Below are 44,318 nucleotides of genomic sequence, written 5' to 3'. Positions count from 1 at the left end.
GTTGGTGCAGGATTGCCATTAATTGATACAATAAAATTATTACATCTTTCGGGCGAAAATATCACGAAGATAAAAGGAGTTTTCTCTGGTACTTTGAGTTATTTATTCAATAATTTTTCTGCAAAAGATGTTCCGTTTAGCGAAATTTTAAAAGAAGCAATTGATAACGGATACACAGAACCAGACCCACGTGAAGATTTATGCGGAAATGATGTGGGAAGAAAATTATTGATTTTGGCCAGAGAATTAGATTTACAAAATGAGTTTGAAGAAATCTCGATTCAGAATTTAATACCGGAACATTTACGTGATGGAAATGTTTCTGATTTCTTGACAAAACTAAAAGAATTCGACCCAATTTACGATAAAATAAAAGCCGATCAAAAACCAAATCACGTATTAAGATACATTGGCGAATTGTCTGGAGATTTGCAAAATGACAAAGGAAACCTGGAAGTAAAATTAGTTTCTGTTCCTTCAGATACTGCCTTAGGCGGATTAAAAGGTTCTGATTCTTTCTTCGAAATTTATACAGAATCTTACGGAGATCGTCCAATTGTAATTCAGGGAGCCGGTGCAGGTTCTGCGGTTACAGCGAGAGGAGTATTTGGAGATATTTTGAGATTGTCGGATAAAGGATAATATCGATTTTAGATTACAGAGTTTAGATTACTGATTTGAGCTCAAACAAAAACAAAAAACAAAAAAAATGAAAGTAACCCTAAACAGAGTAAACGACGCGTTTCATTTCAAACTAAAAAATGAAAGAGGTCATGTAGTTGATGTTGATAGCAGAGCCGAATTTGGCGGAAGCGATTTAGGTGCAAGTCCAATGGAATTAGTATTAATGGGAGTTGCAGGATGTAGTGCTATTGATATGATTTCGATTTTAAAGAAACAACGTCAGGAAATAACATCCTTTAATGCTGAGGTCGAAGGCGAGCGCGTGCAAGTTGACGAAGCAAAACCTTTTAAAGAAATCAATGTCGTTTTTTATTTAGAAGGCGATATTAATCCTGAAAAAGCCCAACGTGCTGCACAGCTTTCTTTCGAAAAATATTGTTCAGTTGCCAAAACAGTTGAGCCAACAGCAACAATTAAATACAAAGTTGTGTTGAACAACGAAGCTTTATAATTAGAAAATGAGTCAATTAGAGAATTAGATAATTTTTAGATGAAGATTAACTAATGCTCTATAAAGTTTAAGTTTTAAGTTCTTGTTTTAGGCAATGCAGAAAACTTGAAACTTGAAACATGAAACAAAAAACAAACATAATGAACGAACAAGAATTTGGTTTTGAAACACAAGCCATCCGTACACATTTAGAAAAAACACAATTTCAGGAACATTCAACTCCTTTGTATTTATCATCGAGTTTTGTATTTGAGGATGCCGAAGATATGCGAGCCTCTTTTACAGAAGAAAAAGTCCGCAATATTTACTCTCGTTTCAGTAATCCAAATACCACAGAATTTGTAGACAAAGTATGTGCAATGGAAGGTGCCGAAGCTGGTTATGCTTTTGCAACCGGAATGGCAGCGATATATTCTACATTTGCCGCTTTATTGGATTCTGGCGATCACATAGTATCTACAGGAAGTGTTTTTGGGTCTACGCATGCGTTGTTTATGACTTATTTCCCAAAATGGAAAATTGAAACTTCTTATTTTGATATCAATAAACCAGAAACAATAGAAAGTTTCATCAAACCAAATACCAAAATTTTATATGCAGAAACACCAACAAATCCAGGTGTCGATGTAGTAGATTTGGAATTATTGGGTCAAATTGCAAAAAAACATAATTTGATTTTAATAATCGACAATTGTTTTGCCACACCATACATTCAGCAGCCTATTAAATATGGCGCTCACATCGTGATCCATTCAGCAACAAAATTAATCGATGGGCAAGGACGCGTTTTAGGCGGAGTTGCAGTTGGAGAAGCTGAATTGATTCGTAAAATATATTTGTTTTCAAGAAATACAGGACCGGCAATGTCACCATTTAATGCCTGGGTTTTATCAAAAAGTTTAGAAACTTTGGCTGTTCGTGTTGATAAACATTGTGAAAATGCTTTAAAAGTAGCGGAGTTTTTAGAAAATCACCCAAATGTAGAAAGCATTAAATATCCGTTTTTAAAATCGCATCCAAAATATGAGATTGCCAAAAAACAAATGCTTTTAGGAGGTAATATTATTGCCATTGAAATTAAAGGCGGAATCGAAGCCGGACGAAAATTTTTAGACAAGATAAAATTATGTTCGCTTTCGGCAAATATTGGAGACGTGAAAACGATTGTAACGCATCCAGCTTCAACAACGCACAGTAAATTGTCTGTTGAAGAAAAGCTCGCAGTAGGAATTACAGAAGGTTTAGTGCGTGTTTCTGTAGGTTTAGAAACTGTAAAAGATATTATCGCCGATTTAGATCAGGCACTTTCTTAGATAATTGTAGATTTCTGATTTTAGATTTAAAACTAAATCAGAATTAAATATAAATAACGATTTTTAGCTGTAATTCTATTACTGTTAAAAATCGTTATTCTATTTTGTAATAGTTTGAGTAAAAAGTATATTTTTGTTTGGATTAAAATTTAAATCTATTTAATAATCATAAACTTAAAACCAAACCAAACATGAGTAACTCTACTTACATTATTGACGAAGAATTGTTCGCTTCTAAAGGAAGCCGTATTCTAAATTATATTTTAGATATTATTTTTATTATGTGCTTAATATTTGCTTTAGCTTTCATATTGGCCATCTTAGCTGGTCTTTTTCAATGGAACGGAATATTACTTTGGTTAAGTGATATGGGTGATCTTAGTGGTCAGGTAGTTTTTATTGTAGTTACAATTTTTTATTATACGATTACAGAAGGGTTTTTAGGAAGATCATTGGCAAAACTTATTACAGGTACAATTGTGGTAAATGAAAACGGTGAAAAACCATCTTTTGGTACTTTTTTGAAAAGAAGTTTATGTCGTTTAATTCCATTTGAAGCTTTTTCTTTTTTAGGTGATTCAGGTAGAGGTTGGCATGATACAATATCTGATACATATGTAGTTAATAAAAAAGATCTCGCAGAAAATTTAAAAACATTTCATGAGTTTAATTTAATTGGAGTTCAGGAAGTAGAAGCGTAAGAAGAATGTCAGATTCTACTTTTTTGGCTTTATTAAAATGAAGTTGTTTCATGAATTTAAGTTGAAGAAATAATTTGATAGGTTAAGTAGAATTTAAAACTCCATTCTCTTAGTATTCTCGTATAAAAAAGCTATTTTTGTTGCAGAAAAATATAAGGTTTGTAGATTTGGATCAGAAATCTAAAATCTAAACTCAACAATCTAAAATTTATATACGTGCTTTCAAAGAAAACAAAATACGGAATTAAAGCTTTAACTTATTTGGCCAGACGCGAAAACAACGAGCCTGTACAAATTGCCGAAATTGCCAAAAGTGAACATATTTCGATAAAATTTTTAGAGAGTATTTTGCTGTTACTTAGAAATTCAGGTTTTCTTGGTGCTAAAAAAGGAAAAGGCGGTGGTTATTATCTGATAAAAGACCCGAAAGACATTAGCATGGCCAAAGTCTATCGCATTCTTGAAGGACCTATTGCATTGTTGCCTTGTGCGAGTCATAACTTTTACGAAAGATGCGATGATTGCGATGATGAATCTACATGCGCTGCAAGACGTTTAATGACCGAAGTTCGTGATAATACACTTAAAATTCTTGAAAGTAATTCATTGGCAGATATTGCATTTTAGTCAATTTCTGTTCTCAATAAAAAAAAGACCTTTTCAGTAAATGGAAAGGTCTTTTATTTTTGTCCTGCAAGGTTTTCAAAACCTTGTAGGTATATCTATGTAAGTATCGTATAACGTTAAATATTTTTTACCGCAGAGATCTATCTAAGAACTTTAAAAAACACAAAGTTCACAACGCTTTGCGTACTTAGCTTGTGAAAACACAACTTAAATCTTAGTGAACTCTGCGAAAAACCTTTGTGATCTCTGCGTTAAAAAATAATTAGGATGTATAAATCTTTAATGTTTCTCCACAACATTTAGCGTTGATACTTAGATATCTCTAAATAGATATCTATTAGAATTATATTTACAAAGTTTTGGAAATTTTGCAGGATTGGAATTTTATTCTAAAAAATCAATTTATATCCGGCAATAAAAAGCATTATCGCAATGGCATTTCTCAGCAATAAATCGGGTACTTTTCCGCTTAACATGCTTCCTATAAAAATTCCAGGAAGAGACCCCATTAATAATTGACCAAGTAAAACCAAATCTAAATTTCCCATTGAGGCATGTCCAATTCCGGCAACAAGAGTTAAGGGAACAGCGTGCGCAATTTCGGTTCCAACCAAACGAGGTGTTGGTAAAAGCGGATAAAGAAAAATAAAGTAACCGTACCCAGAGCTCCGGCACCAATAGAAGTTAGTGTTACCGTAGCGCCTAATAAAACCCCAATTCCAATAGTAAGCATATTTTGAGTATGACTTTCACTATGAAATTTATCTCCGGCATGTTTTTGAGAAAAGACTAAAAGTTTCTTTTTAAACAAAATAGCTACTGATGTAAAAAGAAGTGCCCATCCCAAACTGTACTTTATTACAGCATTTATAGTTGAAATATCAGTTTTAATACTATTTAAAATCCAAAGTGTAAGCAAAGCCGCCGGAACACTGCCCAAAGTAAGCCAGCCTGTAATAGACCAATTGATATTTCCTTTTTTATGATGGACAAATACGCCTCCCATTTTGGTAAAAGCAGCATATAATAAATCGGTACCAACTGCTGTGGTTGGGGGAATACCAAACCATAATAAAATCGGAGTCATTAAAGAACCTCCGCCAACACCTGTTAATCCAACAACAAAACCAACCACCAAACCTGCAATTACAAGACCAATCTGAAAATCCATAATAAATATTTGGCGTAAAAGTAAAAACAATTTTATAATTATCCTATGGAAATGGTAGACATTAAGAATGTAATTAAAAACCAAATATTTAGTAAATATTTGTTGTTTAAATAAGATGAAATATGCCGTTATTTGTTAAATTATTCCGTTGAAGCTTTAAATATTTCGTTATAGTGTAATTAATGGATTATTAAGGGGTTAAAAAAATAAAAATATTGTTTTGATATTTAGAAATAAGTAGTATTTTTGCAAAGTAATCTAGTAAGCCGATAGGGTAATAGATTTTTTAAAAAAGAAACATAGAAATATGGAGAAAGAACTGAAAATAAATAGTATTGATGTAAAGTCTGATACGTCGATAAAAGAAAAATTATGGGTTATCATACCGGTAGTTTTGCTTGTAGGGTTGTTAAGTACTTTGATCTACAATCATTATGCTGATTTTTCATGGAATGGTTTTGTTTCAGGATTTAATCAGGAGTTTTTGGTTTTTTCTTTATTGGTATTTTTGCTCAGTTGGTAGACGGAACTTTAGGAATGGGATACGGAGCAACTTCAACCTCTTTTTTATTAGCTTATGGGGTTCCGCCTGTTGTGAGTAGTACAGCGGTCCATGTATCTGAAATGTTTACAACAGGAGCATCGGCACTTTCTCATCATCGTTTTGGAAACATCAATAAAAAACTGGTGAAACATTTATTGATTCCGGGAGTTTTAGGTTCGATTACGGGAGCTTATTTACTATCAGATGTTATTAATGGAGATTTTATCAAGCCATTTATTGCAGTTTACATGATTATTTTGGCTGTTATTATTATAAAAAAAGCATTGAAAAAAACAATTGTAAAAAAGAAAACTAAAAAATTAAGTGTTTTGGCTGCTTTTGGAGGTTTTATGGATTCTGTTGGCGGTGGAGGCTGGGGACCAATTGTAACTTCTACATTGTTAGGAAGAGGAAGAAATCCTCGCTACACTATTGGTTCTGTAAATGCAGCTGAGTTTGCCATTTCGTTTGCAAGCGGAATTACATTCATGCTTTTTGGAGGAATTCACGGTTGGCAGGTAATCATCGGTTTGATTTTAGGAGGTGTAATTGCAGCACCACTTGGAGCTTACCTTGTAAATAAAATCAAAAGAAAACCAATGATGATTGCAGTTGGAATTTTAATTATATTATTGAGTTTAAAAACATTATCTAAATTATTGTAATCGATTTTTTAGGAAGGAAAGAGAATATGAGCGCGACAATTATACAATCATTATTAGATACAACAAAAGATCTTTCGCTTGACGAAACATTAGCTTTTTTGGCAAATGAATTTCCGGGAAAAGTGATTTTTTCGACATCTTTTGGTCAGGAAGATCAGGTAATTACAGATTTTATTGCAAAAAGTAATACTGATATTACCATTTTTACATTAGATACTGGAAGACTATTTCAGGAAACTTACGATGTTTTTCATAAAACATTAAAAAAGTACAAAAGACCAATTGAGGTTTATTTTCCGGAAGCAACAGCAGTAGAAAATTTACTGAAACAAAAAGGCCCAAACAGCTTTTATGAATCGGTAGAGAATAGAAAAGAATGCTGTTTTATTCGAAAAGTAGTTCCGCTACGAAAAGCTTTAGCGGGAAATTCAGTTTGGATAACAGGTTTAAGAGCAGAACAATCGGAGAACAGACAAGATTTGAATTTGTTTGAATACGATGGAGGTTTCGAAATCATCAAATTTAATCCATTACTAAAATGGACTTTAGAAGAAGTTGAAGCGTATTTGCAAGAAAACAATGTTCCTCAAAATGCTTTACACAAACAAGGTTTCGTAAGTATAGGATGCGCGCCATGTACAAGAGCAATTTTTCCCGGAGAAGATATCAGAGCCGGAAGATGGTGGTGGGAATCAAGCCATAAAGAGTGTGGTTTGCATAGCGCTAAGAAAGAGTAAAGAAGCAAGAGAATAGAGTAAAGAGAATAGAGTAAAGAGAATAGAACAAAGAGAATAGAACAAAGAGGAAAGAATTAAGATTTAAAGTTCCGGAGGAACGATTTATATTGTAGCGTCGGGTTTTAACCCGATGGAGAATAGAATAAAGAATATAGAGAATAGAATAAAATGTTGAGAGTATCAGAATCAAGCAAAAAACTTGAAACTTGAAACAAACAAAATATCAAACAAAAAAACAATGAGTTCAGTATTAAAAACAAACGCTTTAGAGAGTGAAGCAATATACATTTTCAGAGAAGTAATTTCACAGTTTGACAAACCGGTTTTACTTTTCTCTGGAGGAAAAGATTCTATAACATTAGTGCGTTTGGCACAAAAAGCATTTTTCCCTGCAAAGATTCCGTTTCCTCTTTTGCACGTTGATACGGGACATAATTTCCCTGAAACAATTGCTTTCAGAGATAAATTAGTAGAAGAATTAGGTTTAGAGTTGATCGTTCGTAATGTTCAGGATGCTATTGATGAAGGAAAAGTGGTAGAAGAAACCGGGAAATATTCTAGTAGAAACAGCTTACAGACAACAACACTTTTAGATGCAATCGAAGAATTTAAGTTTGATGCATGTATTGGTGGAGCGCGTCGTGATGAAGAAAAAGCAAGGGCAAAAGAACGTATATTTTCAGTTCGAGACGATTTTGGTCAATGGGATGAAAAAAATCAACGTCCGGAGTTATTTGATATTTTGAACGGAAAAATAGAAAATGGTCAAAATGTTCGTGTTTTCCCAATTTCAAACTGGACAGAATTAGATGTTTGGAGTTATATTGAAAAAGAACATATTGAGATTCCGTCAATCTATTTTTCGCATAAAAGAAAAGTTTTTTTGAGAGACGGTTTAATCTGGTCGCATTCTCCTTATGTGTATCAGGAAGAAGACGAACAAATCGAAGAACGAATTGTTCGTTTCAGAACCGTTGGAGATATGAGTTGTACAGCTGCAGTTGAATCTTATGCTGCAACAATCGAAGAAGTGGTAGGCGAAATCAGATCGTCAACCATTTCTGAAAGAGGAGCCAGAATCGATGACAAACGTTCTGAAGCCGCAATGGAAAAGAGAAAACAACAAGGATATTTTTAATTATTAATTGTGAATTATAAATTATTAATTAAAAAGTAAAAACAAAAAAACATACAGATTTAAACTTTAGTTCAAAGGGAATCAACTTTAAACTTGAAACCTGAAACAAAATTTTTAAACCTGAAACAAAAATATCAGAATGGAAGTTTTAAAAATAGCAACAGCAGGAAGTGTAGATGACGGAAAAAGTACTTTGATAGGAAGATTATTGTACGATACAAAATCATTGACCACAGATAAAATCGAGGCAATCGAAAAAAGTAGTAAACAAAAAGGGTACGATTATCTTGATTTTTCTTTGGCAACTGATGGATTAGTAGCAGAGAGAGAACAAGGAATTACAATTGACGTAGCACACATTTATTTTTCGACTGCAAAGAAAAGTTACATTATTGCCGATACTCCAGGTCACGTAGAATATACTAGAAACATGGTTACTGGAGCTTCGACTTCTCAGGTTTCTATCATTTTAATTGATGCCAGAAAAGGCGTAATTGAGCAAACATACCGTCACTTTTTTATCAATAATTTATTGCGAGTAAAAGAGGTAATTGTTGCGATTAATAAAATGGATTTAGTTGATTATTCTGAAGAAGTTTACAATAAAATCAAAGCTGATTTTCAAGCATTAAATGCAAAAGCACTTTCAAAGAGCAAAACGTAAGTTATATTCCGTTAAGTGCAATCAATGGCGGAAACGTAGTTGATCAATCTAAAGATATGCCTTGGTATACGGGACAAACTGTATTGGAGCATTTAGAAGGATTGCATTCTTCAGATGTTTTTGAAGCAGGAAAAGCACGTTTTCCGGTTCAAACGGTTATTCGCCCGAAAACAGAAGAATACCACGATTTTAGAGGTTACGCAGGAAAATTATACGGAAATTCAATTAAAGTTGGAGATGCTGTAACGGTTCTTCCTTCTTTAACAGAATCAAAAGTTTCAAAAATTCACTTTTTCGATAAAACATATGATGAAGCCGTTGCAGGTTCATCGATCACAATTGAATTAGAAAATGATATCAATGTGACAAGAGGAGATATGATTGTAAAATCATCTGAACTTCCAAAAATTGAAAAAGAAATCACAACAACAGTTTGTTGGATGGACAGTAAAAAACTGGTTGCGGGTACAAAATATATTGTACAGCACAACACAAACTCGGTTTTAGCAAAAGTAGAAAGTATCAAAAATACAATCTCAACCGATTATTCAGGAACAAAAGAAGCATCGCAATTAGCGATCAACGAAATTGGAGAAGTAACCATCAAATTAAGCAAGCCTTTATATTTTGATGCCTATAACGATAACAAATCAAACGGAGCATTTATCTTAATTGATACAGCAACGAACACAACAGCAGGAGTAGGATTCATTAGATAGTTTTCACTGCTGTAAGCAATAAGCTTTAGGCTGTAAGCTTTTAGCAAAAAATGTATAACACGGTACGCAAGAAAGCCTACAGCTTATTGCCTAAAGCCTAAAGCATTAAAGAAAAATGGAAAGTTTTAGAACAGAAATAGAAAATCCGATAGTTCAAAAAGAGATTATCGATCTTGAAAAAAAGATTCATTTATTCCGTGGAGGAAAAATTGATGATGAGCGTTTTCGTAGTCTTCGTTTAGCACGTGGAATTTACGGACAACGTCAGGAAGGCGTGCAAATGATTCGTATTAAATTGCCTTACGGTAAAGTAACGAGCGAACAATTGGTGCGTATTACTAAAGTTTCTGACGAATATTCTACAGGTCGTTTGCACATTACAACACGTCAGGATATCCAGATTCACTACGTAAGTTTAGACAGAACTCCGGAACTTTGGGCAAATTTGGCTAAAGACGATATCACGTTGCGTGAAGCTTGTGGAAACACAGTTCGTAATATTACAGGAAGCGAATTGGCTGGTGTAGATGTAAACGAACCGTTTGATGTTTCGCCTTATGCACACGGACTTTTCCAATATTTATTAAGAAACCCGATTTGTCAGGAAATGGGACGTAAATTCAAAATTTCGTTCTCGTCATCTGATGAAGATACGGCTTTGAGTTATTTACACGATTTAGGATTTATTCCGAAAGTTGTGGATGGCGTTCGCGGATTCAAAATCATGTTTGGTGGCGGTTTAGGTTCTCAGCCAGCACATGCTGAATTACTTTCAGAGTTTGTTCCGGCAAATGAAATCATTCCAACTGCAGAAGGAATCATCCGTATTTTTGACCGATATGGTGAGCGTGCAAAAAGAATGAAAGCGCGTATGAAATTCTTAATCAAAGAAATGGGAAGAGATGTTTTCCTTGATTTAGTTGAAAAAGAGAAAAAAGCAATCGCTTTTGAAACCTACGAAATTGACACAACCGCTTTTGAAGGTGCAATTCCGGAACCATTATTAGAAGTTCCGCAAGTTACAATTGAAGATACCAAAGCTTATGAAACCTGGAAAAAATCAAATGTAATTGTTCAAAAACAAGCGGGTTATTATGCTATCGGAATCAAAGTTTTATTAGGAGATTTTTATACGGATAAAGCGAGATTATTAGCCGATTTAATTAAGAATTACGCAGCAAATGAATTACGTTTTTCATTGCGTCAAAATATTGTAATACGTCACGTAAAAGAAGAGAATCTTCCTTTCTTTTATCAGGAATTAGCCAAACTGGACTTTGTTCATTTAGGGTATAATTCTACAGCAGATATTACAGCTTGTCCGGGTACAGATACTTGTAATTTGGGGATTGCAAGTAGTACCGGGATTGCAGAAGAATTAGAAAAAGTATTGAATGCCGAATATCCTCAGTATTTGAACAATCAGGAAATTGAAATCAAAATCTCGGGTTGTATGAATGCATGTGGTCAGCACAATATGTCGGCAATTGGTTTTCAGGGAATGTCGATCAATTCAGGAAAACTAGTAGCTCCGGCATTGCAGGTTTTATTAGGCGGAGGAAGATTAGGAAATGGCGCAGGACGTTTTGCAGATAAAGTAATCAAAATTCCAAGCCGTAGAGGACCAGATGCTTTGCGTACAATCTTAAATGATTTTGATGCGAATGCAAATGGAGAAAAATTCCTAAACTATTACGATGCAAAAGGAGAGAAATATTTCTATGAAATTTTAAAACCTTTTGCAGATGTAACCAATTTAACAGAAGCTGATTTCGTTGATTGGGGTAACGCAGACAATTACGTAAAAGCAGTTGGAGTTGGAGAATGTGCAGGTGTTGTGATCGATTTAGTGGCAACTTTATTGTTAGAAGCAAAAGATAAATTGACATTTGCTCAGGAATCATTCAACGAAGGAAAATGGTCTGATGCTATTTACCATGCTTATGCTGGATTTGTAAACGGAGCGAAAGCATTGTTGCTTTCAGAAAACGAAAAAACAAATAATCACGCAGGAATTGTTGATTTGTTTGATACTGTTTTTATTGCAACTAATAAAATTGTATTGCCAACAACATTCAGAGAATTGGTTTATCAAATCAATCAAAATGAACCAAGTGAAGCGTTTGCAAAACAATATATCGAAGAAGGAATTGCATTTTTTGCAATTATAGAAAAATACAGAGCTCAAGAATTAGCAAATGCTTAATATTAAACCAAAAGTAACTTTAGTCGGTGCAGGTCCCGGCGATCCGGATTTGCTTACGCTGAAAGGTGTAAAAGCATTGGCTGAAGCGAATGTGGTTTTGTACGATGCATTGGCCAATGATGAAATATTAGCGCATGCTCCCAAAAATGCCATCAAAATTTTTGTTGGAAAAAAGATAGGTAATCACGCTTATACGCAGGATCAAATCAATCAATTGATTGTTGATAATGCATTGACTTACGGAAATGTAGTGCGATTAAAAGGTGGTGATCCGTTTATTTTTGGGCGGGGAAGCGAAGAAATTGAATTTGCAGAAAGTTTTGGAATCGAAACAGTTGTCATTCCCGGAATTTCTTCAGTAGTGGCAGTTCCGGCAAGTCAGGGAATCTCAATTACAAAAAGAGGTGTTTCAGAAAGTTTCTGGGCAATCACAGGCACAACTTCTGACAGAAAATTATCTTCAGATGTGGCTCTGGCAGCTCAATCATCTGCAACAGTTGTTATTTTGATGGGAATGCACAAATTGCCTCAAATTATCGATTTGTTTCAAAAAGAAAACAAAGGAGATTTGCCTGTAGCAATTATCCAAAACGGAACAACCAAAGATGAAAAAGTGGGAGTGGGAACAGTAAATTCAATTTTAGAAATTGTAAAAGAGAAAAAACTAAGTTCGCCAGCAATTATCGTTCTTGGAGAAGTTGTGAGAGAAAGCAATAAATTAAAAGGATTTTACGAAGAATTTCTATCAAAAGAAATCGTCAGATAAAATCCCAGAGGGATTAACAATATTGTAGCGTCGGGTTTCAACCCGATGTACGTATAGCATATAAAAACAATACTGTTAAAAATAAATCCTCTAATTTTGATTGGATGAAATTAAATTAAAATGGAACAGAACGAATTATATCCGATATTCTTAAAACTTCACAATCTGAATGTTTTGATTGTGGGCGGAGGAAATGTTGGACTAGAAAAGCTCTCTTTTTTACTAAAATCGAGCCCAAATGCAAATGTTGAGGTAGTGGCGCCGGATTTTCATTTAGAAATTAAAGTTTTAGCAGAAAGTCATCCTTCAATTAAATTGACGGAATCGAAGTTTAAAAAGAAAATGCTCAAAAAACGCCATATGGTAATCGCTTGTACCGATGATTTAGAAGTCAACAAAAGAGTATATGATTTATCCAGAAAGCGTTATTTGATTTGCAATATTGCCGATACGCCAGATTTATGTGACTATTATTTAGGCGGAATCGTAACGAAAGGAAATGTAAAAATTGCAATTTCGACCAACGGAAAATCGCCAACAACTGCTAAAAGATTGCGGGAGTTTTTCGAAGAAGTAATTCCGGAAGATATCAATCAAATGGTCGAAAACCTCAATGAATATCGCAAAACCTTAAAAGGCGACTTTGAAGAAAAGGTAAAGAGAATGAATGAAATTACATCTTCACTAAAAAATAAGGAGTAAAAAGTTTCACAAAGAAATCAATGACAAAAATCATTGGCAGTAGAATAAATTATTCGTTTCTTTGTATTATTAAGAATGATTATAAACAACACCATAATGATTAAAACAGATATACTTATAATTGGAGCAGGACCAACAGGTTTATTTGCCGTTTTCGAGGCAGGATTATTAAAATTAAAATGTCATATTTTAGATGCTTTGCCACAAGCAGGAGGACAACTTTCAGAATTGTATCCAAAAAAGCCTATTTATGATATTCCTGGTTTCCCTGAAGTTTTAGCAGGAGATTTAATTGATAACTTACAAGAACAAATTAAGCAGTTTGAACCAGGTTATACATTAGGAGAACGCGCAGAAACAATCGAAAAACAAGAAGACGGAAGTTTTATTGTAACCTCAAACAAAGGAACTAAATTTCACGCGCCGGTTATCGCCATCGCTGGAGGTTTAGGAAGTTTTGAGCCTCGTAAACCACTTATAGAAGATATCGAGTTTTATGAAGATAAAGGAGTAAAATACTTCATCAAAAATCCGGAGAAATTCAGAGATAAAAGAGTTGTAATTGCCGGAGGAGGAGATTCAGCTTTAGACTGGAGTATCTTTTTGGCCAATGTAGCTTCAGAAGTAACTTTAATTCACAGAAGAAATGAATTTAGAGGAGCTCTTGATTCTGTAGAAAAAGTACAGGAATTAAAAACATCTGGAAAAATTAAATTAATTACACCAGCAGAAGTTATCGGAATCAATGGTGCTGAGCACGTTGAATCGTTAGATATCGAAGAAAACGGAGCACACCGTAAAATCGAAACAGATTTCTTCATTCCACTTTTCGGATTAACGCCAAAATTAGGACCAATCGCAGACTGGGGATTAGAAATCGAAAAAAATGCCATTAAAGTAAACAATGCATTAGATTATCAAACTAATATTCCGGGAATCTTCGCTATTGGAGACGTAAACACATACCCAGGAAAATTAAAATTGATTCTTTGTGGTTTCCATGAAGCAACTTTAATGTGTCAGGCTGCATACGCAATCATCAATCCGGGTAAAAAATACGTATTAAAATATACAACAGTTTCTGGAGTAGACGGTTTCGACGGAACTCGTAAAGAAGCGCCAAAAGCAGTTGTGAAAGCGATTGTCTAATTTAAGGTTCTAAGGTACTGAGGTACTAAGATTTTTTATATTAGGAAAGCTCAAACTATTTAGTTTGAGCTTTTTTTAATCCTGGAGGGATGTAATATTTATAGAATTATGCATATCTATTGGGAAAACCCAGCGGGGCGACATATAATTATTTATAAAAATTATGTCGCTCCGCTGGAGCTTTGATTAAACGTATAATTGTTTGCTATAAACATGATGCTCCGCTGGAGCTTTATTAAAAAACATTAATTAGAATTTTAAACTTAGCACCTCAGTACCTTAGCATCTCAGCACCTTTAAAAAAAACTTAGAACCTCAGAATCTTAGCTCCTTAGAACTTAAAAAAAACTTGCAAGTCGCAAGGCTATTTCATACCTTTGCACTGTTCTTAAAATTATTGAAAGTTATCACGAAAGGCGGAGGGATAGACCCGATGAAACCTTAGCAACCCTTTATCATAAAGAAGGTGCTAAATTCTACTTTATACTAGTTCATAGTATCAAAGATAGATAACAAAAATACATTACACGTATTTCTCAACTTTTCCTGACAACCATACAATATTATTTTACTGAATTCAGTATCATGAGCGAATCATTGACGCATTTTTTGCTGTCATCGTTCCCGCTTTCGCCTTTATCTCTCCGTTTCACTACGAGGATACCGGCTCAATCGGGGCTAGTTAGCCATGAATAGTGAGTTTTTGGAATTAATGTGAATCAAAACGCGTATCGTAAAAGGTTTTCAAAGCCTATTAGGTATGTTTTAAATAATAGAATAAAAAAGCTTAGTGTCTTAGCGTCTTCGTGGCAAAAGGCAAGTAGTCATGGCAATAACAATTCAGGAAGCAATTAAAAAAAATATCCTAATCCTTGATGGAGCAATGGGAACGATGTTGCAGCGTTATAATTTCTCCGAAGAAGATTTTCGTGGAGAGCGTTTCAAAGATTTTCCACATCCGTTAAAAGGAAACAACGATTTACTATCCATAACACAACCACAAGCGATTCGCGATGTTCACGCCGCGTATTTTGATGCCGGCGCTGACATCGTAGAGACCAATACTTTTTCAGGAACTACGATCGGTATGGCCGACTATTTCCTGGAAGATTTGGTTTACGAGTTAAACTACGAATCGGCTAAAATTGCCAGACAAGTAGCCGATGAATTTACCGCTAAAAATCCGGACAAACCACGTTTCGTTGCCGGTTCAATAGGGCCAACAAACCGTACGGCAAGTATGTCGCCAGATGTAAACGATCCGGGTTACAGAGCCGTAACGTTTGATGATTTGCGTATTGCCTACAAGCAACAAGTAGAAGCTTTAATGGATGGCGGATGCGATTTACTTTTGGTAGAAACCATTTTCGATACGTTAAATGCAAAAGCAGCACTTTTTGCGATCGAAGAAGTAAAAGACGAACGTAATCTTGATATTCCAATCATGGTTTCAGGAACGATTACCGATGCTTCAGGAAGAACACTTTCGGGACAAACGGTTGAAGCATTTTTGATTTCAGTATCACATATTCCGTTATTAAGTGTAGGTTTCAATTGCGCTCTTGGAGCTGATTTGTTGAAACCGTATTTAAAAACATTATCTCAGCATACACAGTTTAACGTTTCGGCACATCCCAATGCAGGTTTGCCAAACGCTTTCGGACAATACGATGAAACGCCGGAACAAACTCAGGCTTTAATTAAAGAATATTTAGACGATAATTTAATAAACATCATCGGCGGTTGTTGCGGAACGACTCCTGATCATATAAGATTAATTGCTGAAGTAGCGAAGGGTTATAAGCCGAGAGTGGCGCCGGTATTCGCGTAAAAAAAATGAAAGAAACTAACATTAATACAAATTTGATAGGTCCAATTCTTCTTATTGCCATAATATTTTTGTTGTTTTTTCTTGCAAGTAAAGATGCCAATGAATATAATGAGTATAAGAAAACATTCAAAGGCGAAACTATTGGGTTTGTAACCAGAATTGAACGCGAAGGAAAAAGAGATCATTTAAAGTATTATTTCTACTCTGGTAGAAAAATTTTATCAGAGGTTTCTAGTAGAGAGTATAAGCTTGTAAATAAGTTTTTTAAAGTAAAATACGATTTGAATAACCCAGAAAATAACTATATAGTTTTAGAAGAAGAGTTAGAACCTGATTCCATTTCATTAGTTAAAGCAGGATTTACTAAAATAAAATATTACATATATGATGCAGGTGTAACTTGTAAATATATAGAGAACTCAAAGTGGAAATAAAAGTTCTGGAGAAACGAAATGTTTTTTTAGAATGTGGGATATTAGGATGAGATTGCTTCGTTCCTCGCAAAGACAAGTAAGCCGAAGAAATAAAAGTTCCGGAGGAACGAAATATTGGTAGCAACGGAATTTATTCCGTTGAAAATGATAAAGATTCACAACAAAAGTTCCGTAGGAACGACATATATAGGTTCAAAGATTTGAAAACGATTATTGAAAACGTGAAAAAAACATAAATATCTTATGAAACCAAAATTGCGTGAGGGATAGGAGTGGATAGCCCACAGCCTGACGAAGGAAGAGCGAGGACTAGGAACGGATAGCCCGATTCGCCGCGGCGAACACGCCCAAAATAAGATTATTGAAAACGAAATATACCTACAAGGTTTCGAAAACCTTGCAGGAAAGAAAAGAATAAAAAAAACTCAGAACCTTAGTCCCGAGGCTTCGGGATCAGGATCTTAGTAACTTAGAAAAAATGGCAGAAAAAAGAAGAGACCTTGTATTAGCAGGATTAGAACCGTTGATTATTACGCCCGAAAGTGTTTTTGTAAACATTGGGGAGCGTACGAATGTAACGGGTTCGAGAAAATTCCTTCGCTTAATCAAGGAAGAGAAATATGACGAGGCGCTTGATATTGCAAGACAACAAGTAGAAGGTGGAGCACAGATCATCGATATTAATATGGATGAAGGAATGCTTGATGGTGTTCAGGCAATGACAAAATTCCTGAATTTAATTGCATCAGAACCGGATATTTCGAGAGTTCCGATTATGATCGACAGCTCGAAATGGGAAATCATCGAAGCGGGTCTTAAAGTAGTACAAGGAAAAAGTGTTGTCAACTCGATTTCGTTGAAAGAAGGAGAAGAAGCTTTTATTCACCATGCCAAATTAATCAAACGATACGGAGCTGCGGCTATTATCATGGCTTTTGACGAAGTTGGTCAGGCCGATAATTTTGAACGTAGAGTCGAAATTTGCCAGCGTTCGTATGATATTTTGGTTGATAAAGTTGGTTTTCCTCCACAAGATATTATTTTCGATTTAAATATTTTTCCCGTTGCAACCGGAATGGATGAACATCGTTTGAATGCGATCGATTTTTTTAGAGGTACAAAATGGGTTAGAGATAATTTGCCACACGCACATATAAGTGGTGGAGTAAGTAACGTTTCGTTTTCTTTTAGAGGAAACGATACGGTTCGTGAAGCGATGCACTCGGTATTTTTATACCACGCGATTCAGAACGGAATGACGATGGGAATTGTGAATCCGGAAATGCTTTCGATTTACGATGATATTCCGAAAGATTTATTAGAACACGTTGAAGACGTAATTCTAAACAGACGTGACGATGCGACAGAACGACTTTTGGATTTTGCCGAGAACGTAAAAGGCGAAGTAAAAAGTGATGAAAAAGCGATTCAGGAATGGCGTTTAGGAACGGTTCAGGAACGTATTACACATTCATTAGTAAAAGGAGTTGACGCTTTTATTGAAATTGATGTTGAAGAAGCACGTCTGGCAGCAACAAAACCAATTGAAGTTATCGAAATCAATTTGATGACAGGAATGAATGTCGTTGGAGATTTATTCGGAAGCGGAAAAATGTTCTTGCCTCAGGTTGTAAAATCGGCACGTGTAATGAAAAAAGCCGTAGCTTATTTATTGCCTTATATTGAAGCCAGCAAACAAGCCGGCGACAAACAAGGAAACGGAAAAATTTTGATGGCAACCGTAAAAGGTGACGTTCACGATATTGGTAAAAACATCGTTTCGGTGGTTTTGGCCTGTAACAATTATGAGATTGTAGATCTTGGTGTTATGGTGCCTCCGGAAAAAATTATTGCTGCAGCGATTGAACATAACGTAGACATTATTGGTTTAAGCGGACTGATTACGCCTTCGCTTGACGAAATGGTTTATCTGGCTAAAGAATTAGATAAACAAGGAATTAAGATTCCAATTATGATTGGCGGAGCAACAACTTCACGTGCGCATACTGCCGTTAAAATCGCTCCGCAATATAGAGAAACTGTAATTCACGTAAACGATGCTTCGCGTGCTGTTACGGTTGCAGGAAACCTGTTAGATCATAATCGTAAAATATATGCAAGCGATATTCGTGCAGAATACGATTCGTTTAGAGAAACGTTTTTAAATCGTTCAAGAGATAAAAACTTCTTGAGTATTGAAGATGCACGTAAAAATAAAATGCAATTAGATTGGAGTGAATACACGCCGACAAAACCAAAATTTATTGGAAAACAAACCGTCGAGGTTGAACTAGATGTTTTGGTTCCGTATATCGACTGGACGCCATTTTTTCAAACTTGGGAATTGCATGGAAAATATCCTGCGATTTTAACAGATGAGGTTGTGGGTAAAGAAGCAACTTCTCTTTTTGCAGATGCTCAGGAAATGCTGAAAGTAATTTTGGCTGAGAAAAAACTACAAGCAAAAGGTATTTATGGAATTTTTCCTGCGAATCAGGTTGATGATGACGATATCGAATTGCGTGATAAAAATGGAAAAGTTTTAGAGAAATTCTTAACGCTTCGTCAGCAATCACAAAAAACAAAAGGCGCGCCGAATATTGCATTGTCTGATTTTATTCTGCCAAAAGAAAGCGGGATAGAGGATTATATGGGAGCTTTTTGTGTGACAACCGGTTTTGGTGTAGACGAATGGGCCGCAGAATTTGAGAAGGATTTGGATGATTATAATTCGATTATGGTTAAGGCATTGGCCGATCGTTTTGCTGAGGCTTTTGCCGAATATCTTCACGAAAAAGTTCGTAAAGATTTCTGGGGTTATGATATAGAAGAATCTTTAACAAACGAAGAATTAATTAAAGAAAATTATAAAGGAATTCGTCCGGCGCCAGGATATCCGGCTTGCCCGGATCACCTGGAAAAACCAACGATTTGGAAACTCTTAAATGTAGCCGAAGAAATTGGAGTTACGTTAACGGAAAGCATGGCAATGTGGCCGGCTTCATCTGTTTCAGGATATTATTTCGGAAATCCGAAAAGCAGGTATTTCGGACTCGGAAAAATAAAAGAAGATCAGGTGGTTGATTATGCCAAACGACGTAACGTGCCAACAGATTACGCAATGAAATGGTTAAACCCTAATATAGCAGACTAAGAAAAGTTTTTTTGTTTCAGGTTTCAAGTTCTCTAAAGCAACTTGAAACCTGAAACCTGAAACAAAAAAAGATATTTGATTTATGTTTTTGATTCAGATTTTTTACACAAACAACTCAAAACTCATAATTCATAACTCATAATTTAAAGAATGAAAGTAACAGAACATATAGAAAACGCTAAAGGAAATACATTATTCTCATTTGAACTTATCCCGCCTCAAAAAGGGAAAAGCATTCAGGAATTATACGATAATATCGATCCGTTGATGGAGTTTAAACCGCCATTTATTGATGTAACAACTTCACGCGAAGAATACATTTATATTGATAAAGGCAACGGACTTTTGGATAAAAAGTTAACTCGTATGCGTCCGGGAACACTTGGAATTTGCGCTTCTATAAAACATAAATATAATGTAGATACTGTACCACACTTGCTTTGTGGTGGATTTACGCAGGAAGAAACAGAATACATGTTGGTTGATTGTCAGTATTTGGGAATCAACAACGTAATGGCTCTTCGTGGTGATGCCATGAAAGATGAACAATCTTTTGTACCAAAAGTTGGTGGTAATAGTTTTGCTATTGATTTGGTAAGACAAATCAACGATTTAAATTGCGGAAAATATCTGCATGAAGTTATGGATGCCGACAATAAAGCTGATTTTTGTATTGGAGTTGCGGGATATCCTGAGAAACATTTAGAATCTCCTTCATTACAATCAGATTTAAAAAGACTGAAAGAAAAAGTAGATGCAGGAGCAGATTATGTGGTGACACAAATGTTTTTTGACAATGCTAAATATTTTACTTTTGTAGAAAAAGCGAGAGAAATGGGTATCACAATTCCTATTATTCCGGGAATTAAACCAATCGCCGTTCAAAGACATTTACAAATTTTACCACAGATTTTCAGAATTGATTTACCGGAAGATTTAATCGATGCTGTTGATAAATGCAAAAACAATGCAGAAATAAAACAAGTAGGAATCGAGTGGGCAATTCAGCAATCGTTAGAATTAAAAGCCGCCGGAGTTCCTGTTTTACATTATTATTCAATGGGAAAATCTGAAAATATTCGCCAAATCGCGAGTCAGATTTTTTAATATTTAAATACAATGCTGTAATCTTTGTCAAAGTTCAAAACTTTGACAAAGATATTGCTAGCTTGGAATTTGGGAGTTAAAGTTTGGAATTTTTTAAATTTAAACATTATGGAAAAAGAAGAATTACAAGCGATAGCTTCTCAGCTAAAACATCCAACGGGAGAAAAAGGAATTGAAATGGCAAATATGATGAATGAAACCAACATCAATATGACACGCCATTCTGTTCAAAATCTAAATATAAAAGCCGGAAATTCTATTTTGGAATTAGGTCGCGGAAATGCGGGACATGTAGAATTTTTATTAGAACAAGCAGAAAACTTAAAATATTACGGACTGGAAATGTCTGAACTAATGTTTCAGGAAGCACGTCAGATCAACAGGAATTTTGTCTCTCAAAAACAAGCTTTATTTTCGCTTTATGATGGAAATACAATTCCGTTTGAAGAGGATTCTTTCGATAAAATATTTACCGTAAATACTATTTATTTTTGGCAGGAACCAGAAAAATTACTTCTGGAAATTTACAGGGTTCTGAGACCAAACGGAAATTTCTGCCTCACATTTGCAGAAGAAGACTTCATGAAGAAACTTCCTTTCACTCAATTTGAATTTGAACTCTACAACACCGAAAAAGCACAGCAATTAATAAAGAAAACACCTTTTAAAATTGTTTATACAGAAACTCAAACAGAGAAAGTAAAAAGTAAAACAGGAGAATTGGTTGACAGAGCATTTACTACATTGGTTTTAGAAAAATAACAAAAAGTTAGAATAATAATTTTCGAACTCTTTTTTTGAGTACTTTAATTGATTTTTTTATTGCAAGTTTCTATTTCTGAATCCTAAATACTTTTTATAATTATGGAAGTTAAAAAAATCAATTTTCTCAAAAGTTACAGTAGTATTCTGTTGCTTCTTGGAGGTATTATGCTGGGAAGTATTTTAGGCCTTTTTTTGGTAAAAATGTCATGGTTATAAAACCGCTTGGCGACATCTTTTTAAACTTACTTTTTACTGCAATTATTCCGTTAATATTTTTCACGATTGCTTCTTCTATTGCCAATTTAGAAAGAACAGAAAAGTTAGGGAAACTTTTCATTATTATGATTGCTGTATTTTTAGCCACAGTTCTAATTTCGGCAATAGTTATGATTGCAGCAGTTTATGTTTTTCCTATCCATCAAAATATTATAATTTCTAAAGTTCCGATTGAAAATATTGAGTCAGCAAGTATTGGCGAACAAATTGCACAATTGCTTACGGTAAATGATTTCTTCGAATTGTTGTCCAGAAAAAGTATGCTGGCGCTTATTATTTTTTCGTTTTTAATTGGATTTGCCAGTTTACAATCCGGAGAAAAAGGAAGCAGTTTCAGAAGTTTTCTGGATTCAGGAAATGAAGTTATGAAACAATTACTGAATATGATTATGAAATTGGCACCAATAGGTTTGGGCGCTTATTTTGCTTATCAGGTTGGCGTTTTCGGACCGCAATTATTTGGTGTTTATGCCAAACCGTTAGGGATTTATTATGGTGCTTGTATATTCTATTTCTTTGTGTTTTTTAGTTTGTATGCTTTTGTTGCAGGAGGTAAAAGAGCATTTAAAGTATTTTGGAGTAACAATATTACGCCTGCTTTAACAGCTGTAGGAACTTGCAGCAGTATTGCTACAATTCCCGCAAATCTCGAAGCGGCAGAAAGAATGAATATTCCAAATCATGTAAAAAACTTAGTTATTCCGCTCGGCGCACCTTTGCATAAAGATGGTTCCAGTATGTCATCTATCTTAAAAATAACAATTCTTTTTGCCATGTTTGGAAAAGATTTTACCGAACCTTCAACCATACTTTTAGCCTTAGGAATTACTGTAATTGTTTCTATTGTAGAAGGCGGAATCCCGAATGGCGGATATATTGGAGAAGTCTTAGCAATTACTGTTTACGGATTGCCAATGGAGCAAGCGTTGCCTGTAGCTATGATTTTAGGAACTTTAGTCGATCCAATTGCTACTTTATTAAATGTAAATGGCGATTTAATTTGTTCGATGATGATTTCGCGATTTTCCGAAAAAACAAAATGGTAGGTTATTTATAAATTCCAAAGTTTTAAATTCCAAATTCCAATTTCTAAACTCAAATTCTGCGTTATCTGCAAATTCTGCGTGAAAAATAAATAGCAGTTTCATTAAAATAAATAATATGAATTCAGTATTACAACACGATCTAAATGATCTCGAAAATATTTTAGAAAAAGCAAAACAACAAGGAATAGATTTCTTAAATGATCTGGAAAATATTCCAACTTCTAATAAAAACTCAATTGATTATACCAGAGAATTAAACGAATTAGGCTTAGGCTCTTTGAGTGCGCTGAAAGAATTTAATGAACGATTGGCACCTTTGATGGTTGCTTCTCCGGGGCCACGGTATTGGGGTTTTGTTACCGGAGGATCAACACCGGCTTCTATTGTGGGCGATTGGCTGGCTACAGTTTATGACCAAAATACGCAGGCCATAAAAGCACAAGGCGGTGCTTCGGCATTAATTGAATTTGAAACTATCAATTTATTATTGCAATTATTTGAGTTACCTGATTCTTTTTTAGGCGGATTTGTAACGGGAGCCACGATGTCAAATTTCACCAGTTTGGGAGTTGCGAGACAATGGTTTGGGAAACAATTTGGGAAAGATTTTGCCAAAAACGGAATTTCAGAACCAATTAATATTTTGACTGCAACACCACATTCTTCATCAATAAAAGCATTGGCAATGTTAGGAATTGGAAGTAATAATTACACGACAATTAAAACAATTGAAGGCAATCGTGAGGCAATTGACATTCTTGATTTAGTAAAAAACATTGAAAACTTAAACGGAAAACCTTTTATATTAATTTCGAGTGCCGGAACTGTAAATACTGCAGATTTTGATGATTTCAACGCAATTTCAAAACTAAAAGAAAAATACAATTTCTGGTGGCATATTGATGCCGCTTTTGGTGGGTTTGCAGCAGTTTCGGATAAATTTAAACACTTCGTTGAAGGTTGGGAAGGCGCAGATAGTATTACAATTGATTGCCATAAATGGTTGAATGTTCCTTATGAAAGTGCTTTTTATTTAATTAAAAAGGAGTATGCAAGTGTACAGATTGAAACGTTTCAGAATTCGAATGCGCCTTATTTAGGAAATCCGTTGGAGAATTTTAATTATCTGAATGTATTGCCTGAAAATTCAAGACGTTTAAGAGCTTTGCCGGTTTGGTTTTCATTATTGGCGTACGGAAAGGAAGGGTTTTGTGATATTGTAGAAAACAGTGCTTCAATGGCTTTGCATTTTGGGAATAAGCTTATCGAAGATGAAAATTTTGAACTATTGGCGCCAATTCGTCTTAATAATGTTTGTTTTACTTTAAAAGGAGATCACAATCAGGAAAAAGTTTCTCCATTTCTGACTGAACTTAATGATCGCGGCAAGGTTTTTATGACACCCACGGTTTATCGCAACAGAAAAGGAATCAGAGCTTCATTTGTAAATTGGCGAACTACAGAAAATGACATTAAAACCGTAATTGAAGAAATGAAAGCTGTTTTTTTAGAAATATAACAAAATCATAAGTATTTATTAAAAGTCCTGTTTATCCATAAACAGGACTTTTTTTGTGAATTTTTGTAAGTTTTTTAATAAAATGTTTTTATCTTTTTTTAACCCTTTTGATTATTTTTTAAGCAATTATTAAGACTAAATTAAGTTAATCTTAATAATTGAGTCTTTTTTTTGAGAAAAAACAGTTTAAAAGTTAATTACAATCCTTATTTAGAATAATTAAATATAATTTGGAAAAACCCATTAGAGAAGTTAATTTTGTGCCAAATTTTAACTGTCATTCAAATTTTAAATAATGCAAATAAAAAGATTGTTAATCTTGATGCTGGTTTTGCTGGCATCAATTCAGGGTTTTTCGCAAAGTAGTAAAGTAAATTTAACCGGTATCATTTTAACAGATAGTGGTCAGCCTGCTGAAGGTGTTTCTGTAGCATTAAAAGGAACAGCTTATTCAACATTAACAAATGAAAAAGGAGAATATGAACTAAGTGCCGAACCGGGCAATTATGTTTTATCAGTTACCTATGTTGGGTATAAATCAAAGCAAACAAAAATTAATCTGCAATCTAATCAAACTGCACCAAGCATTAGTATAGAAGAAGATATGGCGGCTTTGGATGAGGTTCAGGTAACAGGTAAAACAAAGGTACAACGAGTGAGGGAACAGGCTTTTAATATCACGGCTGTTGACTTAAAGCAACTTTATAATACTTCAGCTGATTTGAATCAGGTATTAAATAAAACTACTGGTGTACGTGTACGCGAATCAGGAGGAATGGGATCGGCTTTTAATTTCTCTTTAAATGGATTTTCGGGAGATCAGGTTAAATTTTTTCTAGATGGAATTCCTATTGACAATTACGGCTCATCTTTTACTTTAAATAATATTCCTGTAAATATGGCTGAACGTATCGATGTTTATAAAGGCGTTGTACCAATTGAATTAGGAGGTGATGCATTAGGTGGAGCGGTAAACATTGTAACAAATAAAAATGTAAATCATTATATAGATGCTTCTTATAGTTTTGGCTCTTTTAATACACATAAAGCAGCTATTAATACCAGATTTACAAGTAAAAAAGGATTGGTAGCAAATATTAATGCTTTTGCTAATTATTCGGACAACAGTTATAAAGTCGATGCAAGTATTCCGGATTCTTTTTCAGGAGTATATGGGCCAATTCAAAAACTTAAACATTTTCACGATGGCTATAAACAGGGTACGGTTATGGCAGAAGTTGGAGTGAAAGACAAAAAATATGCAGACTATTTATTAATTGGGGCTGCTGTAAGTGCTAATAAAAAAGAAATACAACAAGGAACAACAATGTTAAGAGTTGTTGGTGATGCTTTTACAGATAGTCAGAATTTTGTTCCTTCGATAAAATATAAAAAATCAAATTTATTTACTAAAGATTTGACAGCCACTTTAGCTGCTTCTTATAACATTGCACAAGAACGAACTGTCGATACCTCATCTGCAAGATATGATTGGTCTGGACATTATGAGATTAAAAGTTATGAAAGTGGAGGAGAAATAAATACGGTTAAAACTTTAATGGTATTTGATGTAAAATCACTTCAGAGTAATGCAAATCTTAAATATGACTTAAACGAGAATAATTCTTTCGCCCTTAATTATACTTATTTAGGCTATAAACGTAAGCAGGATAACGAGTATACAACTACAGATATACCAACAGAACCTTACATCAATAAAAATATACTTGGGCTTTCTTATAGTTTATCAGCATTAGAGAAAAGGCTTTCTTATACGGCTTTTGCCAAAATGCTTGATTTACACGGAGAAATAATGACCCAGGAAAATGGAGTAATAAAGCCTTCATTTAATGATTTAGGATACGGTACTGCTGCAGCTTATTTTGTAATTCCTGAGGAGTTTCAGGTGAAAGCATCTTATGAACATGCTTTTAGGCTTCCGTCAGCAATTGAATTATTAGGAGATGGTGGAGTTAGGATAAATCCAAATCCAACGCTTGAACCTGAAGTTAGTGATAATGTTAACTTAGGTTTCGCTTATAAAAAAACATACAAAGTCCATTCTTTTGCATTTGAAGGAAATTTGCTTTACAGAAAGGCAAATAATTTTATTCAGCCTCAATTAGATGGTAATAAAAGTATAAACGTCAACTTCAAAAATATTCAGGTAACAGGTATTGATGGAGTTATTCATTATGGCTACAAACAATGGTTCACTTTTGATTTAAATACTACATATCAAAAAACGCTGAACATGGACGATACACTTCTGCCAGGAACGAATCAGGTTAATTACTTATATAAAACGCAAGTACCTAACGTACCAATTTTTTATGGAAATGCTAATCTCGGTTTCTACTTTAAAAATTTAAAATACACTGACGATTTATTTACTATTAATTTATCGACTAGTTATGCAGGCAGTTATTATTTAAATCCTCCAACATTAGGAAAACAGAATAAAAAAGAAATTCCTGAACAGGTTTATTATTCAGCATCTTTAGCTTATTCACTAAAAAACGGTCGTTATAACATTGCTTTAGAATGCTTTGATATTACTGATGTGAAGTTATACGATTATTATAATGTGCAAAAACCGGGTAGATCATTTACTCTAAAGTTGAGATATTTCTTTATGTAGTTTAATCCGCCTTTTAAAAAAACAATTCAAATACAATCAATATAAAAATCTGTTAAACAACAGGAAAAAATTAATTAAAAATCAAATAGATATGAAAACAATTAAAAATTTATTAGCATTAACGCTAATGTCAGTTGCGTTTTTCTCATGCAGCAGTGATAATTCAGATGACAATACAACAGAAGGAAGTAAATATGTTTTAGGTTATCAAACAGCAACCTGGAATAGTAATTATATGTGGAGTTTTGATTCATTAGATCAATTAATGACCGGAACTATTGACATGACAGGAAAAGGAATTGAGCAAGGTGGTTCATATATTCCACTTGCAAATACTATGTTTGCTTGCGATACAGAAGTAGAAGGAGCTGCTCCTTTTTATTTAAATGCTGCTAGTCAATTAGTTGCTGGAAACCGCGTGTTTATTGAATCACAGTTTGCATATGGAGTGACAGATGACGATAAATTATTAATTGTTGGTGCTTCTTGGGAAGGAAGTTCTACAGATAATGAATTAATTATTTATGATCCGGTAAAACAGGCTATTACAGGTCGTAAATTTAATAATTTTGCTACAACTACAGGGCGTTTTGATTTTCCAACAGGAGTAACTGTTGTAGGAGATAAAGTATTCGTTTCTGTATTTGATAGAGATGCAAGCGATAACTGGGCTATTGATCAAAAACAAGCTTATATCAGAGTTTATGATTATCCATCATTAAACTTTGTGAAGAGAATCGCTGATACACGTACAACTGCAGTAGGAATGTATTATACAAATACTGGGATCATTCGTACAGATTCAGGTAACGTTTATACTTTCTCTTCAAATGCTATGGCTGCTGGTTATGTTGCAATAGAAGACGAACATTCTGGAATTTTGCGTATTAATAAAGGACAGACTGATTTTGACGCTAATTATTTCTTAGATATCCAGGCAAGTACTCTTAACGGAAAAGTAATTGCTGCATATCCACTTGGAGGCGAAAAAGCATATATTGTTTACCTTCCAACAGAAGACGATACGGTTGATTGGGGATTCCTTAATCATTCTTCATACAAGTTTAAATCTGCAATTATAGATTTACCTTCTAAAACTATAACTCCGGTTACAGGATTACCTCTTCACGCTGGTGATAGTTATTTTGGAGTTGGAAGTTTATTTGTAGAGGATGGAAACGCTTACAAAGCTTTTGTAACTAATGATGAAGTTCGTGTTTACAAAATTAATATCGCAACTGGTGTTGCAACTGCAGGAGCAAAAGTTACTGGAGGTGGAACTGATATTTCAGCTATTACAAAATTAACTCCAAGACAATAATTCTAAGATTTTTTTAATTACATAACCATATAATCAATGCCTCGACGGGTATTGATTATATGGTTTTTTAAATAATAACGATTTCATTATTGATGAAATACTAAGATTGCTATAATGTCTACAATCAATACAAAACCTTCTAAAACAAAATCCAAACCCAAATCACGCTTCAGTAAAATAAATGCCTGGCTGCATTTATGGCTCGGACTTGCTTCTGGAATTGTAGTTGTAATAATGGGAATTACAGGCTGTATTTTGGTTTTTGAGCATGAAATAAAAGGATTCACTTCGCCTTGGTTAAATGTAGAAGCTCAAAGTCCGGAGAAAGTTTTGCCGCCTTCCCAAATCTATGCTTTGGTCAGGAAAGCTTTGCCGGAAAAAGAAATTCATGGCTTATGGTATAATGGTTTAGATAAAACAATAAAAGTTGATATTGAATCAGATTCTTTGATTTACGTAAATCCTTATAATGGTAAGATAACCGGAATGGTTGATCATGAAGATTTTTTCCATGAAATAGACGAAGGGCACCGCTATTTGTGGCTGGGGAAAGAAATAGGAACTGCCATAACATCATGGGCAACCTTTATTTTCTTTTTTTGCTTATCAGCGGACTTATTCTTTGGTTTCCAAAAAATGGAATAAAACTACGATAAATAGCAGTCTTAAAATTAAATGGAATGCTAAGTTTAAACGTTTGAATTATGATTTGCATAACGTAATGGGTTTTTATACCCTCATTTTAGCTTTGCTTATTTCATTAACCGGATTGATTATGACTTTTCATTGGGTAAGAGAAAGTACTTATTGGATTACCGGTGGCTGGACAAATGAAAAAGAGAAAAAAGAACAAATGGTTTCAGTTAAAAAAGATGCATTAGCTACACCACAATTAGATAAATTAAAAGCTGCAGATTTTATCTGGAATAAAGTTCGAAAAGAAATCGCAAAAGAAAATAAAGAAGCCGTTATTATTCATTTTCCCGATGAGCCAAAGGATGATTTTTATGCCTGTACAGATATGCATAACGGAAATTGGAGAGATTTGTATTTTGATCCAAAAACATTAGAACTGCTTCCGAATTCAAGAAAATATATTGGCGATGAAAAATTCCATGATTGGATGAGCCGCTCTAATTATAGTCTTCATGTTGGTGCTATCGGTGGATTAACAACTAAAATAATTTATTTTACAGCCAGTTTAATTTGCGCCAGTTTGCCAATCACAGGTTTTTATATTTGGTTAGGAAGAAAGAAAAAACAAAAATCAACAGTAAAATCTTAGTGTTTATTTTAAATATTTTGGTTTGATTGAGAATAGAAAAGCCTTTTGAAATACATAACAATTTCAAAAGGCTTTTTTGTAGATTAAAGTAAAATTTTTGATGATGTTTTATAATACAAAAAGAGCCTGCTAACTACAAACAGGCTCTTTACTAACACAAAAAAAACAAAAAAACGAAGATTGAATTATATTATAGGCTTATATTCTATAGGTAAAGGCAATTGTAGCAATACGGTTATCAAGTTCATATTGTTTATAAATTCCTGTTTGTCCGATGACCGATTTAATATCAAAATTATTAGTGTTGAAAATATCAGTAAAATTCAGTTTGATATTTCCTTTATTTGCCAAAATTTGTTTCGAAATTCCGATGCTGAAATCAAAGAAATCAGCTCTTTCATATATACCAAGATTTGATTTCGATTGATATTGTGCATTTGCTTCAGCTTTCCATGTTTCAGAAATTGTAAAGGCATTTTGTGCGCTTAAGTTAAAAGTAATTATTGGGTCTATTATATCTGTATTTACAGTATTTCCCATAAATTTATTTTCAAAAACATTAAAAAGTGTATTGAGTGACCACCATTTGTATATTTCATTTGTGTTGGTAATATTTACACCATAATTATATGATTTATCAACATTAATTTGAGAAGTTACTGTTGTATTGGTTGCAGGATTGTAGACATACACTTCTGTAAAAACATCTTTTGTTTTGCTAAAATACACCGAAGCCATAAAAGTGCTTTTCCATGCATATCCAATTTCTGCTGCATGAGTAATTTCGGGAACTAAATTTGGATTTCCCTGCGAATAATTAAAAGAATCATCATAAAAACGGAATGGATTTAAATCAAATTGGCTTGGTCTGTTAATTCTTTTGCTATACGATGCGTGTACAGAATTACGTTCATTAAATTCATATTTCATTGAAACACTCGGAAACCATTTCAGGTAATCATCTTTATGCTCTTCATTCAAAGTTTTTTGTAGAATATTAATAGCAGTATATTCTGTTCTTAACCCACCCTGAATATTAAGTTTTTCCATTTGATATTTATAGTTCGCATAAGCCGCATAAATCTGTTCCTTATATTCAAAATGATTGGTCGAATTTGCATCTATTGTCCATTGGTCATTGTCGTTATATTCATAAACCGATGGATTATCATTGTTTTTCAAACCTGCTTTAAATCCCCATTCAATGCTTTCCTTTTCTTTTAGGGGATTTGTAAAATCAACTTTTCCTGTAAAAACTTTCAATTGCGAAGGAATAAAACCTCTTCTGTCATTAATAACAGTTGAACTTGACTGATCTGTATTTTTGGCACTCTGAAACTGATTTGATCTAAATTTAGATGTCTCGTACTCAAAATCAAAAGTCATATTTCTTCCTTCAGTATTAAATTTATGAACTCCGGAAAAAGCATAAGTATAATCATTCCATTTTTCTTTACTATCATTATAAGTCAAAGCATCAAATTGTAATTGATCTTGCGCATTCAATAACGTATTTCTTCCGTTGGCAATATTTTCATAACGGCCAATTTTAGCATCAACATAAGCTTCTAAATTAGTTTTAGGCGAAATTTCGTAAGTAGTTCCAATTTTGAAATTGTTTGAAGTCAAGGGTTCGTCAGTCGTTGCGTTTTGATAATTTTTAGTTACAATTTCTTGTCTGGTATTGTCGGTATATTGAATCTGATCATATTTTTTACGTTCTTCTTCACCTCTAAATGTGTAACTGTAGTTTCCGTAAACACCAAATTTGTCTTTGTTATAGCTTAAATTTATTCCTGAATTTGTTCTGTTTTTTCTACCTCTTCCATAACTCGTAAAAGCAGTTCCCTTTAGGCCGGAATTGCTTGGTTTTTTTAGAATAATATTGATAATTCCCGCTTTTCCGGTTGCATCATATTTTGATGAAGGATTGGTAATAACTTCAATTTGTTTGATATTTGATGAGGTTGTCGATTTTAAATAATTAGCCAGTTCCTTTTGAGAAAGCTGGGTTAATTTGCCGTTTATCATGACACCAACACCTTGTTGCCCGCGAATCGATAATTCACCATCCTGAGAAACCACAACACCCGGAGCGCGGCTTAAAACGTCTAATGCAGTTCCGCCTTCAGAAACAATACTGTTTTCAACATTAAAAACCATTCTGTCTGATTTTTGAGTATAAAGAACCTTCTTTTTTACAATAACAATTTCGTCAAGCGCATTTATAGAGGTTTCAACAATACTGTCAGTTTCTTTTTCTGTTTGTGAATAACTGTAGACGGAAAAAGCAAGCATAAGAGAGGTTATAATATTTTTCATATTACGGTAATATTTAATTTAAAAGAGATTTTCAAATCTCATTGAATTGGAATTTAAATAAGTTTGGAATGTTTTATGGTAAAACAATGCGTTCGAGTTTATCTGAAAGAACTTTTCGGAAATGCAAAATGCGATTGATTAATCGAAGGAAGTAGTTTTTGAAGGAGGAGTATAGGGATAACATTTTGAATGTTTTTGGGAGTTTTATTTTTCAAATATAACACTATTTATATCAAGTCTAAATAAAAATAATTATAAATTTTTCAAGAAAATACCAAAACACTGGGAATGAGCCATTTTTTAAACTTCGAAAACTTAAAGTTAGAAAGAAAGTAAGAAAAATAAATAATTGAATTCTATTGAAAAATAGACAAACAAAAAAGCCCGTTTATAAAACGAGCTTTTCTGTAATTGAAACTTTAAATTGAAACCTATTTTGTTATCTCTCTAAAAACAGCTTCAAGATTTTTATTTTTTTGATTTAATTGTAATGTTTTCAAACCGTTTTCGTTGGCAAAATCAAAAATAGCCGGACGCATATCTTTTTCTGCAACAAAAGTTAATTCCCAGGTCATATCATGAATGTTTCTATATGAGATGATATTTTCAAGTTTTGCTAAAAGCTGTTCCTGAATCTGATAATCAAATTCTACCTCGATCACTTGTTCTTTATTTTCAGAAATTAAATGATCTAATTTTTTATCAGCCACAATTTGTCCTTTGTCAATAATAATGACACGATCGCAAATAGCTTCTACTTCCTGCATAATATGAGTTGATAAAAAAACTGTTTTATCTTTCCCGACATTTTTAATTACATTTCGTATTTCCATTAACTGATTCGGATCCAGACCTGTAGTTGGTTCATCCAGAATTAATACATCCGGATTGTGCAGTAAAGCATTCGCAAGTCCCACACGCTGGCGGTATCCTTTAGAGAGCTGACTTATTTTTTTATGGCTTTCCGGTGTCAGTCCTGTCAGTTGAATTACTTCTTCAATTCTTGATTTGGCAACATGATAAACATCAGCGTTAAAAGCCAAATACTCACGAACATACAAATCCAGATACAACGGATTGTGCTCTGGTAAATACCCAATAGAAAGCTGGACAGCCTTTGTGTTTGTCATGACATCATGACCATTTACAAGGGCCGAGCCACTATCGGCAAGTAAATAAGTAGTCAAAATTTTCATTAACGTAGATTTTCCTGCGCCGTTTGGTCCTAAGAATCCTACGATTTCTCCTTTCTCAATTTTAAATGAAATTTCGTTAAGAGCTTTTTGCGTTCCGTAACTTTTTGATATGTTGTTTACTTCTATCGACATGAGTATTTATTTGCTACAAAAGTAAACAGAAATACGCTCGTTTACTAAATTTTTGTCTTTTTAAGAACTCATAAAAAAATCTTAATGTTTAATTGTTGCGGCATCGTTATTGTTAAAGCGTTATTAAATTTTTTAAAACAAAAACAAAATGAAAAAAATGTTAGTTATTGTTGCATTAGCTGTAGTTAGCTTTGCAAATGCACAAAAAGGAACAATCTTAGTTGGTGGTAGTATTGGTTATTCTTCAGAAACCAGAACTCTTGGAAATAACGAAGTAAAAAACAATGAATTTAATTTTTCTCCAAAAGTAGGTTACCAATTTCACGAAAGTTGGACTGTAGGAGGTGAGGCTTCTTTTGGTTCTTCTAAAACAAAACAAGGAGTTAACGAAGATAGATTTAATACTACTAAATTAGGTGCATTTTTACGTTACACAATGCCATTAAATCCAACTTTCTCATTCTTTGCAGAATTAGGGTTAGGTTATCAAGCTGAAAAAGACAAAACTTATGCAGGACCACTTACTTCAACAGCTAAAGGTGACGGTATGTATGTTGGTGTAACACCAGCTCTTTTTATCGATATGAAAAAAGGTTTTGGTTTAAACTTTAACATTGGTGGATTAAACTACGGTACAATAAACTACGAAAACAACGGACCAGAATACAAAAACTTCGATTTTAATTTTGGTAAAACATTTAATATTGGAGTTTCTAAAAACTTCTAATCTTAAATTAACTTAATGTTAAATGAAAAGCACTCCATTGGAGTGCTTTTTTTGTTTTAATATTCTTTATTTATTCCTTGGTAAACAAATTGTTAATAAATCTGTTGGAGTTAAATTATGGTATTTTAGTTGTTCTGTGTATTTGAAATCTTAACAAATATTACATATGAAAAAAATGCTACTTATTCTTGCATTGGCTATGTTTAGCTTTGCAAATGCTCAAAAAGGGACAATTTTAGTTGGTGGAAACATCGGATTTGCTTCTGAAAAAATTGATAATCAAGGCGAGGAGAGAAAATCAAATTCATTTGGTTTTTCTCCAAAAGTGGGTTATCAGTTTCACGATAATTGGACAGCCGGTGTTGAATTTGCCTTGTCTTCTTCAAAATCTACAATTTCTTTACCAAATGATCTTGGAGAAGAATCAGAATCGAAATATAATACTTTCAAAGTAGGTGCATTTGTACGTTATTCGGTTCCGTTGAGTGAAACATTTTCAGTATTTGCCGATTTAGGGGCTGGTTTCCAAAATCAGAAAAATAAAGATTATATTAACGGATCGCTTACTTCAGAAAGTAAAGCAGATGGACTTTACGCAGGAATAACACCAGCACTTTTTATAAATATGAAAAAAGGTTTTGGGTTAAACTTTAGCATTGGTGGTTTAGGATACGAAACATTAAGTTTTGACACTAGTGATATTGATGTTAGTAAATTCTATTTCAATTTTGGGAAAACAGTTAATATTGGAGTTTCTAAAAACTTTTAATATATAAATTATATTCAATTTTGAAGAAAGCATCCGCGTTGGCGGATGCTTTTTGCTTTTTACGTGAAGTCTTTTAAAAACTAAAAATTCTCATTTAGCCCCGATAGAAGCGATATCCTTTTGTGTCCGCCGCGGCGGACACAAAAGATATAGCGGATAGCGGGACAGAACGTGTTTTGGAAACATAATTTTCTGCTTCAAAATTACTTTAACTCATTTTATTTTTAAAAACAAAAATGCCAACCAAATAAAGCCGAAGAATTTCATAACTACAAGAACTCGACTTCACTTTGTTGACATTAAAAAACAAAAATATATTAAATAAAAAGTATTAATTAACCGGACTTTCAACGGCAGCTCTCATTTCCTGAGCGGCGGCAACCATTTCGATTAAAGCTTTTTTGGTTTCATCCCAATGACGTGTTTTTAAACCACAATCCGGATTTACCCATAATTGATCTACAGGGATTACAGCCGAAGCTTTTTCTAGTAATTTTACCATTTCCTGACTCGAAGGAACACGTGGCGAGTGAATATCATAAACTCCAGGCCCAATTTCGTTAGGATATTTAAAGTTGGCAAAAGCATCTAAAAGTTCCATTTGCGAACGCGAGCATTCGATTGTAATAACATCGGCATCCATGTCAGCAATATTTTGGATAATATCGTTAAATTCGCTGTAACACATATGCGTATGAATTTGTGTATCATCTTTTACTCCACTTGCCGAAATTCTAAACGCTTTTACAGCCCAATCCAGATAATTTGCCCATTCTTCTTTTCGCAATGGCAATCCTTCGCGAATAGCAGGTTCATCAATTTGAATAATTTTGATTCCTGCTTTTTCCAAATCAACCACTTCATCACGAATCGCCAATGCAATTTGCGTACAAGTTTCAGAACGTGGCTGATCGTTACGAACAAATGACCATTGCAAAATCGTTACAGGTCCTGTAAGCATTCCTTTTACCCATTTTGGAGTCAAAGATTGTGCGTATTTCGACCATTTAACCGTCATTGGGTTTTGTCTCGAAACATCGCCATAAATTACCGGAGGTTTCACGCAGCGGCTTCCGTAACTTTGAACCCAGCCATTTTTAGTAAAGGTAAATCCGGCTAATTGTTCTCCAAAATATTCCACCATATCATTACGCTCGAATTCTCCGTGAACCAAAACATCAATTCCCGTTTCTTCCTGAAAACGAATCGTAGCTTCGGTTTCTTTTTCGATTAAATCATTGTATTGTTCAACGGTTAATTCGCCTTTTTTAAATTTCGCTCTCCAGCTTCTTACTTCCGCCGTTTGAGGGAAAGACCCAATAGTTGTTGTTGGAAATAATGGAAGATTCAAAGCTTCGATCTGACTTTTTCTTCTCGTTGCAAATGTACTTTTACGTTTATCGTCAGAAGCTGTAATGTTGGCTACACGAGATTTAACTTCATTATTGTGGATTAATTTTGAAGTTTTACGATTTTCATTCGCAGTTGTATTTTGTTTAAAATCTTCAGAATTCTCAGTATTCACTTCGTTTGAAGCAAATTGTTTTAATAATACAATTTCATTGATTTTTTGTTTGGCAAAAGCAAGCCATTGTTTGATTTCAGGTGTAAGTGTTGCATCATTCGTTTCTAACTCTAAATCACACGGACTGTGAATTAAAGAACAAGACGGAGCAACTAAAATTCTGTTTTCTCCCAAAGCATCAGTAGCTTTTTTGATTAATTCTAAAGATTTTTTGAAATCATTTTTCCAGATATTTCTACCATCAACAACTCCCAATGAAAGATTTACAGTAGTATTTAATTTTCCTGATTCTAAAATGTCATTTAGTTGAAGCGGACAGCGTACTAAATCTAAATGAAGAGTGTCAACAGGCAAAGCCAATGCAGTTTCGAGATTTTCGCCAAAACAATCAAAGTAGTTTGCCAGAATGATTTTTATTTTTGGAAAACGAATATTGATTTCATTATAAACTTCTGTAAAAGTGTTTCTTTCTTTATCCGTTAAATTTAAAGCTAAGAAAGGCTCGTCAAGCTGAATATATGCTACATTTTCGGCTTGTAATTTTTCGAAAATTTCAAAGTAAACCCGAAGCAATTTATCGATAAGATCAATTCGGTGAAAACCTTCTTCTTTTTCTTTTCCTAAAAGTAAATAAGAAATTGGCCCAATTAAAACTGGTTTTGTAGCAATTCCTAAATCTTTTGCTTCTTTAAATTCATTAATTATTTTTTCTGAAAACAATTCAAATTTTTGGTTTTTTGTAAATTCAGGAACAATATAATGGTAATTGGTATCAAACCATTTTGTCATTTCCATCGCCACGACGTCTTGTCCGTTTTTTTGTGCGCCTCTTGCCATTGCAAAATACAAATCGATAGAAGAGTTGGTTTTGGCAAATTCATGGTAACGCTCCGGAATGGCACCAAAAGCCAATGTTAAATCAAGCACCTGATCATAAAAAGAAAAATCATTAGAAGGGATTAAATCGATTCCGGCTTTAGTTTGTAATTTCCAGTTGTTAAGGCGAATTTCTTTTCCAGTATCGATAAGTTCGTCAACCGAAATTTTTCTTGCCCAATACAATTCGCTGGCTTTTTTCAGTTCTCTGTTGCTGCCAATTCGAGGGTAACCTAAATTATTTGTCTTCATTTTTTTCTCAGTATTTTTTACTGAACAAATTTATTGTTTTAGGTTTTAATACTTATATTTGGTTATTATTTAAGTAAAATGTATTTTAAAATGCTTTTTTAAAGATTATATTACTGATGAAATTTATTTAAAAGAACTTTAGCCGTAAAAATTACTATGGAAAACTTAGATAAAACCGATTTGTTGATACTTAAACACTTGCAGGAAAACTCCAATATCAATACAAAAGACCTCGCAAGTAAATTGTTTCTGACGGTAACGCCGGTTTATGAACGTATAAAAAGACTGGAACGCGACGGATATATTACTAAATATGTAGCTTTATTAGACAAGAAAAAAATGAATCGCGGTATGACGGTTTTCTGTAATGTTCGCCTAAAAGAACATGCAAAAAATGTAGGAAGTAATTTTGTGAAAGATATTGTGGCACTACCAGAAATTATAGAATGTTATAATATTGCCGGAGACTACGATTTTATGCTAAAGATACTGGTTCAGGATATGGCTAGTTATCAGGATTTTGTCATGAATAAATTATCAACCATAGAAAATATTGGAAACACCAACAGTATTTTTGTCATGGGAGAAATTAAACATAGCACAGCTTTAGAGTTTTAATCGCTATAAAATCATAAAATAAAATGTATTTTTGACATTTAGATCCAAATCTACAATCTAAAATCACAAATCTAAAATTGAATAATGAACTGGGAACAACTTTTATCACTCAAACGTCAAGGCGATACTAACAAAAGATTACGTGTAGAACAAGATGATACCCGTTTGGGATTTGAGGTGGATTATGACCGAATTATATTTTCGTCAGCCTTTAGATCTTTGCAGGATAAAACGCAGGTTATTCCCCTTTCAAAAACAGATTTCGTACACACAAGACTAACACACAGTTTAGAAGTTTCAGTTGTAGGGCGCTCTTTAGGGCGTTTGGTTGGAAAAAAATTATCGAAAAATATCCGGACTTAAAAGAAATTCATGGCTACCATATGAATGATTTTGGTGCCATCGTAGCGGCGGCATCTTTGGCGCATGATATAGGAAATCCGCCTTTTGGTCATTCTGGTGAAAAAGCTATTGGGGAATATTTTTCAATAGGAAACGGACTGAAACATAAAGATAAACTAACAGCAAAACAATGGCAGGATTTGATTGATTTTGAAGGAAATGCAAATGGGTTTTCTGTGCTTACAGCCAGTCGTCCGGGAATTGAGGGCGGACTTAGAATTTCGTATGCCACTTTAGGTGCTTTTATGAAATATCCCAAAGAAAGCCTTCCTAAAAAACCAACAAATAATATTGCCGATAAAAAATACGGTTTCTTCCAGACTGATAAATCATTTTTTGAAGAAGTAGCTCAGGATATGGGAATGATTGCCAACAAAGAGGGTGAAGACATTGGTTTCGAAAGACATCCTCTTGCATATTTGGTAGAAGCTGCAGATGATATTTGCTACACAATTATTGATTTTGAAGATGGGATAAATCTTGGTTTAGTTTCTGAAGATTTTGCTTTAGAATATTTAATAAAGCTTGTAAAAGACAATATTGGCGTTTCAAAATATAAAATGTTAGAGACAAAAGAAGATCGTATTAGTTATTTAAGAGCTTTAGCAATTGGAGCTTTAATAAACGACGCGGTTGATGTTTTTATTGACAATGAAGAAGCAATCCTGGCTGGAAAATTTCCTTTTGCTTTAACAGATAAAAGCAAATACAAAGCTCAAATGGATGATATTATCAAATTAAGTGTTGAGAAAATCTATCAAAGCCGTGAAGTAATTGAAAAGGAAATTGTGGGTTATCAAATTATTCAAACCTTGCTGGATAAATTTATAACAGCTTTTAATAACAAATATGAAGGAAAGGCATCCAATTATGATAATTTAATTTTAAAAATGCTGCCGGAAAAGCATCATTTAGATAAAACTAATTTATACGAACGTTTGCTTCATATTTGTCATTTTGTTTCTCTTTTAACAGATGGAAATGCGTTAGAATTATTCGAAACTATTAACGGAAGAAAGAATAATTAATTACTGAAAAGCATATACAAGACCTACACCCAGAACTTGTCTTAGCTGAGCTCTTGGCCCGTCATTAACCTGACTTGTTGTTCCTGTTACCGGGTCTACAACATCTATTTTGGTTTTGATGTCATCATCATATACTAAATGAACCCCAATGTTTGCTTTTACATAAGCATTAACTACAAGGTCTATACGCGTGTCATAATCAATGTCGACATTTCCAAATTTGTTCAGATAATCGGTATATAAACTTAGCCTGTTTTCATAAAAAACGTTTTTATAAATTTCGCTTTTCATATATCCGGTGAATAAAATACCAAATTCGGCTTTTACCTTTTGTCCTTCTTCAACTAAAATTTGACTTGCAGGATCATTAGGATCAGTTATATAAACGGCTTTTTTAACACCAAAAGATCCCTGATTTGCTAAATATTGATCTAATACCAAAGTCGTTTTTAACGTGATTGGAGAGAAATAAAATGTTCTGTCTTTTTGCTTGTTTGAATTCTCAGCTCCGGCTCCTAAAAAGATATATGCCGGTGCAAATGGTTTAGAGATTGCAATATCCCTATTAGGATAATTGTAACCGTCTGTAAATTGCGTGTTAAAATTAAACTTGGCAGAATAATACCAGTTTGATAAAGTGTCTTTTCTAAATCCGTAAGTAGAGTTCAACTGAACAGCATCGTCAGTTTTTCTTAATTCGGTACCATCTTGTTTATTTAAACCATATTTTACAATAAGTTCATTCACCCATTTATGATTTCCTTTGGCATAAGTTCTTCCAAATTCACCTTTAAATAAACCAGAAATGGAACTTGTTCCCCCCGCGCTCCAGTTAACAAATGCAATTTCTGAAATATCAAAACCTATTTGATTTTTCTTTGTCCAGTTTGAAGGAATTTTTGGCAATTGGGAAGGATCTAGCGTAGTTCGAATAATTTGAGCAGACGTCGTAATCGAAAAACTAAAAAGGAATAATAAGATGGTGAATCGAAATAATTTCATTAGGTTAACTTTTGATTTTTTTTGACTGCGCAAAATAATTATTTTGAACGGTTAGAAAAAAGATTTGCTAAACTTTTAACGTCAATTTTGCATAATTGTTGTAATTGTAAGACAGTTCCATGCTCAATAAATACATCAGGAACGCCCAGAATTTGTATTTTATTCGTATAGTTATTTGCTGCTGCAAATTCGAGAATTGCGCTTCCAAAACCTCCGCTGATGACACCATCTTCGATAGTAATAAGGGTTTTAAAATTCTCAAAAATATAATGTAATATATTGTTGTCTAATGGTTTAATGAATGGGAGATCATAATGGGCAATAGTTTTTGGATTTCCGCATTCGTTTAAGGCAGCAATCACATTATTACCAATTGTTCCAGTAGATAAAACGGCTGTTTCTGTACCGCTTTTTAGACAATTTCCGTCGCCAATTTTAATATTTTCGTATTGTCCGAAATTTTCTACTTCCCAATTCGAAATAACGCCCCGACCTCTCGGATATCGAATTGCAATAGGATGCTCTAGTCCAAATTGAGCAGTATATAAAATGTTTTGAAGCGCAATTTCATTAATTGGCGCATAAATTATCATGTTCGGGATTGATCTTAAATAAGCAATATCAAAAACACCGTGATGCGTTGCTCCGTCTTCGCCAACCAAACCCGCTCTGTCCAGACAAAAAATAACAGGTAAATCCTGCAAGGCCACATCATGAATAACCTGATCGTAGGCACGCTGTAAAAAAGTCGAATAGATATTGCAATATACAATCATGCCCTGAGTTGCCATTCCGGCGGCAAGCGTTACAGCATGTTGTTCTGCAATGCCCACATCAAAAGCACGTTCAGGAATTTCATCCATCATGAATTTTAAAGAACTTCCGGATGGCATTGCGGGTGTGATTCCGATAATTTTTTCATTCTTTTTGGCCAAATCCAAAAGGGTTAAACCAAAAACGTCCTGATATTTTGGAGGAAGATTTTCTTCATATTTCAAATGAATTTCTCCCGTTAAGGCATCAAATTTTCCAGGCGCATGATATTTTACCTGATTTTCTTCGGCTTGCTGTAACCCTTTTCCTTTTGTTGTAACAATATGAAGGAATTTAGGACCTTTTATCTTTTTTAAACGATTTAATTCTTTAATTAAAGCAGGAAGATCATGTCCGTCAATTGGACCCGAATAATCAAAATTCAAAGATTTGATCATATTATTCTGCTTCGGATTTTTCCCGTTTTTAACCGCCGTAAGGTATTTTTTTAAAGCCCCAACGCTTGGATCAATTCCAATTGCGTTGTCGTTTAAAATAACGAGAATATTAGCGTCTGTAACTCCGGCATGATTTAAACCTTCAAAAGCCATTCCCGAAGCTATAGAAGCATCGCCAATAACTGCAATATGCTGTTTGTTGAAATCACCTTTTAATTGAGAGGCAATCGCCATTCCCAATGCAGCAGAAATTGACGTTGAAGAATGTCCAACGCCAAAAGTATCGTAAACACTTTCGCCTCTTTTAGGAAAACCGGAAATTCCGCCTATTTGTCTGTTGGTGTGAAAATTTTTTCGTCTTTCAGTCAGGATTTTATGTCCGTAAGCCTGATGTCCAACATCCCAAACCAATAAATCTTCGGGAGTATTAAAAACATAATGCAAGGCAATTGTCAATTCAATTACACCTAAACTCGCGCCCAAATGCCCTTCTTTTACAGAAACAACATCAATTATAAATTGACGTAATTCCTGAGCAATTTGAGGCAATTGCGCCTCTTGTAAAAGACGTAAATCGGCTGGATTGAATATGTTTGAAAGTAAATTGCTTTTCATTGTAGAGTAAAAAACAAATTTACGGTTTTAAATTTAAAATAATTCCTAACTAAGTAGTCAAGTATTGTTTTTATATTTTTAAAGTATATGATGACCGAACAATGTGATTATTAAACTTTCCGGGAATCCAATTTGGAGCAGTTTTTAAAACTCTAATAGCTTCTTCTCCTATTTCTTTCGGGGTATTTTCAACTATATTAAAATTGCTCAGACTGCCGTCTCCTTCTACAACAAATAAGATAGATATTTTTCCCCGAAACGTTTCTGTTTTGTTTGGGGTGACATAATTTTTTTTGAAATAATCATAGAAATTTTTTATCCCATTTTCCGGAACAGGTAAAACATCTAAATCATTGGAATTATATATAATCTGATAATTAAAATTTCCTGTTTCATTATAAGGAGGAGCAACCAGATTTCCTGTCGTAAACCCGTAACTCGGTTTTTTTGTTTTTACTTTTTTAGATTCGATCTGATGACCATAACAAGAGGAAACAGCTTCATCTTCGTTTTGATTTTGCACGGTATTGTTAACAATCTCGATTTTATCAATTCTGTTTTTGTTTCCGTCTTTATCTGAGCAGCTAAATAAAGTTGTTCCCATAGCAATAAACAAAGCCAGTAAAAACATTTTAGAATAATGGGTTTGACTATATAAAACCTGACTTGGAATCAGAATAATTAAACTCTCTAATTGTTCGTTTTTAAATCTTCCACAGACTTTTTGATTCTGATTTTGAATGAAAAAATGCTGTATTTCATCCGGTAACATGGTTGTAAAATCAACAACTGTTTTAGAACAACTCAGACAAAAACGACCATTTTCGTTTGGCGTCATTTTGTCCCAGTTTTCATGACAAGGTTCAGGAATTGTTATTTTGTGTTTACTTTCCATTTTTGAATATCAGGATTTAAATGTAATAAAAAATAAATAGTAAATCCTTGAATAAAAATGACTCAGTTAAAGATTGAGGCGATTAACAGAATTAATCGCCTCAAAAAACCGTCATATTTGAGGCAATTACTAAAATTAATCGCCTCACGAAATAAAAACGAATAATGAAAACTCAGTAAAAATTATTTTCAAAACCTTATTTTTGCAATTATGATAAATCCTTTCACCGACGAGTACTTTATGAAAAAAGCTTTGCAGGAAGCTGAAATGGCCTTTGAAAAAGGCGAAATTCCCGTTGGCGCCATCATTGTTGTGGCTGATAAAGTAATTGCAAGAAGTCATAATCTGACAGAGTTATTAAATGATGTTACTGCTCATGCCGAAATGCAATCCATAACCGCTGCCGCAAACTTTCTGGGTGGCAAATATCTTAAAGACTGTACCTTATATGTTACGCTCGAGCCTTGCCAAATGTGTGCAGGAGCTTTGTATTGGAGTCAGATTTCAAAAATCGTTTTTGGAGCGCGCGATGAACAGCGAGGTTTTATGGTAATGGGAACAAAATTGCATCCAAAAACAACTGTTGTTTCTGGAGTTATGGCTAATGAAGCGGCTGAATTAATGAAGCGTTTTTTATTGAAAGACGTAAATAATATTTTTGATGATAACAATGTTATGACTGATTTTTCAACAATAAAAAAACTATTTCACATTTCAGAATCTAATGGTTTTACAGATAATGAAATAGAAACTATTAAAAATATTTTTGGTAATCTTCCACAAGTATTTGTTGATTATTACACTGAATTGGGTAAAATTCAAAACTTAAATCACACACAAGATTTATTAATTACACCGGAACGCTTTCAATATTATCAGCACAATGACTTTTTGATATTTTATTCTGAGAATCAAAGAGCTTGTGTTTGGGGAATCAATAAGCAGGATTTATTAAATGCTAATCCGCCAGTTTATATAAGTTATGATCAAAAAACATGGCTGTTAGAAACAGAAACCTTATTAGAGTTTTTTACCGCAATGGCTTTTCTTCAGGCCGCTTTCGCACTTCAGTTTTCATCTGAGTCATTTAAAGAGTTGAAACAAAATGAGATAGATTTTATCGTTGAAAACT

The 44,318-nt window shown here is 33.8% G+C and carries 31 protein-coding genes, 6 pseudogenes and 1 riboswitch; of the genes and pseudogenes, 30 read left to right on the top strand and 7 right to left on the bottom strand.

Annotated features, from left to right (window positions below; translation table 11 throughout):
- From ACZZZT_RS25365 to ACZZZT_RS25345, 5 genes and pseudogenes are all read left to right on the top strand, one after another.
- Positions 1-642, top strand: a pseudogene (locus tag ACZZZT_RS25365) (bifunctional aspartate kinase/homoserine dehydrogenase I); the annotation flags it as partial.
- Between the two features lie 67 nt (positions 643-709).
- The gene (locus tag ACZZZT_RS25360) at positions 710-1,135 is read left to right on the top strand and encodes an OsmC family protein (protein ID WP_042566157.1); all 426 of its coding nucleotides are present in this window, start codon (positions 710-712) and stop codon (positions 1,133-1,135) included.
- A 140-nt stretch (positions 1,136-1,275) separates the two neighbouring features.
- Positions 1,276-2,448: a trans-sulfuration enzyme family protein gene (locus tag ACZZZT_RS25355; protein ID WP_463462358.1), complete on the top strand. Its 1,173-nt coding sequence runs from the start codon at positions 1,276-1,278 to the stop codon at positions 2,446-2,448.
- A 191-nt stretch (positions 2,449-2,639) separates the two neighbouring features.
- Complete coding sequence (locus ACZZZT_RS25350) at positions 2,640-3,149, top strand: RDD family protein (RefSeq protein WP_463462357.1); 510 nt, start codon at positions 2,640-2,642, stop codon at positions 3,147-3,149.
- A 216-nt stretch (positions 3,150-3,365) separates the two neighbouring features.
- Entirely contained in the window at positions 3,366-3,776 is a 411-nt protein-coding gene (locus ACZZZT_RS25345; RefSeq protein WP_008466594.1) for an RrF2 family transcriptional regulator, read from the top strand.
- Between the two features lie 389 nt (positions 3,777-4,165).
- Here the strand turns inward: ACZZZT_RS25345 and ACZZZT_RS25340 are convergent.
- Positions 4,166-4,947 (bottom strand): annotated as a pseudogene (locus ACZZZT_RS25340) (sulfite exporter TauE/SafE family protein).
- Between the two features lie 307 nt (positions 4,948-5,254).
- On the opposite strand from ACZZZT_RS25340, the gene ACZZZT_RS25335 reads away from it, so the two are divergent.
- The 20 genes and pseudogenes from ACZZZT_RS25335 (at position 5,255) to ACZZZT_RS25240 (ending at position 29,616) form a co-directional block, all read left to right on the top strand.
- Positions 5,255-5,470: a hypothetical protein gene (locus ACZZZT_RS25335; protein WP_463462356.1), complete on the top strand. Its 216-nt coding sequence runs from the start codon at positions 5,255-5,257 to the stop codon at positions 5,468-5,470.
- A complete protein-coding gene (locus tag ACZZZT_RS25330; protein WP_463462355.1) occupies positions 5,464-6,156 on the top strand; it encodes a sulfite exporter TauE/SafE family protein in 693 nt (230 codons plus the stop codon). Before ACZZZT_RS25335 ends, ACZZZT_RS25330 begins: the two co-directional genes overlap by 7 nt.
- A gap of 26 nt (positions 6,157-6,182) precedes the next feature.
- Positions 6,183-6,893 carry a phosphoadenylyl-sulfate reductase gene (locus ACZZZT_RS25325; protein WP_463462354.1) on the top strand — a complete coding sequence of 237 codons (711 nt, stop codon included), beginning with the start codon at positions 6,183-6,185 and terminating at the stop codon, positions 6,891-6,893.
- Positions 6,894-7,092: 199 nt separating this feature from the next.
- Complete coding sequence (cysD, locus tag ACZZZT_RS25320) at positions 7,093-8,031, top strand: sulfate adenylyltransferase subunit CysD (protein WP_463462353.1); 939 nt, start codon at positions 7,093-7,095, stop codon at positions 8,029-8,031.
- Between the two features lie 139 nt (positions 8,032-8,170).
- Positions 8,171-9,414, top strand: a pseudogene (locus ACZZZT_RS25315) (sulfate adenylyltransferase subunit 1).
- A gap of 115 nt (positions 9,415-9,529) precedes the next feature.
- Complete coding sequence (locus ACZZZT_RS25310) at positions 9,530-11,620, top strand: HEPN domain-containing protein (protein ID WP_463462352.1); 2,091 nt, start codon at positions 9,530-9,532, stop codon at positions 11,618-11,620.
- On the top strand, positions 11,613-12,386 hold the full coding sequence (gene cobA / locus ACZZZT_RS25305; protein WP_463462351.1) for a uroporphyrinogen-III C-methyltransferase: 774 nt from the start codon (positions 11,613-11,615) through the stop codon (positions 12,384-12,386). The genes ACZZZT_RS25310 and cobA overlap by 8 nt, the downstream gene beginning before the upstream one ends.
- Positions 12,387-12,506: 120 nt before the next feature.
- Complete coding sequence (locus ACZZZT_RS25300; protein ID WP_463462350.1) at positions 12,507-13,088, top strand: precorrin-2 dehydrogenase/sirohydrochlorin ferrochelatase family protein; 582 nt, start codon at positions 12,507-12,509, stop codon at positions 13,086-13,088.
- Positions 13,089-13,184: 96 nt separating this feature from the next.
- Complete coding sequence (locus tag ACZZZT_RS25295; protein ID WP_042566166.1) at positions 13,185-14,237, top strand: NAD(P)/FAD-dependent oxidoreductase; 1,053 nt, start codon at positions 13,185-13,187, stop codon at positions 14,235-14,237.
- A 401-nt stretch (positions 14,238-14,638) separates the two neighbouring features.
- A riboswitch (SAM riboswitch) is annotated at positions 14,639-14,753 on the top strand.
- Between the two features lie 310 nt (positions 14,754-15,063).
- Positions 15,064-16,068, top strand: coding sequence for a homocysteine S-methyltransferase family protein (locus ACZZZT_RS25290; protein ID WP_463462349.1), 1,005 nt, complete (start codon positions 15,064-15,066; stop codon positions 16,066-16,068).
- A 5-nt stretch (positions 16,069-16,073) separates the two neighbouring features.
- Positions 16,074-16,502, top strand: a complete 429-nt coding sequence (locus tag ACZZZT_RS25285; protein WP_463462348.1) for a hypothetical protein — start codon at positions 16,074-16,076, stop codon at positions 16,500-16,502.
- Between the two features lie 478 nt (positions 16,503-16,980).
- Positions 16,981-19,656: a methionine synthase gene (gene metH / locus ACZZZT_RS25280; RefSeq protein ID WP_463462347.1), complete on the top strand. Its 2,676-nt coding sequence runs from the start codon at positions 16,981-16,983 to the stop codon at positions 19,654-19,656.
- A gap of 150 nt (positions 19,657-19,806) precedes the next feature.
- Positions 19,807-20,763 (top strand): methylenetetrahydrofolate reductase [NAD(P)H], encoded by a 957-nt coding sequence (gene metF / locus ACZZZT_RS25275; protein WP_073394913.1) that lies wholly within the window; start codon positions 19,807-19,809, stop codon positions 20,761-20,763.
- Between the two features lie 108 nt (positions 20,764-20,871).
- The gene (locus ACZZZT_RS25270) at positions 20,872-21,525 is read left to right on the top strand and encodes a class I SAM-dependent methyltransferase (RefSeq protein WP_463462346.1); all 654 of its coding nucleotides are present in this window, start codon (positions 20,872-20,874) and stop codon (positions 21,523-21,525) included.
- Between the two features lie 102 nt (positions 21,526-21,627).
- A pseudogene (locus ACZZZT_RS25265) lies at positions 21,628-22,850 on the top strand (dicarboxylate/amino acid:cation symporter).
- A gap of 115 nt (positions 22,851-22,965) precedes the next feature.
- The gene (locus ACZZZT_RS25260) at positions 22,966-24,369 is read left to right on the top strand and encodes a pyridoxal phosphate-dependent decarboxylase family protein (protein WP_463462345.1); all 1,404 of its coding nucleotides are present in this window, start codon (positions 22,966-22,968) and stop codon (positions 24,367-24,369) included.
- A 295-nt stretch (positions 24,370-24,664) separates the two neighbouring features.
- Positions 24,665-27,010, top strand: a complete 2,346-nt coding sequence (locus ACZZZT_RS25255; protein ID WP_463462344.1) for a TonB-dependent receptor — start codon at positions 24,665-24,667, stop codon at positions 27,008-27,010.
- A 91-nt stretch (positions 27,011-27,101) separates the two neighbouring features.
- Positions 27,102-28,331, top strand: a complete 1,230-nt coding sequence (locus tag ACZZZT_RS25250) for a DUF4374 domain-containing protein (RefSeq protein ID WP_463462343.1) — start codon at positions 27,102-27,104, stop codon at positions 28,329-28,331.
- Between the two features lie 114 nt (positions 28,332-28,445).
- Positions 28,446-28,976, top strand: a complete 531-nt coding sequence (locus tag ACZZZT_RS25245; protein WP_463462342.1) for a PepSY-associated TM helix domain-containing protein — start codon at positions 28,446-28,448, stop codon at positions 28,974-28,976.
- On the top strand, positions 28,954-29,616 hold the full coding sequence (locus ACZZZT_RS25240) for a PepSY-associated TM helix domain-containing protein (protein WP_463462341.1): 663 nt from the start codon (positions 28,954-28,956) through the stop codon (positions 29,614-29,616). The genes ACZZZT_RS25245 and ACZZZT_RS25240 overlap by 23 nt, the downstream gene beginning before the upstream one ends.
- Positions 29,617-29,814: 198 nt before the next feature.
- Here ACZZZT_RS25240 and ACZZZT_RS25235 read toward each other — a convergent pair whose 3' ends face one another.
- Entirely contained in the window at positions 29,815-31,938 is a 2,124-nt protein-coding gene (locus ACZZZT_RS25235) for a TonB-dependent receptor domain-containing protein (protein ID WP_463462340.1), read from the bottom strand.
- Between the two features lie 431 nt (positions 31,939-32,369).
- Positions 32,370-33,266: a gliding motility-associated ABC transporter ATP-binding subunit GldA gene (gldA, locus tag ACZZZT_RS25230; protein WP_463462339.1), complete on the bottom strand. Its 897-nt coding sequence runs from the start codon at positions 33,264-33,266 to the stop codon at positions 32,370-32,372.
- A gap of 148 nt (positions 33,267-33,414) precedes the next feature.
- Between gldA and ACZZZT_RS25225 the strand changes: the two genes are divergently transcribed.
- Positions 33,415-33,993 carry an outer membrane beta-barrel protein gene (locus ACZZZT_RS25225; protein WP_463462338.1) on the top strand — a complete coding sequence of 193 codons (579 nt, stop codon included), beginning with the start codon at positions 33,415-33,417 and terminating at the stop codon, positions 33,991-33,993.
- 166 nt (positions 33,994-34,159) lie between these two features.
- Complete coding sequence (locus ACZZZT_RS25220) at positions 34,160-34,762, top strand: outer membrane beta-barrel protein (RefSeq protein WP_463462337.1); 603 nt, start codon at positions 34,160-34,162, stop codon at positions 34,760-34,762.
- A gap of 331 nt (positions 34,763-35,093) precedes the next feature.
- Here ACZZZT_RS25220 and metE read toward each other — a convergent pair whose 3' ends face one another.
- Positions 35,094-37,415 (bottom strand): 5-methyltetrahydropteroyltriglutamate--homocysteine S-methyltransferase, encoded by a 2,322-nt coding sequence (gene metE / locus ACZZZT_RS25215; RefSeq protein WP_463462336.1) that lies wholly within the window; start codon positions 37,413-37,415, stop codon positions 35,094-35,096.
- 156 nt (positions 37,416-37,571) lie between these two features.
- Here metE and ACZZZT_RS25210 point away from each other — a divergent pair, with 156 nt between their 5' ends.
- On the top strand, positions 37,572-38,033 hold the full coding sequence (locus tag ACZZZT_RS25210; protein ID WP_042566180.1) for an Lrp/AsnC family transcriptional regulator: 462 nt from the start codon (positions 37,572-37,574) through the stop codon (positions 38,031-38,033).
- A gap of 84 nt (positions 38,034-38,117) precedes the next feature.
- Positions 38,118-39,463: pseudogene (locus ACZZZT_RS25205) on the top strand (deoxyguanosinetriphosphate triphosphohydrolase).
- Here ACZZZT_RS25205 and ACZZZT_RS25200 read toward each other — a convergent pair.
- The 3 genes from ACZZZT_RS25200 to ACZZZT_RS25190 form a co-directional block, all read right to left on the bottom strand.
- The gene (locus ACZZZT_RS25200; RefSeq protein ID WP_042566182.1) at positions 39,464-40,465 is read right to left on the bottom strand and encodes a DUF3078 domain-containing protein; all 1,002 of its coding nucleotides are present in this window, start codon (positions 40,463-40,465) and stop codon (positions 39,464-39,466) included. It lies immediately after the preceding pseudogene.
- A 38-nt stretch (positions 40,466-40,503) separates the two neighbouring features.
- Complete coding sequence (locus ACZZZT_RS25195; RefSeq protein WP_463462335.1) at positions 40,504-42,291, bottom strand: 1-deoxy-D-xylulose-5-phosphate synthase; 1,788 nt, start codon at positions 42,289-42,291, stop codon at positions 40,504-40,506.
- 70 nt (positions 42,292-42,361) lie between these two features.
- Entirely contained in the window at positions 42,362-43,186 is an 825-nt protein-coding gene (locus ACZZZT_RS25190) for an energy transducer TonB (protein WP_463462334.1), read from the bottom strand.
- A 210-nt stretch (positions 43,187-43,396) separates the two neighbouring features.
- On the opposite strand from ACZZZT_RS25190, the pseudogene ACZZZT_RS25185 reads away from it, so the two are divergent.
- Positions 43,397-43,828: pseudogene (locus ACZZZT_RS25185) on the top strand (nucleoside deaminase); the annotation flags it as partial.
- Positions 43,829-44,318 lie beyond the last annotated feature (490 nt).

This window comes from Flavobacterium sp. AC274, assembly GCF_979258275.1.
This window is presented reverse-complemented; position numbering and strand designations above follow the sequence as displayed.

Coding starts and splice junctions, on each gene's coding strand:
- metF (WP_073394913.1), top strand. CDS start 19,807: ATGAAAGTAACAGAACATATAGAAAACGCTAAAGGAAATACATTATTC.
- ACZZZT_RS25325 (WP_463462354.1), top strand. CDS start 6,183: ATGAGCGCGACAATTATACAATCATTATTAGATACAACAAAAGATCTT.
- ACZZZT_RS25245 (WP_463462342.1), top strand. CDS start 28,446: ATGTCTACAATCAATACAAAACCTTCTAAAACAAAATCCAAACCCAAA.
- ACZZZT_RS25295 (WP_042566166.1), top strand. CDS start 13,185: ATGATTAAAACAGATATACTTATAATTGGAGCAGGACCAACAGGTTTA.
- ACZZZT_RS25225 (WP_463462338.1), top strand. CDS start 33,415: ATGAAAAAAATGTTAGTTATTGTTGCATTAGCTGTAGTTAGCTTTGCA.
- ACZZZT_RS25235 (WP_463462340.1), bottom strand. CDS start 31,938: ATGAAAAATATTATAACCTCTCTTATGCTTGCTTTTTCCGTCTACAGT.
- ACZZZT_RS25250 (WP_463462343.1), top strand. CDS start 27,102: ATGAAAACAATTAAAAATTTATTAGCATTAACGCTAATGTCAGTTGCG.
- ACZZZT_RS25260 (WP_463462345.1), top strand. CDS start 22,966: ATGAATTCAGTATTACAACACGATCTAAATGATCTCGAAAATATTTTA.
- ACZZZT_RS25220 (WP_463462337.1), top strand. CDS start 34,160: ATGAAAAAAATGCTACTTATTCTTGCATTGGCTATGTTTAGCTTTGCA.
- ACZZZT_RS25210 (WP_042566180.1), top strand. CDS start 37,572: ATGGAAAACTTAGATAAAACCGATTTGTTGATACTTAAACACTTGCAG.
- ACZZZT_RS25355 (WP_463462358.1), top strand. CDS start 1,276: ATGAACGAACAAGAATTTGGTTTTGAAACACAAGCCATCCGTACACAT.
- ACZZZT_RS25200 (WP_042566182.1), bottom strand. CDS start 40,465: ATGAAATTATTTCGATTCACCATCTTATTATTCCTTTTTAGTTTTTCG.
- ACZZZT_RS25310 (WP_463462352.1), top strand. CDS start 9,530: ATGGAAAGTTTTAGAACAGAAATAGAAAATCCGATAGTTCAAAAAGAG.
- ACZZZT_RS25290 (WP_463462349.1), top strand. CDS start 15,064: ATGGCAATAACAATTCAGGAAGCAATTAAAAAAAATATCCTAATCCTT.
- ACZZZT_RS25255 (WP_463462344.1), top strand. CDS start 24,665: ATGCAAATAAAAAGATTGTTAATCTTGATGCTGGTTTTGCTGGCATCA.
- ACZZZT_RS25350 (WP_463462357.1), top strand. CDS start 2,640: ATGAGTAACTCTACTTACATTATTGACGAAGAATTGTTCGCTTCTAAA.
- cobA (WP_463462351.1), top strand. CDS start 11,613: ATGCTTAATATTAAACCAAAAGTAACTTTAGTCGGTGCAGGTCCCGGC.
- metH (WP_463462347.1), top strand. CDS start 16,981: ATGGCAGAAAAAAGAAGAGACCTTGTATTAGCAGGATTAGAACCGTTG.
- ACZZZT_RS25335 (WP_463462356.1), top strand. CDS start 5,255: ATGGAGAAAGAACTGAAAATAAATAGTATTGATGTAAAGTCTGATACG.
- ACZZZT_RS25300 (WP_463462350.1), top strand. CDS start 12,507: ATGGAACAGAACGAATTATATCCGATATTCTTAAAACTTCACAATCTG.
- metE (WP_463462336.1), bottom strand. CDS start 37,415: ATGAAGACAAATAATTTAGGTTACCCTCGAATTGGCAGCAACAGAGAA.
- ACZZZT_RS25360 (WP_042566157.1), top strand. CDS start 710: ATGAAAGTAACCCTAAACAGAGTAAACGACGCGTTTCATTTCAAACTA.
- ACZZZT_RS25270 (WP_463462346.1), top strand. CDS start 20,872: ATGGAAAAAGAAGAATTACAAGCGATAGCTTCTCAGCTAAAACATCCA.
- ACZZZT_RS25190 (WP_463462334.1), bottom strand. CDS start 43,186: ATGGAAAGTAAACACAAAATAACAATTCCTGAACCTTGTCATGAAAAC.
- ACZZZT_RS25195 (WP_463462335.1), bottom strand. CDS start 42,291: ATGAAAAGCAATTTACTTTCAAACATATTCAATCCAGCCGATTTACGT.
- gldA (WP_463462339.1), bottom strand. CDS start 33,266: ATGTCGATAGAAGTAAACAACATATCAAAAAGTTACGGAACGCAAAAA.
- ACZZZT_RS25285 (WP_463462348.1), top strand. CDS start 16,074: ATGAAAGAAACTAACATTAATACAAATTTGATAGGTCCAATTCTTCTT.